General features: G+C 38.3%; 64 protein-coding genes. 57 read left to right on the top strand and 7 right to left on the bottom strand.

The features are described from left to right. Nucleotides 1-8 precede the first annotated feature (8 nt). Together DTK66_RS10930 and DTK66_RS10925 are read right to left on the bottom strand one after the other, a co-directional pair. Nucleotides 9-593: a helix-turn-helix domain-containing protein gene (locus DTK66_RS10930; protein WP_225208950.1), complete on the bottom strand. Its 585-nt coding sequence runs from the start codon at nucleotides 591-593 to the stop codon at nucleotides 9-11. A 2-nt stretch (nucleotides 594-595) separates the two neighbouring features. Continuing rightward, the gene (locus DTK66_RS10925; RefSeq protein WP_225208949.1) at nucleotides 596-1,099 is read right to left on the bottom strand and encodes a hypothetical protein; all 504 of its coding nucleotides are present in this window, start codon (nucleotides 1,097-1,099) and stop codon (nucleotides 596-598) included. 243 nt (nucleotides 1,100-1,342) lie between these two features. On the opposite strand from DTK66_RS10925, the gene DTK66_RS01790 reads away from it, so the two are divergent. From DTK66_RS01790 to DTK66_RS01690, 21 genes are all read left to right on the top strand, one after another. Continuing rightward, nucleotides 1,343-1,621, top strand: a complete 279-nt coding sequence (locus DTK66_RS01790; RefSeq protein ID WP_191667599.1) for a BMC domain-containing protein — start codon at nucleotides 1,343-1,345, stop codon at nucleotides 1,619-1,621. 100 nt (nucleotides 1,622-1,721) lie between these two features. After that, entirely contained in the window at nucleotides 1,722-2,438 is a 717-nt protein-coding gene (gene pduB, locus DTK66_RS01785) for a propanediol utilization microcompartment protein PduB (RefSeq protein ID WP_003669200.1), read from the top strand. Between the two features lie 24 nt (nucleotides 2,439-2,462). Beyond that, the gene (locus tag DTK66_RS01780; protein ID WP_191667598.1) at nucleotides 2,463-4,139 is read left to right on the top strand and encodes a propanediol/glycerol family dehydratase large subunit; all 1,677 of its coding nucleotides are present in this window, start codon (nucleotides 2,463-2,465) and stop codon (nucleotides 4,137-4,139) included. Nucleotides 4,140-4,156: 17 nt separating this feature from the next. Beyond that, complete coding sequence (locus tag DTK66_RS01775) at nucleotides 4,157-4,864, top strand: propanediol/glycerol family dehydratase medium subunit (protein WP_191667597.1); 708 nt, start codon at nucleotides 4,157-4,159, stop codon at nucleotides 4,862-4,864. A 12-nt stretch (nucleotides 4,865-4,876) separates the two neighbouring features. After that, nucleotides 4,877-5,392, top strand: coding sequence for a diol dehydratase small subunit (locus DTK66_RS01770; protein ID WP_191667604.1), 516 nt, complete (start codon nucleotides 4,877-4,879; stop codon nucleotides 5,390-5,392). A 31-nt stretch (nucleotides 5,393-5,423) separates the two neighbouring features. Continuing rightward, the gene (locus tag DTK66_RS01765; RefSeq protein ID WP_191667596.1) at nucleotides 5,424-7,274 is read left to right on the top strand and encodes a diol dehydratase reactivase subunit alpha; all 1,851 of its coding nucleotides are present in this window, start codon (nucleotides 5,424-5,426) and stop codon (nucleotides 7,272-7,274) included. Continuing rightward, nucleotides 7,237-7,620 (top strand): glycerol dehydratase reactivase beta/small subunit family protein, encoded by a 384-nt coding sequence (locus tag DTK66_RS01760; RefSeq protein WP_191667595.1) that lies wholly within the window; start codon nucleotides 7,237-7,239, stop codon nucleotides 7,618-7,620. The genes DTK66_RS01765 and DTK66_RS01760 overlap by 38 nt, the downstream gene beginning before the upstream one ends. 7 nt (nucleotides 7,621-7,627) lie before the next feature. Continuing rightward, nucleotides 7,628-8,170: a BMC domain-containing protein gene (locus tag DTK66_RS01755; protein ID WP_191667594.1), complete on the top strand. Its 543-nt coding sequence runs from the start codon at nucleotides 7,628-7,630 to the stop codon at nucleotides 8,168-8,170. 12 nt (nucleotides 8,171-8,182) lie between these two features. Continuing rightward, nucleotides 8,183-8,473, top strand: a complete 291-nt coding sequence (locus tag DTK66_RS01750; RefSeq protein WP_191667593.1) for a BMC domain-containing protein — start codon at nucleotides 8,183-8,185, stop codon at nucleotides 8,471-8,473. A gap of 22 nt (nucleotides 8,474-8,495) precedes the next feature. Then, on the top strand, nucleotides 8,496-9,140 hold the full coding sequence (locus DTK66_RS01745; protein WP_191667592.1) for a phosphate propanoyltransferase: 645 nt from the start codon (nucleotides 8,496-8,498) through the stop codon (nucleotides 9,138-9,140). 31 nt (nucleotides 9,141-9,171) lie between these two features. Next, the gene (pduM, locus tag DTK66_RS01740) at nucleotides 9,172-9,675 is read left to right on the top strand and encodes a PduM family microcompartment protein (RefSeq protein ID WP_191667591.1); all 504 of its coding nucleotides are present in this window, start codon (nucleotides 9,172-9,174) and stop codon (nucleotides 9,673-9,675) included. After that, nucleotides 9,657-9,935 (top strand): EutN/CcmL family microcompartment protein, encoded by a 279-nt coding sequence (locus DTK66_RS01735; protein WP_497006445.1) that lies wholly within the window; start codon nucleotides 9,657-9,659, stop codon nucleotides 9,933-9,935. The genes pduM and DTK66_RS01735 overlap by 19 nt, the downstream gene beginning before the upstream one ends. A 19-nt stretch (nucleotides 9,936-9,954) precedes the next feature. After that, nucleotides 9,955-10,542, top strand: coding sequence for a cob(I)yrinic acid a,c-diamide adenosyltransferase (locus DTK66_RS01730; protein ID WP_191667589.1), 588 nt, complete (start codon nucleotides 9,955-9,957; stop codon nucleotides 10,540-10,542). A 2-nt stretch (nucleotides 10,543-10,544) separates the two neighbouring features. Further along, complete coding sequence (locus tag DTK66_RS01725) at nucleotides 10,545-11,018, top strand: GlcG/HbpS family heme-binding protein (protein ID WP_003669911.1); 474 nt, start codon at nucleotides 10,545-10,547, stop codon at nucleotides 11,016-11,018. A 2-nt stretch (nucleotides 11,019-11,020) separates the two neighbouring features. Next, nucleotides 11,021-12,454, top strand: coding sequence for a CoA-acylating propionaldehyde dehydrogenase PduP (pduP, locus tag DTK66_RS01720; protein WP_191667588.1), 1,434 nt, complete (start codon nucleotides 11,021-11,023; stop codon nucleotides 12,452-12,454). A gap of 17 nt (nucleotides 12,455-12,471) precedes the next feature. Next, nucleotides 12,472-13,593, top strand: a complete 1,122-nt coding sequence (locus DTK66_RS01715; RefSeq protein WP_191667587.1) for a 1-propanol dehydrogenase PduQ — start codon at nucleotides 12,472-12,474, stop codon at nucleotides 13,591-13,593. Nucleotides 13,594-13,616: 23 nt separating this feature from the next. Continuing rightward, nucleotides 13,617-14,801: an acetate/propionate family kinase gene (locus DTK66_RS01710; protein ID WP_191667586.1), complete on the top strand. Its 1,185-nt coding sequence runs from the start codon at nucleotides 13,617-13,619 to the stop codon at nucleotides 14,799-14,801. Between the two features lie 15 nt (nucleotides 14,802-14,816). Next, nucleotides 14,817-15,164: a BMC domain-containing protein gene (locus DTK66_RS01705; RefSeq protein ID WP_102816758.1), complete on the top strand. Its 348-nt coding sequence runs from the start codon at nucleotides 14,817-14,819 to the stop codon at nucleotides 15,162-15,164. A gap of 79 nt (nucleotides 15,165-15,243) precedes the next feature. Continuing rightward, on the top strand, nucleotides 15,244-16,035 hold the full coding sequence (locus tag DTK66_RS01700) for a tyrosine-protein phosphatase (RefSeq protein ID WP_191667585.1): 792 nt from the start codon (nucleotides 15,244-15,246) through the stop codon (nucleotides 16,033-16,035). A 108-nt stretch (nucleotides 16,036-16,143) separates the two neighbouring features. After that, a complete protein-coding gene (locus DTK66_RS01695; protein WP_191667584.1) occupies nucleotides 16,144-16,785 on the top strand; it encodes a histidine phosphatase family protein in 642 nt (213 codons plus the stop codon). Beyond that, nucleotides 16,782-17,339 (top strand): cadmium resistance transporter, encoded by a 558-nt coding sequence (locus DTK66_RS01690; protein ID WP_191667583.1) that lies wholly within the window; start codon nucleotides 16,782-16,784, stop codon nucleotides 17,337-17,339. The genes DTK66_RS01695 and DTK66_RS01690 overlap by 4 nt, the downstream gene beginning before the upstream one ends. Here the strand turns inward: DTK66_RS01690 and DTK66_RS01685 are convergent. Beyond that, on the bottom strand, nucleotides 17,332-17,760 hold the full coding sequence (locus tag DTK66_RS01685; RefSeq protein ID WP_191667582.1) for a EutP/PduV family microcompartment system protein: 429 nt from the start codon (nucleotides 17,758-17,760) through the stop codon (nucleotides 17,332-17,334). The two genes, DTK66_RS01690 and DTK66_RS01685, sit on opposite strands and share 8 nt — an antisense overlap. Before the next feature lie 110 nt (nucleotides 17,761-17,870). Here DTK66_RS01685 and DTK66_RS01680 point away from each other — a divergent pair, with 110 nt between their 5' ends. Continuing rightward, entirely contained in the window at nucleotides 17,871-18,323 is a 453-nt protein-coding gene (locus DTK66_RS01680; RefSeq protein ID WP_191667581.1) for a flavodoxin, read from the top strand. Between the two features lie 15 nt (nucleotides 18,324-18,338). Further along, the gene (locus DTK66_RS01675; protein WP_191667580.1) at nucleotides 18,339-19,181 is read left to right on the top strand and encodes a GNAT family N-acetyltransferase; all 843 of its coding nucleotides are present in this window, start codon (nucleotides 18,339-18,341) and stop codon (nucleotides 19,179-19,181) included. A gap of 296 nt (nucleotides 19,182-19,477) precedes the next feature. Here DTK66_RS01675 and DTK66_RS01670 read toward each other — a convergent pair whose 3' ends face one another. Further along, nucleotides 19,478-20,044, bottom strand: a complete 567-nt coding sequence (locus tag DTK66_RS01670; protein WP_191667579.1) for a cob(I)yrinic acid a,c-diamide adenosyltransferase — start codon at nucleotides 20,042-20,044, stop codon at nucleotides 19,478-19,480. A 360-nt stretch (nucleotides 20,045-20,404) separates the two neighbouring features. Here DTK66_RS01670 and DTK66_RS01665 point away from each other — a divergent pair, with 360 nt between their 5' ends. From DTK66_RS01665 to DTK66_RS01515, 31 genes are all read left to right on the top strand, one after another. Next, nucleotides 20,405-21,496 (top strand): pyridoxal phosphate-dependent aminotransferase, encoded by a 1,092-nt coding sequence (locus tag DTK66_RS01665; protein ID WP_368356236.1) that lies wholly within the window; start codon nucleotides 20,405-20,407, stop codon nucleotides 21,494-21,496. Continuing rightward, entirely contained in the window at nucleotides 21,493-22,857 is a 1,365-nt protein-coding gene (locus DTK66_RS01660; protein ID WP_191667577.1) for a cobyrinic acid a,c-diamide synthase CobB, read from the top strand. Before DTK66_RS01665 ends, DTK66_RS01660 begins: the two co-directional genes overlap by 4 nt. Then, nucleotides 22,854-23,813, top strand: coding sequence for an adenosylcobinamide-phosphate synthase CbiB (cbiB, locus tag DTK66_RS01655; protein ID WP_191667576.1), 960 nt, complete (start codon nucleotides 22,854-22,856; stop codon nucleotides 23,811-23,813). The genes DTK66_RS01660 and cbiB overlap by 4 nt, the downstream gene beginning before the upstream one ends. Before the next feature lie 6 nt (nucleotides 23,814-23,819). Then, nucleotides 23,820-24,503: a cobalt-precorrin-8 methylmutase gene (locus DTK66_RS01650; RefSeq protein ID WP_191667575.1), complete on the top strand. Its 684-nt coding sequence runs from the start codon at nucleotides 23,820-23,822 to the stop codon at nucleotides 24,501-24,503. Further along, nucleotides 24,484-25,635 carry a cobalt-precorrin-5B (C(1))-methyltransferase CbiD gene (gene cbiD / locus DTK66_RS01645; protein ID WP_191667603.1) on the top strand — a complete coding sequence of 384 codons (1,152 nt, stop codon included), beginning with the start codon at nucleotides 24,484-24,486 and terminating at the stop codon, nucleotides 25,633-25,635. The genes DTK66_RS01650 and cbiD overlap by 20 nt, the downstream gene beginning before the upstream one ends. Beyond that, nucleotides 25,632-26,234: a cobalt-precorrin-7 (C(5))-methyltransferase gene (locus DTK66_RS01640; protein WP_191667574.1), complete on the top strand. Its 603-nt coding sequence runs from the start codon at nucleotides 25,632-25,634 to the stop codon at nucleotides 26,232-26,234. Before cbiD ends, DTK66_RS01640 begins: the two co-directional genes overlap by 4 nt. Beyond that, nucleotides 26,227-26,781 carry a decarboxylating cobalt-precorrin-6B (C(15))-methyltransferase gene (locus DTK66_RS01635; protein ID WP_191667573.1) on the top strand — a complete coding sequence of 185 codons (555 nt, stop codon included), beginning with the start codon at nucleotides 26,227-26,229 and terminating at the stop codon, nucleotides 26,779-26,781. The genes DTK66_RS01640 and DTK66_RS01635 overlap by 8 nt, the downstream gene beginning before the upstream one ends. A gap of 16 nt (nucleotides 26,782-26,797) precedes the next feature. Then, the gene (locus tag DTK66_RS01630) at nucleotides 26,798-27,559 is read left to right on the top strand and encodes a cobalt-precorrin-4 methyltransferase (protein ID WP_191667572.1); all 762 of its coding nucleotides are present in this window, start codon (nucleotides 26,798-26,800) and stop codon (nucleotides 27,557-27,559) included. A 2-nt stretch (nucleotides 27,560-27,561) separates the two neighbouring features. Beyond that, complete coding sequence (locus tag DTK66_RS01625; protein WP_191667571.1) at nucleotides 27,562-28,617, top strand: cobalt-precorrin 5A hydrolase; 1,056 nt, start codon at nucleotides 27,562-27,564, stop codon at nucleotides 28,615-28,617. A gap of 11 nt (nucleotides 28,618-28,628) precedes the next feature. Then, the gene (cobJ, locus tag DTK66_RS01620; protein WP_191667570.1) at nucleotides 28,629-29,354 is read left to right on the top strand and encodes a precorrin-3B C(17)-methyltransferase; all 726 of its coding nucleotides are present in this window, start codon (nucleotides 28,629-28,631) and stop codon (nucleotides 29,352-29,354) included. After that, a complete protein-coding gene (gene cobK, locus DTK66_RS01615) occupies nucleotides 29,351-30,145 on the top strand; it encodes a precorrin-6A reductase (RefSeq protein ID WP_191667569.1) in 795 nt (264 codons plus the stop codon). The genes cobJ and cobK overlap by 4 nt, the downstream gene beginning before the upstream one ends. Beyond that, entirely contained in the window at nucleotides 30,099-31,493 is a 1,395-nt protein-coding gene (gene cobA, locus DTK66_RS01610; protein WP_191667568.1) for a uroporphyrinogen-III C-methyltransferase, read from the top strand. The genes cobK and cobA overlap by 47 nt, the downstream gene beginning before the upstream one ends. Next, the gene (locus DTK66_RS01605) at nucleotides 31,486-32,262 is read left to right on the top strand and encodes a sirohydrochlorin cobaltochelatase (protein ID WP_191667567.1); all 777 of its coding nucleotides are present in this window, start codon (nucleotides 31,486-31,488) and stop codon (nucleotides 32,260-32,262) included. Before cobA ends, DTK66_RS01605 begins: the two co-directional genes overlap by 8 nt. A gap of 3 nt (nucleotides 32,263-32,265) precedes the next feature. Beyond that, nucleotides 32,266-32,979, top strand: a complete 714-nt coding sequence (locus DTK66_RS01600; protein ID WP_191667566.1) for a cobalt-factor II C(20)-methyltransferase — start codon at nucleotides 32,266-32,268, stop codon at nucleotides 32,977-32,979. After that, nucleotides 32,963-33,709 (top strand): energy-coupling factor ABC transporter permease, encoded by a 747-nt coding sequence (locus tag DTK66_RS01595; protein ID WP_191667565.1) that lies wholly within the window; start codon nucleotides 32,963-32,965, stop codon nucleotides 33,707-33,709. Before DTK66_RS01600 ends, DTK66_RS01595 begins: the two co-directional genes overlap by 17 nt. Next, nucleotides 33,706-34,017 (top strand): energy-coupling factor ABC transporter substrate-binding protein, encoded by a 312-nt coding sequence (locus DTK66_RS01590; RefSeq protein ID WP_191667564.1) that lies wholly within the window; start codon nucleotides 33,706-33,708, stop codon nucleotides 34,015-34,017. Before DTK66_RS01595 ends, DTK66_RS01590 begins: the two co-directional genes overlap by 4 nt. A 21-nt stretch (nucleotides 34,018-34,038) precedes the next feature. Beyond that, nucleotides 34,039-34,716, top strand: coding sequence for a cobalt ECF transporter T component CbiQ (cbiQ, locus tag DTK66_RS01585; protein WP_191667563.1), 678 nt, complete (start codon nucleotides 34,039-34,041; stop codon nucleotides 34,714-34,716). Between the two features lie 12 nt (nucleotides 34,717-34,728). Beyond that, nucleotides 34,729-35,538: an energy-coupling factor ABC transporter ATP-binding protein gene (locus DTK66_RS01580; RefSeq protein WP_191667562.1), complete on the top strand. Its 810-nt coding sequence runs from the start codon at nucleotides 34,729-34,731 to the stop codon at nucleotides 35,536-35,538. 60 nt (nucleotides 35,539-35,598) lie between these two features. Continuing rightward, a complete protein-coding gene (locus tag DTK66_RS01575; protein WP_191667561.1) occupies nucleotides 35,599-37,104 on the top strand; it encodes a cobyric acid synthase in 1,506 nt (501 codons plus the stop codon). 14 nt (nucleotides 37,105-37,118) lie between these two features. Next, nucleotides 37,119-37,577, top strand: coding sequence for a precorrin-2 dehydrogenase/sirohydrochlorin ferrochelatase family protein (locus DTK66_RS01570; RefSeq protein WP_191667560.1), 459 nt, complete (start codon nucleotides 37,119-37,121; stop codon nucleotides 37,575-37,577). A 2-nt stretch (nucleotides 37,578-37,579) separates the two neighbouring features. Continuing rightward, entirely contained in the window at nucleotides 37,580-38,845 is a 1,266-nt protein-coding gene (gene hemA, locus DTK66_RS01565; protein WP_191667559.1) for a glutamyl-tRNA reductase, read from the top strand. After that, on the top strand, nucleotides 38,835-39,752 hold the full coding sequence (gene hemC / locus DTK66_RS01560; RefSeq protein WP_191667558.1) for a hydroxymethylbilane synthase: 918 nt from the start codon (nucleotides 38,835-38,837) through the stop codon (nucleotides 39,750-39,752). The genes hemA and hemC overlap by 11 nt, the downstream gene beginning before the upstream one ends. 5 nt (nucleotides 39,753-39,757) lie before the next feature. Continuing rightward, complete coding sequence (gene hemB / locus DTK66_RS01555) at nucleotides 39,758-40,729, top strand: porphobilinogen synthase (protein ID WP_191667557.1); 972 nt, start codon at nucleotides 39,758-39,760, stop codon at nucleotides 40,727-40,729. Then, the gene (hemL, locus tag DTK66_RS01550; protein ID WP_191667556.1) at nucleotides 40,710-42,044 is read left to right on the top strand and encodes a glutamate-1-semialdehyde 2,1-aminomutase; all 1,335 of its coding nucleotides are present in this window, start codon (nucleotides 40,710-40,712) and stop codon (nucleotides 42,042-42,044) included. Before hemB ends, hemL begins: the two co-directional genes overlap by 20 nt. A gap of 25 nt (nucleotides 42,045-42,069) precedes the next feature. Next, the gene (locus DTK66_RS01545; RefSeq protein WP_225208951.1) at nucleotides 42,070-42,696 is read left to right on the top strand and encodes a bifunctional adenosylcobinamide kinase/adenosylcobinamide-phosphate guanylyltransferase; all 627 of its coding nucleotides are present in this window, start codon (nucleotides 42,070-42,072) and stop codon (nucleotides 42,694-42,696) included. Between the two features lie 8 nt (nucleotides 42,697-42,704). Continuing rightward, complete coding sequence (locus DTK66_RS01540) at nucleotides 42,705-43,466, top strand: adenosylcobinamide-GDP ribazoletransferase (protein WP_191667555.1); 762 nt, start codon at nucleotides 42,705-42,707, stop codon at nucleotides 43,464-43,466. Then, on the top strand, nucleotides 43,463-44,053 hold the full coding sequence (locus tag DTK66_RS01535) for a histidine phosphatase family protein (RefSeq protein ID WP_191667554.1): 591 nt from the start codon (nucleotides 43,463-43,465) through the stop codon (nucleotides 44,051-44,053). The genes DTK66_RS01540 and DTK66_RS01535 overlap by 4 nt, the downstream gene beginning before the upstream one ends. 12 nt (nucleotides 44,054-44,065) lie before the next feature. Then, on the top strand, nucleotides 44,066-44,776 hold the full coding sequence (locus tag DTK66_RS01530) for a uroporphyrinogen-III synthase (protein WP_191667553.1): 711 nt from the start codon (nucleotides 44,066-44,068) through the stop codon (nucleotides 44,774-44,776). Nucleotide 44,777: 1 nt separating this feature from the next. After that, a complete protein-coding gene (gene cobT / locus DTK66_RS01525) occupies nucleotides 44,778-45,833 on the top strand; it encodes a nicotinate-nucleotide--dimethylbenzimidazole phosphoribosyltransferase (RefSeq protein WP_191667552.1) in 1,056 nt (351 codons plus the stop codon). Nucleotides 45,834-46,129: 296 nt separating this feature from the next. Further along, the gene (locus DTK66_RS01520; protein WP_191667551.1) at nucleotides 46,130-46,507 is read left to right on the top strand and encodes a DUF4430 domain-containing protein; all 378 of its coding nucleotides are present in this window, start codon (nucleotides 46,130-46,132) and stop codon (nucleotides 46,505-46,507) included. Nucleotides 46,508-46,509: 2 nt separating this feature from the next. Next, the gene (locus tag DTK66_RS01515; protein WP_153931199.1) at nucleotides 46,510-47,049 is read left to right on the top strand and encodes an ECF transporter S component; all 540 of its coding nucleotides are present in this window, start codon (nucleotides 46,510-46,512) and stop codon (nucleotides 47,047-47,049) included. A 125-nt stretch (nucleotides 47,050-47,174) separates the two neighbouring features. Here the strand turns inward: DTK66_RS01515 and DTK66_RS01510 are convergent, their stop codons facing one another. Next, a complete protein-coding gene (locus DTK66_RS01510) occupies nucleotides 47,175-48,266 on the bottom strand; it encodes a D-2-hydroxyacid dehydrogenase (RefSeq protein ID WP_225208948.1) in 1,092 nt (363 codons plus the stop codon). 286 nt (nucleotides 48,267-48,552) lie between these two features. On the opposite strand from DTK66_RS01510, the gene DTK66_RS01505 reads away from it, so the two are divergent. Genes DTK66_RS01505 through DTK66_RS01495 form a run of 3 tightly spaced genes read left to right on the top strand, consistent with a single transcriptional unit; the run spans nucleotide 48,553 to nucleotide 52,560 of the window. Further along, a complete protein-coding gene (locus DTK66_RS01505) occupies nucleotides 48,553-49,005 on the top strand; it encodes a MarR family winged helix-turn-helix transcriptional regulator (protein WP_191667550.1) in 453 nt (150 codons plus the stop codon). Further along, nucleotides 49,002-50,744 carry an ABC transporter ATP-binding protein gene (locus tag DTK66_RS01500; RefSeq protein WP_191667549.1) on the top strand — a complete coding sequence of 581 codons (1,743 nt, stop codon included), beginning with the start codon at nucleotides 49,002-49,004 and terminating at the stop codon, nucleotides 50,742-50,744. Before DTK66_RS01505 ends, DTK66_RS01500 begins: the two co-directional genes overlap by 4 nt. After that, on the top strand, nucleotides 50,728-52,560 hold the full coding sequence (locus tag DTK66_RS01495) for an ABC transporter ATP-binding protein (protein ID WP_153931201.1): 1,833 nt from the start codon (nucleotides 50,728-50,730) through the stop codon (nucleotides 52,558-52,560). The genes DTK66_RS01500 and DTK66_RS01495 overlap by 17 nt, the downstream gene beginning before the upstream one ends. Nucleotides 52,561-52,751: 191 nt before the next feature. Here DTK66_RS01495 and DTK66_RS01490 read toward each other — a convergent pair whose 3' ends face one another. After that, nucleotides 52,752-54,188 (bottom strand): C69 family dipeptidase, encoded by a 1,437-nt coding sequence (locus DTK66_RS01490; protein ID WP_191667548.1) that lies wholly within the window; start codon nucleotides 54,186-54,188, stop codon nucleotides 52,752-52,754. A gap of 88 nt (nucleotides 54,189-54,276) precedes the next feature. Next, the gene (ybaK, locus tag DTK66_RS01485) at nucleotides 54,277-54,783 is read right to left on the bottom strand and encodes a Cys-tRNA(Pro) deacylase (RefSeq protein ID WP_191667547.1); all 507 of its coding nucleotides are present in this window, start codon (nucleotides 54,781-54,783) and stop codon (nucleotides 54,277-54,279) included. Nucleotides 54,784-54,848: the final 65 nt, after the last annotated feature.

The following is a 54,848-nucleotide window of genomic DNA, read 5'->3' as shown; positions in this document are numbered from 1 at the left end:
CCTCTTTTTTAGATGATTTTTTCAGTATATATCCATTGAACCACTGAGCGGTCAAAAACATTGATTTCACTAGCGGGAATAATTGGCTGTGAGCAATCAACAGTATAGACCCAGCCGGCTTTATTATGAACATCATTCAGCCCGTTAATTGAGTAAATATATGGATAACCATTTAAATCACGGGCCTTGAAAGAAATATTATTCTTATTAAAAAAGTCTTTAGAAATCTCGTAAACTGATTTGTTTGAACGCCATTGAAGGTCACGGGGAATTGTATATATCTTTTTAATTGCGGAATTATATTTACGGTATTTTGAGGGAGTCATACCAACCTTTTGTTTAAAAATTTTAGTGAAGTAACTAGTCTGTGAAAAGCCTACTTGACGAGCCAATTTATTAATTGGTGTATTTGAAAAAATTAATTTTTCCTGTGCGAGGGCAATTTTTTGCAAATTTATATAGTTAATGAAATTATCATTGAAATAATTCTTGAAAATACGGCTTAAGTAGGATGGCGACAAATAAATCTTTTGGGATACATTTTCCAGCGTAAGAGATTTTTCCAAATTAGCATTGATGTATTTTAACGCCATTATTATATTTTTTTCAATGTCATTTGGGGAAGCTTCGGTTGAATTAGTATCGCCAATTTTAAAAGTGGGGGGGGTACCAGACCGTTACTGTTTGTCTCATCTGAAATACCTAAGATACCATGAAATGTTTTGGTTAGTGAATTTAATTTAGAAACTTCAATAGCATCTAAAATAAGGATTTGCTTTGGAGAATCAGTAATAAATTGTTCGCAAGACGTTTCGATATATTTACCACATAATTTAACAGTTTCTGCTTCTAATCTGGAAGTATCAAGGATAAAGAACCCGCTAAGTGAAAAATCGATAACTAATGGGAAAATATAGTATTTTTTAAAACCTAGCTTTCTTAAATATTCGAGAGAAACGTTTGAGTCGAATAATAATGTATTACAGTCAACAACAGCCCCGGTGACGCTTGTGAAAACTATATTATTATTAGTGATTTCTTGAAAGGATTTAGTAACTTTTTGGATGTCATTTAAGAATTTTGATGAGTATTCATACATGAAAATTCCACCTGCTTATTTGAAAATCAATATCATTTATACCTAGTATGTTAGCATACATTTGCACGATAGAACGCTTTTTTGTCAATTTAGTGATACATAGTTATATTTTATTGTACTTTTTTATAATTCTTGATTTTTTAAGATAAAATATCGCAAACGCCATGTTATAGAATGAACATGTACCAAATTGTAAGCGATTTCTAACATCGCTGTTTGTATTTATACTTAGGAGGCATTTTTATGGGACAAGAAGCACTTGGTTTAATTGAAACCGAAGGACTTGTGGCTTCAATTGAAGCTGCCGATGCAATGGTTAAGGCTGCTAATGTTAAATTGATTGGTCAAGAAAAGATTGGTCATGGACTAGTAACTGTAATGGTTCGTGGAGATGTTGGTGCTGTTAAGGCATCAGTTGACGCTGGTGTACAAGCTGCTGAAAACATTGGGGAAGTTGTTTCTAACTATGTAATCCCTCGTCCTCAATCGGAAGTTGAAAAGCTCTTACCACATAAGGAATAATAATTGATTTTTTAAAGCCCTTATACAGACGGCGAGGTACAGATATCTGTATTAAGAGCTTTATTTTAAGGAGCTTTTTATAGGCAGGAGGCAATAAAGAATGAATGACTTTCTAAACTCTACTAGCACGGTTCCAGAATTTGTTGGTGCTAGTGAAATTGGTGACACTATTGGAATGGTGATTCCAAGAGTTGACCAACAATTGTTAGATAAATTACACGTTACAAAGCAGTATAAAACATTAGGGATTTTAAGCGACCGTACTGGTGCTGGTCCACAAATTATGGCAATGGACGAAGGTATCAAGGCTACTAACATGGAATGTATTGATGTTGAATGGCCACGGGATACCAAAGGTGGCGGTGGTCACGGATGTTTAATCATTATTGGTGGTGACGATCCAGCTGATGCTCGCCAAGCTATTCGTGTTGCACTTGATAACCTTCACCGTACATTTGGTGATGTTTACAATGCAAAAGCTGGACACCTTGAACTTCAGTTTACTGCTCGGGCTGCTGGGGCTGCTCATCTTGGTTTAGGTGCAGTTGAAGGAAAAGCCTTTGGATTAATTTGTGGTTGTCCTTCAGGGATTGGTGTCGTAATGGGAGATAAAGCCTTGAAAACTGCTGGTGTTGAACCACTTAACTTTACCTCGCCAAGTCACGGAACAAGTTTTTCTAACGAAGGTTGTTTAACTATTACCGGAGACTCAGGTGCTGTCCGTCAAGCCGTGATGGCAGGACGTGAAGTTGGATTAAAGTTATTGTCACAGTTTGGTGAAGAACCAGTTAATGATTTCCCATCATACATTAAGTAGATCTGAAAGGAGGACTACTTTATTATGAAGCGTCAAAAACGTTTTGAAGAACTAGAAAAACGGCCAATTCATCAAGATACATTTGTTAAGGAATGGCCAGAAGAAGGTTTCGTTGCAATGATGGGTCCTAATGACCCTAAGCCAAGTATCAAAGTAGAAAACGGCAAAATTGTCGAAATGGATGGTAAGAAGTTAGAAGACTTTGACCTAATCGACCTTTATATTGCTAAGTATGGAATTAATGTTGATAACGTTGAAAAAGTTATGAATATGGATTCTACCAAGATTGCACGAATGCTTGTTGATCCAAATGTTTCTCGTGAATCGATTATCGAAATTACCTCAGCATTAACACCTGCTAAGGCGGAAGAAATTATTAGTAAGCTTGACTTTGGTGAAATGATTATGGCAATCAAGAAGATGCGTCCACGTCGTAAGCCAGATAACCAATGTCACGTTACTAACACAGTTGATAACCCAGTTCAAATTGCAGCTGATGCTGCCGATGCTGCTCTTCGTGGTTTCCCAGAACAAGAAACTACTACAGCGGTTGCCCGTTATGCACCATTTAATGCTATTTCAATTTTAATTGGTGCTCAAACTGGACGTCCAGGTGTATTGACACAATGTTCTGTTGAAGAAGCTACTGAATTGCAATTAGGGATGCGTGGATTTACTGCTTATGCTGAAACTATTTCTGTTTATGGGACAGACCGTGTATTTACCGATGGTGATGATACACCATGGTCTAAAGGATTCTTAGCTTCTTGTTATGCATCACGTGGTTTGAAGATGCGGTTTACTTCTGGTGCTGGTTCAGAAGTTCTGATGGGTTACCCAGAAGGTAAATCAATGCTTTACCTTGAAGCACGTTGTATCTTGCTCACTAAGGCTTCTGGTGTCCAAGGGCTTCAAAATGGTGCCGTAAGTTGTATTGAAATTCCAGGTGCCGTTCCAAATGGTATTCGTGAAGTTCTTGGTGAAAACCTATTGTGTATGATGTGTGATATTGAATGTGCTTCAGGTTGTGACCAAGCCTACTCACACTCTGATATGCGACGGACAGAACGTTTTATTGGACAATTTATTGCTGGTACTGACTACATCAATTCTGGTTACTCTTCAACTCCTAACTACGATAACACCTTTGCTGGCTCAAACACCGATGCAATGGATTATGATGACATGTACGTTATGGAACGTGACTTGGGTCAATACTATGGTATTCATCCAGTTCAAGAAGAAACAATCATTAAAGCTCGTAACAAGGCTGCTAAGGCGCTTCAAGCAGTATTTGAAGATCTTGGATTACCTAAGATTACTGATGAAGAAGTTGAAGCTGCAACATATGCTAATACACATGATGACATGCCAAAGCGAGATATGGTTGCAGATATGAAGGCAGCTCAAGACATGATGGATCGTGGTATTACTGCTATCGATATTATTAAGGCTTTGTATAACCACGGTTTCAAAGATGTTGCGGAAGCAGTATTGAATCTTCAAAAACAAAAGGTTGTTGGTGATTACCTCCAAACTTCATCAATCTTTGACAAGGATTGGAACATCACTTCTGCCGTAAACGACGGCAATGACTACCAAGGACCAGGTACTGGATATCGTCTATATGAAGATAAGGAAGAATGGGATCGGATTAAAGATCTTCCATTTGCCCTTGATCCAGAACACTTGGAACTGTAGAGAGGAGGTAATTTGTTATGGCTGATATTGATGAAAACTTATTACGTAAAATCGTTGAAGAAGTCTTAAATGAAACTAACCAAATCGATACTAAGATTGATTTTGGTAATGATAGCAACGCGGCAACTGCTACTGAAGAAATACAACAACCAAATAGTAAAGCTGTTCCAGAAAAAAAGCTTGACTGGTTCCAACCAATCGGGCAAGCAAAGCCGGGATATTCTAAGGATGAAGTTGTAATTGCAGTTGGTCCTGCTTTTGCTACGGTTCTTGATAAAACTGAAACTGGTATTCCGCATAAAGAAGTCCTTCGTCAAGTTATTGCCGGGATTGAAGAAGAGGGGCTTAAAGCTCGGGTAATTAAGGTATATCGGACATCAGATGTTGCATTCTGTGCTGTTCAAGGTGATCACCTGTCTGGCTCAGGAATTGCAATTGGTATTCAATCTAAAGGGACAACTGTTATCCACCAAAAGGATCAAGATCCACTTGGAAACCTTGAATTGTTCCCGCAAGCACCAGTACTTACTCCAGAAACTTTCCGAGCAATTGGTAAGAATGCGGCTATGTATGCTAAGGGTGAATCTCCAGAACCTGTTCCAGCTAAGAATGATCAGCTTGCTCGTATTCACTATCAAGCAATTTCTGCAATTATGCACATTCGTGAAACTCACCAGGTTGTTGTTGGTAAACCTGAAGAAGAAATTAAGGTTACATTTAATTAAGGAGGCATAATGATGAGTGAAGTTGATGATTTAGTAGCAAAGATCATGGCTCAAATGGGGAATAATTCATCCTCTAATAGTTCCACAGGTACTTCTACTACAAGTGCCGATAAAGAAATGACAGCGGATGATTATCCTCTTTATCAAAAGCACCGCGATTTAGTAAAGACGCCAAAGGGTCACAATCTTGATGACATTACTTTACAAAAAGTTGTCAATAATCAAGTTGACCCAAAGGAATTACGGATTACTCCAGAAGCATTGAAGCTTCAAGGTGAAATTGCAGCTAATGCTGGCCGTCCTGCTATCCAAAAGAACCTTCAACGGGCTGCAGAATTAACCCGTGTTCCTGATGAACGGGTTCTTCAAATGTATGATGCGCTCCGTCCTTTCCGTTCAACTAAGCAAGAACTATTGGATATCGCAAAGGAATTACGAGACAAGTACGATGCTAATGTTTGTGCAGCTTGGTTTGAAGAAGCTGCCGATTACTATGAAAGTCGAAAGAAGCTAAAGGGTGATAACTAAGCTTTTTAGTGTAGAGTAGGGAGTTTTATATATGTCAACTGAAAAAGTAATTGGTGTTGATATTGGGAATTCATCTACTGAAGTTGCGTTAGCTGACGTGACCGATAGTGGACAAGTTCACTTTATTAATTCTGGTATTGCCCCTACTACTGGTATCAAGGGGACTAAGCAAAATTTAGTTGGTATCAGAGACTCAATAAATCAAGTCTTAAATAAGTCCAATTTAACAATTGAAGATGTTGACCTGATTCGAATCAACGAAGCTACACCAGTTATCGGTGATGTTGCAATGGAGACAATTACTGAAACTGTAGTAACAGAATCAACAATGATTGGACATAATCCAGATACACCTGGTGGAATTGGTACTGGCGCAGGAATAACAGTGCGGCTACTTGATCTTTTAAAAAAGTCTGATAAAAACCAAAACTATATTGTTGTTGTGCCTAAAGATATTGATTTTGAGGATGTAGCCAAGCTTATTAATGCTTATGTTGCCTCTGGCTATAAGATTACTGCTGCAATTTTAAAGAATGATGATGGTGTCTTAGTTGATAATCGATTGAATAAAAAGATTCCGATTGTTGATGAAGTTGCAATGATTGATAAGGTTCCGCTTAATATGCTGGCAGCGGTTGAAGTCGCTGGACCGGGTCAAGTTATTTCTCAATTATCTAACCCATATGGGATAGCTACATTGTTCGGGTTGAACTCTGAAGAAACTAAAAACATTGTTCCGGTTTCACGAGCATTGATTGGAAATCGTTCGGCAGTTGTAATTAAGACTCCTGCTGGTGATGTTAAAGCTCGTGTTATCCCGGCAGGTAACATCATTATTAATGGTGATACTGGGAAAGAAGAAGTCGGTGTTTCAGAAGGTGCCGACGCCATCATGAAGAAGGTCTCTAGTTTCCGTCACATTAATGATATTACTGGTGAATCTGGGACAAATGTTGGAGGAATGCTAGAAAATGTTCGGCAGACTATGGCTGATTTAACTGGAAAGCAGAATAACGAAATAGCGATTCAAGATTTGCTTGCAGTTGATACGCAAGTACCGGTTGAGGTACGTGGTGGATTAGCAGGAGAATTCTCAAATGAATCAGCGGTTGGTATTGCTGCGATGGTTAAGTCTGATCATCTTCAAATGGAAGTAATTGCTAAGTTAATCGAACAAGAATTTAATACGAAAGTTGAAATTGGTGGGGCAGAGGTTGAATCAGCTATTCGTGGAGCTTTAACAACTCCCGGGACTGATAAACCAATTGCCATTCTAGACTTAGGTGCCGGTTCAACGGATGCTTCAATTATTAATAAGGAAGATAAGACGGTTGCCATTCACTTAGCAGGTGCTGGTGATATGGTAACAATGATTATCAACTCAGAACTGGGATTAAATGACGTTCACTTGGCTGAGGATATCAAACGTTATCCATTAGCTAAAGTAGAAAACCTTTTTCAAATTCGTCATGAAGATGGTTCAGTTCAATTCTTTGAAAAGCCACTTCCGTCTGAATTGTTTGCTCGCATTGTTGTAATTAAGCCAGATGGTTATGAACCAGTTACGGGAAATCCAAGTATTGAAAAAATCAAGCTTATTAGACAGAGTGCTAAAAAGCGTGTATTCGTTACTAATGCTTTACGCGCTTTGCGGTATGTAAGTCCAACTGGTAATATTCGTGATATTCCGTTTGTTGTAATTGTTGGTGGTTCCGCGTTAGACTTCGAAATTCCACAACTTGTTACTGATGAATTAGCTCACTTTAACTTAGTTGCTGGACGAGGAAATGTTCGTGGCATCGAAGGACCACGGAATGCTGTTGCTACTGGTTTAATCTTACGGTATGGCGAGGAAAGAAGGAAACGTTATGAACAACGATGATTCACAACGTCCCTCAATTGTTGTAGGAGTCGAAAATGGAACTTCAATTCCAGATAGTGCTAAGCCATTATTTAACGGGATTGAGGAAGAACAAATTCCGGTTTCGATTCGTGAAATTGATATAGATAATGTTGTTGATAGAGCCTATCAATCGGCGCTGGCTTCACGATTATCTGTCGGTATCGCTTTTAGTGGGAATCGGTTTGTAGTACATTACAAGAATTTAAAGGAAAGTCATCCGTTGTTTGATATGACAATTGATGATAAGAAGCAGTTAAGGATTTTAGGAGCCAATGCTGCGCGCTTGGTGAAGGGAATTCCTTTTAAGGAAATGGTAAACAGGTGATTTTATTATGAAGTCTTTAGGCTACGTAGAATGTAATGGATTATCTGGTGCTATCGTTGCTGCTGACCGAATGTTGAAAACTGCGGATGTTGAACTTAGTAGTATTCAAAATACAAAAGGTAATGGTTGGGTTACGTTGCAAGTTTCTGGTGAACTTTCGGCAGTAACAGTTGCTATTCAAGCAGTTAAAGATTATTTGCCTCAAGTTTATGTAACTTCGGCTGTGATTGGTCGTCCTGCTTTAGGATTAAGCTCTTTAGGAAAAACAGACTTATTGAATTCAAATTCCGAAAAGAAGCGCATTAAGATGGCTTCAGAAAAAACTGTAGTCATTACTCCTGATAATAAGGTTGATGAAAAAGCATCAGATGACAACGATCAGCCACTGGTTGAAGAAGAACCAAAGGAAGAGGACGAACCTGACAATAAGCAGGAAACTGATTCTGATAATGAGGTCACATGCAACATGTGTGGAGATCCAAAATGCCCAAGAAAATTAGGCGAACCACATAAGAAATGCATTCATTACAATGAATTAAAGAAAAAGTAGGAGGAATTAAGAATGAATAACGCATTAGGAATGATTGAAACCAAGGGATTAGTTGCATCTATTGAAGCAGCCGATCAAATGGTAAAAGCTGCAAATGTAACTTTGACTGGTCAAGAAAAAATTGGTAGCGGATTAGTAACTGTTATGATTCGTGGTGATGTTGGTGCTGTAAAGGCTGCTGTTGATGCTGGTGTTCAAGCAGCTGAAGGCGTTGGCGAAGTTGTATCATCTTACGTAATTCCTCGTCCACATGAAGAAGTTGAAAAGATTTTACCAGGTGGCTCTGACACAGATGCTGAATAATTAATAAAAAGGAAGACTATCTATGGATGAAGAACATTTAAGAACACTTATCAGGGCGATTGTTAAGGAAACCCTAAATCCTAATTTAGTTCCGATTGGCGTTTCGAATCACCATGTTCACTTAACGGAAGAAGATTTCCAAAAGTTATTCCCAGGGCAAAAAATTGAAATGCTAAAAAAGCTTCGGCAACATGCTGACTTCGCTGCAAAACAAACAGTAGATTTAATCGGTCCTAAGGGAACAATTGAACATGTACGGTTAATGGGACCATATCGTTCACATTCCCAAGTTGAGATTGCGCGTTCTGAAAACTTTACATTAGGAATTGATGCACCAATTAGAATGTCAGGAGATCTTGATGGGACACCATCGATTAAAGTACGGTCACCATATGCGGAAATTGAAATTCAAGGAGTAATCGTTGCTAAGCGGCACATTCATATGAGTCTTGAAGATGCTAAACGCTTTGGTGTAAAACTTGGTGATGCTATGCAGGTTGAAGTAGACGGAGATGGCGGACGTAAGACAATCTTTGACGATGTTGTAGCGCGTCCTCGTGAAGATTTCGTTCTTGAAATGCATATTGATACTGATGAAGCTAATGCAGCTAATGTTGGACTGGGTAACAATTCTTACGGGAAAGTTATTATTAAGAAAAAGAACTAGCTCTTTAAGGAATTACTAAGGGGGTGAATAGATGGATAACCTAGTACAACAGGTTATGCAACGATTAGAAGAACGAAAGCAGACAAGTACTGAAGTTTCTTTCAATCATCATGTTGCCCCGCCTAGTGAACAAATATTTTTGAGAAACGGTAAGGTTATTCTAAAAAACGTTTCAATTAATTTAGTAACAGATTTATATTCAATGGAAAAAACTAATGCTTGGGTTAACTGGGTATTAGAAGGAATTAGCTATGACGTTAAATTTTATTTCCTAGTAAATGAACAGATGGTTAATTTTATTCCGCGAATGATGATTTTAGACTGGCCGATCTTATTTGTTGTTAACAACGAATCGCCGGTGATTGCCAGTCATAATCGAGTTATTACACGAGAAGAAATTGCTGCTAAACCAGATAAATCGATTCTTGTTAGATATCAAAAACAGTTAATCACGGATGAAGCAGTTGATATCTGTAATTATAAAAAAATACAAATAAAGATTAGGACTGAAGAAAATTGTATATGGCGAGAGTAGTGGGTAGTGTTGTTGCAACACAAAAAGATCCATCTTTAGTTGGGAAAAAATTAATGATTGTTCAACAAATTAATTCTGATCAACAGCCGGTAAGATTTGAACAAGTTGCTGCTGATACTGTTAATGCTGGTATTGGTGACAATGTATTAATTGTTCGCGGGGCAGGTGCAAGACGTGCTGATCGTGAACGAGGAGAAGACCAACCTAGAGATGTTAATGATTGTACGATTGTAGGAATAATTGACCGTTTTGATAAATAGATGCATTGGAGGAATTAAAATGGCTATTTACACAAAAGGTGGTGACAAAGGAGAAACAAGTCTATTTGATGGAACAAGGGTACCTAAAGACTCGTTGCGGGTTGAAACTTATGGAACCTTTGATGAATTAAATGCCAATATTAGTTTGGCTGACAAATTCTGTGAAAGTAAACGAAATAAGAAACTTTTGCAAGAAGTCGAATATAAAATGTTTTTCCTTCAAGGTGAGATAGCAACCGAAAATAAACAATATTTTGCAGATAAAAGCAAAATAATTACCGATGCAGATACCCGTTGCCTTGAAAAAATAATTGACGAGTACACCAATGAATTACCACCGGTTCATAGCTTTATCTTACCTGGTTCGAGTACTGCAGGAGCGCAACTTCATATTTGTCGAACGATATGTCGACGAGCTGAACGACTATTTGTAAGGCTATCAAAAAATGTTGAATTTCGTCCAGAACTAGAGCGGTATATCAATCGTCTATCAGATTTTCTTTATATTGTGGCTCGGGACGAAGATTATGAGGATTTGTTAAATAAAGTTACTGATAACGTTGTAGAAGTTTATAGACGTTATCAGCAGGAAAAGGACGTGCGTTAATAATGAATGAGGAACAAATTAGTAAAATTGTTGAAAGCGTAATTAATAGCAATAATTCAAAGAACTTATTTGATCGTCATAAGATGGAAAAAGTAATTGATGCAGCAGTTGCACGGGCCAATGAACTTGGTGTTGGTGTGACTATTGCAATCATGAAGGCTGACCAAGTACTACAAATGAGCTACCATATGCCAAATGCCAACTTAGTAAGTTGTACTCTTGCTCCTAAGAAGGCTTGGTCTGCACTTGCAATGAAAGAACCAACTAAAGACATTAGCAAGGATATCCAACCAGGTGCTGGTTTGTACCAAATGGAAACAATGCTTGATGGTCGCTTAGCATCATTTGCTGGTGGTATTCCATTGAAGATCAATGACGAAATTATTGGTGCAATTGGTGTTAGTGGTGGATTGGTTGAAGAAGATCAATCTATTTGTGAAGCTGCGGTTGCAGAGTTCTTGAAGGAGAGTAAGTAGATATGCAGATTAATGATATTGAAAATGCTGTACGCAAGATTCTTGCAGAAGAATTAAACAATGCAAGTTCGTCTTCAGTAAACGCAGCTGTCACTGCAGATGATGGCCACCGTGGTATTTTTTCTAATGTTAACGATGCTATTGCTGCTGCAAAGGCTGCCCAAGAGGTATATCGTGATAAGCCTATCGCTGTTCGGCAACAAGTAATTGACGCAATTAAAGAAGGCTTTCGTCCTTACATTGAAAAAATGGCTAAGGATATCAAGGAAGAAACTGGAATGGGAACTGTAGAAGCAAAGATTGCTAAGTTGCATAATGCTTTATACAACACTCCAGGCCCAGAAATTCTTGAACCAGTTACTGAAAACGGTGACGGTGGAATGGTCATGTATGAACGATTACCATATGGAGTTATTGGTGCTGTTGGCCCAAGTACTAATCCTTCTGAAACAGTTATTGCCAATGCAATCATGATGCTTGCTGGTGGTAATACGCTATACTTTGGTGCTCACCCGGGTGCTAAGAATATTACTCGCTGGACAATTGAAAAAATGAATGACTTCATTGCTGATGCAACTGGTCTTCATAATTTAGTTGTAAGCGTTGATAATCCAACCATTGAATCGGTTCAACAAATGATGAAACACCCTGATATCGCAATGTTAGCCGTAACTGGTGGCCCAGCGGTGGTTCATCAAGCTATGACCAGTGGTAAGAAGGCTGTTGGCGCTGGCCCAGGTAACCCTCCTGCAATGGTTGATGCAACTGCGGATATTGATCTTGCAGCGCACAACATTATTACATCTGCTTCATTTGACAACGATATTTTATGTACCGCTGAAAAGGAAGTAGTTGCTGAAAGCAGTATTAAGGATGAATTAATCCGTAAGATGCAAGATGAAGGGGCCTTTGTGGTTAACCGTGAACAAGCAGATAAGTTGGCTGATATGTGTATCCAAGATAACGGAGCACCTGACCGAAAATTTGTTGGTAAGGATGCAACTTACATTTTGGATCAAGCAAACATTCCTTATACTGGTCATCCAGTAGAAATTATTTGTGAGCTTCCTAAGGAACATCCATTGGTAATGACAGAAATGTTAATGCCAATCTTACCAGTTGTTTCTTGCCCAACTTTTGATGATGTTTTGAAGACAGCTGTTGAAGTTGAAAAAGGCAATCACCATACTGCTACTATTCACTCTAACAACTTAAAGCACATTAATAATGCAGCTCACCGGATGCAATGTTCTATCTTTGTTGTTAACGGACCATCGTATGTTGGTACTGGTGTTGCCGATAATGGAGCTCACTCAGGTGCTTCAGCATTAACAATCGCCACACCAACTGGTGAAGGAACATGTACCGCAAAGACATTTACTCGTCGTGTTCGTCTGAATTCACCACAAGGCTTTTCAGTACGTAATTGGTACTAATGGGGGGCATAATTCCAATGGAAAAATTTAGTATGCCAACTCGAATTTACTCGGGTACAGACAGCTTGAAAGAGTTAGAAACTCTTCATAATGAGCGCATTTTGCTAGTATGTGATTCGTTTTTACCTGGTAGTGATACCTTAAAAGAAATTGAAAGTCATATTAATGATAGCAATAAATGTGAAATATTCTCAGACGTTGTTCCTGATCCTCCGCTTGATAAAATCATGGAAGGGGTTCAACAATTTCTTAAGTTAAAGCCAACAATTGTTATTGGTATCGGTGGCGGATCGGCCTTGGATACTGGTAAAGGGATCCGTTTCTTCGGTGAGAAGCTTGGAAAGTGCAAGATTGATGAATACATTGCTATTCCAACAACAAGTGGTACTGGATCAGAAGTAACTAATACTGCTGTTATTTCTGATACTAAGGAACACCGCAAGATTCCAATTCTGGAAGACTACTTAACACCAGATTGTGCTTTACTTGATCCCAAGCTTGTTATGACCGCACCAAAGAGTGTTACTGCATATTCAGGCATGGATGTCCTAACACATGCGCTTGAATCGTTGGTCGCTAAGGATGCCAACCTATTTACTGTTGCACTGTCAGAAGAAGCAATTGATGCAGTTACTAAGTGCCTAGTTGAATGTTATCGTCATGGTGATAATGTTGATGCACGCAAGATTGTTCATGAAGCATCAAACATTGCAGGAACGGCTTTTAACATCGCTGGATTAGGAATTTGCCATTCAATTGCCCACCAACTTGGTGCTAACTTCCATGTTCCTCATGGTTTAGCCAACACGATGCTTTTGCCTTATGTTGTTGCCTACAATGCGGAACATTGCGAAGAAGCTCTGCATAAGTTTGCGATTGCCGCTAAAAAAGCAGGAATTGCAGCTCCTGGAGTTGGTGACCGTTTAGCTGTTAAACGCTTAATTGCTAAAATTCGGGAAATGGCACGACAAATGAATTGCCCAATGACCCTTCAAGCTTTTGGCATTGATCCAGCGAAGGCAGAAGAAGTGACTGATACTGTAGTTGCCAATGCTAAGAAGGATGCAACATTCCCTGGCAATCCAGTTGTTCCTTCAGATGATGATCTGAAGGTGGTTTACGAAGCAATAATTCGTTAATTTAGTTTATTTGGAGTGATTTGATGTCAAAAAAAATACTTGCAATTAATTCTGGTAGTTCATCAATTAAGTTTAAACTGTACTTGATGCCAGAGGAAAAACTATTAATTAGTGGCTCTGCTGAAAATCTCGGTTCTTCGACAAGTCAGCTTTCATATAAAACTGATAAAACTAGCGAGACGAGACAAATTCCTTTAAAAAACCACTCAGAGGCAATTGATCACATTATTGATATTTTAATGTCCAGTGGGGTTGTTAAGGATAAGTCAGAAATTTATGGTGTTGGACACCGAATTTCTCATGGCGGGAGCTACTATACCCATGCAGTAGCAGTCACTCCAGAAGTAGAAAAACGGATTGATGAATTGAAGGTATTATCACCATTGCATAATCCAAATGGGTTAGCAGGGATAAAAGCCTTTGAAAAATTTCTTCCAGATGCTAAGGAAGTAGTTACTTTTGATAATTCATTTCATCATACAATCCCTAAGAAAGCCTATATGTATGCTTTGCCGTATGAATTTTATGAGAAGTACCAAATTAGACGCTACGGGTTCCATGCCCCTTCACATCAGTATGTCTCAGAAAAAGCGCGCGAACTTTTTGGTAAAGAAAAGACTCGTCGGATGATCACATGCCACTTAGGAAATGGATCAAGCGTTTCGGCGATCTTAGATGGAAAGTCGGTTAATTCTTCGATGGGCTTTACCCCGTTAGCAGGTGTAGTAATGGGGACGCGATGTGGAGATATTGATCCTGAAATTATTCCTTTTCTTGAAGAAGAACTCAAGATTGATTCACATGAAATGCGGCGAATAATGAATGAAGATTCAGGACTTAAAGGTTTATCCGGAATTTCTAATGATGAACGTGAAATCGAAAGTGCGGCTAAAAATGGTAACGAACGGGCGCAATTAGCTTTAGATGTTTTTGTACATTCAATTCAACAATATATTGGAGCATATACAACTGATCTTGATGGATTAGATACATTAGTATTTACTGCCGGAATTGGTGAACATGCTGCTTATATTAGAAGTCAGATATGTAAGAATTTGGACTATCTTGGAGTCAAAATTGACGAAGAGAAAAACAAAAATAACGAGCTAAGTATTGAAGCGCCTGATAGTAAAGTTAAAGTAGCCGTTATTCCAACTAATGAAGAAATAATTATTGCCCGTGATGTAATGAATGTAACTCAGCAATAAAATGGGGATGATGCTATGGCTAGGCAGGATATCAAACGGACAATTCAAGAGTATGTTCCAGGTAAACAGGTAACATTAGCACATATTGTTGCTAACCCTACGCCAGATATTTATGAGAAATTAGGGATACAAACTCCTAAAAATGCGCTTGGTATTTTGACAATAACGCCGAGTGAAGCCTCAATTATTGCTGGGGATATTGCTACAAAATCGAGTAATGTTACTCTAGGGTTTATTGATCGATTTAGTGGCTCGGTTGTAATTGTGGGAGAAGTTTCTGAAGTTGAATCAGCATTGCGTCATGTGGTTGATAAGCTACAAACGTTACTAGGGTTTGATGTTCCTGAAATTACGCGAACATAGTATTAAAAAGTGTATTCATTTGCTTAGCATATAAAATTAAGTGAGTGAATACGCTTTTTAGAAAGGAGGGGGATGTAAGATGGCGAATCATCAGCGGATATTATCATTTGAGCATGGCTTTAATTTTCGTGATCTTGGTGGATACGAAACTAGTAATGGTCATAAGTTAAAGTGGAATAATATTCTTCGTTCTGCACATCTCTCTTATTTTGATCAAGTTGAACAGCGAAAGCTTTATAGGTATGGTATTAGAACAATTATTGATTTTAGGTCGACATCTGAAGTTGCTTTATATCCAGACCAATTAACATCATTAATGAATTATATCCGGATACCAGTGTTTGATAATGATCTTACGGAAAGTAACATTAGTATCAATGAAGCACGAAAGAATTTTTCACAAGATCCGCAAGCAGGATTTAATCGAATGATGAAGGTATATCATCAATTTGTTACCGATGAGCAAGCTCAAGAAGCATTTCATATTTTTATGAAAAAATTATGCCTGCACCCTGCACAAGGAGGCATCCTCTTTCATTGCTCGGCTGGTAAAGATCGAACTGGGCTGGCGGCAATATATCTATTAAATGCCTTGCAAGTTCCCCAAAACATTATTTATCAAGACTATATGTTGACTAATCAGGCCTCTGTAAAGCGAATAAGAGAGCGTCTTGACTATGCTGTGAAAAATGATTTAGGTGAGAACCATTTGCGCTCAATCTATGATTTATCAACGGCAAACCAGTGTTACTATAACCAAGCATATTTTCTTATTGATAATAAATATGGTGGGATGCAAAGCTACATTAAAGATGTACTGCAGATTAGCGATTCAATGATTGAACAATTACAATACCTTTATTTAATTTAACGAAATAAACAACTTGATGATTTGAAAGATTGGTTTAGCCCTTGCCTTTCTTAAAATAAAGAGACTAGAATTATGTAGTCTCTTTAATATACATATTTAATTTGGGTGATGGTGTTTTATGACAACTTTTTTTTAATTCGTCACGGTGAAACTTATGCTAATCGATTAGATTATATCCAGGGGACATTAAATAATGACCTGACATTATTAACTGAACGCGGGAAAATAGAAGCTCAAAACTATCAAAAAGTATTTATCAACAATCAGATAGATTATGTCTATGTAAGTCCATTAAAAAGAGCAATAAAAACTGGTGAAATTATTTGCGCTCATACTGATATTAAAGTGCAAATCGACCAGCGATTGTCGGAAATTTCGTATGGAACATGGAATGGGGTTGCAATCAATGTATTAAAAGCACAGTATGCGGCCTATTTCGATTTAGAGACTAATGATGTGCGACCACATTCGATTGAAGTAAGCAATGGGGAAAGTTTTGCCCATGCTCGTGAAAGAATATGGTCTTTTATCCAAGAAATTGCCAAGAAATATCCGCAAAAAAATATTTTGCTAGTTACTCACGGATGGGTAATAAAAAATATTGTTTCTTTATGTTTGAAAAATGTTGATGGTGTTGTGTTTAAGAATCCACAAAATTTAAGCGTTAGTAAAATCCAAATCGATTTGCTGTTAAACCAACGAAAAATTTGTTACTATAACCGACCTTTTATAGGAACGGGAGTATTATGAGTTTTTTTGCAGTCCTTATTATTTTTCTAGGATTAAATATTGATACTTTTATCGCACTTTTATTCGTTTTACGAAATTATAACTATCGTCTACCAATAATTGGCTTTGGAACGGCGACCATTGTCTTGTGGGCTTTAGGTGTCCTTCTTGGTAAAAGTCTAGCTTTTCTGTTTCCTGATTGGATTACAGGATTTATGGGGATAGTATTAATCTTTCTTGCTATTTTTAATCAGAATGATGAGGAAGAGGCAGTTAACACGAATTTCTTTTCGCTTTTTATATTTTGTTTAAGCTTGGGTGGCGATAATTTGGCTGTCTATATTCCATGGGTAGTAAATCTTACTTGGTATCAGATTATATACATTGGCGTGGTTTTTGAAATTTGCTCAATTCTATTAATCCTATTTGGGAAATTAATTGTTTCCTCGCGTCCAGTAGCCTATTTACTAGAAAAATATGGCAATTATGGAAGTAAGCTTGTATATATTCTAGCAGGAATCTATATTGTATGGAGTAGCCACCTAATAACGCATCTTTTGGGGCCATTTAGTTGAGTTCAGTAATTAATTTATCAATGTTAATGTTCTCTACTGCAGAAATGGGGATAACTTTTTTCACACCGGCGCTAAGCAGTAATTTTTTTGAATATTCAATATCTGCGGGATCTTTTACTAAATCGATTTTAGTAATGACACCGATTGTTGGCTTTGTAAACATCGAGCAAAATCCTGCAGGAAAGACTAGCCGTTTATCGACGGCACTTTGTAAAAGGACAACAATATCTGCATCCATTGAAGTTACACGAAGCGTGCTCATCATGTTATGATGCTCCATGTATTCGCCGGGGGTGTCGATTATATTAGACGTAAATTCGACAGCTTGCGTTTTATTATATTTAATTTGCTGGTGTTCTAAACGTTGCGTAAGAGTTGTTTTGCCACATGCGATTGCACCGATAAACATAGTTCTTTTCATGATGTAAAACCTCCACCAATCTCTACAAAATTATACTAGTCACTTGTATTATAATAAAAGCGGTTACACATAGCCATGGATTATTAAAGAATTAAGCGAGGAATTTAGAAATGTTAACAGCACATGTAGTTTATGCCACGATGACTGGTAATAATGAAGAAGTAGCAAATATTGTATGTGATTGTCTAACTAATTTAGGCGTTAAAGTTACTGAGTCGGAAATTTCACAGGCTGATATTGATGAATTTAAAAAGGCGGATATTTTAGTTGTATGCGCATATACGTATGATGAAGGAGCAATGCCAGAAGAGGGAATGGACTTTTATGATGATTTAAGAGAAACCAATCTTGCTGGTAAGGTATACGGGGTTGCAGGCTCTGGCGATAAATTTTACGGTGAGTATTTTAATACCACTGTTGATCATTTTGATGATGCATTTAAGCAAGCTGGGGCAACTTCGGGAGCCGCAAAAGTAAAAATAGACCTTGAACCATATGAGGAAGATATTGAACGATTAGATAAATTTGCGCAAGGATTAGTAGCAACAGCAGGTAAAAACTAAAAAGGGATGATAAAAATGGTTAAAGTCGGTGTGTTAATCGGGAGCTTAAGCAAGAATTCTTATAGTCGGAAAGTAGCAAATTATTTTACTAAGTTACCCAGTGATCTTCAATTTATTGAATTAAATTACACCATTTTACCGTTTTATAATCCTGATTTAGAACGCGAAAATACTCCGCTTGAGTGGCAAGCATTTCGGCAAGCTGCTGATGAGATGGACGCTTTATTGGTTGTTACTCAAGAATATAACTATTCACTACCAGGTGGGCTAAAAAATGCACTAGATGTCCTATCAGTTCCATCGCCTAACCAACACTTAATGGGGAAACCGGTGATGGTAATAACAGATTCTGCGGGTGAAAAAGGTGGCTTGATTGCGAATGCGCACCTCCATCAAGTACTGCGTTATTTAGGAATGAAGGTAATGAATTGCACAATTGCAATTGGGAATGTGCAGTCTGTTTTCAAAAATGGCGAAAATAATGATCAGAAACTCGCAAAGCGGTTGCAACAAGATATCAAAGACTTTGAATACTTTATTAGGGAAAGTAGCTTCCCTCAACAAGCATGTATTGATTTGGCGCATAATTTTACCTATCATCCTGGAGAATTAGCCTTATTGAATAATAAGGGAGATAAAATCGCAATAGCCGTTCTGAAAAATGATCAAAATAAAACAATGATAATCGAAGAAGTTACGGTTAAAAGTAACTATCGTGGTCAAGGACTTGCAAATAAGATTATGACGACTTTAATGTGGTTAGTAGAAGGAGCAGATTGGCAGGTAAAAGCAAATTGTCCTTTTGCTAAAAGTTACTTTGAAACCCATCCACAATTTAGCAATCTGGTCATAGGGTAAGCAGGAGGCTGTGACGTAAGGATCCTACTATATAGTAGGAAACTCTATAGCGTAGTATACAAAGGGCTCTAGTGTTCGTGAAAACCGAATACTAGAGCCCTATTTGTGCTTGTGGGGGACTAAAATATGTTGTCTCTCAGCTTTAACTATTTTAACGAATAATAGCAAGATAACGTGGATCATAACCATAAAGCTCAAGTCTAATTAATCAGCCCGTGACGTGCTTAATCATCGTTCGGGTTTAGCCAACTGCCTTGCCAAGAAGGTTATTCCTCCTCTTTTGTATACAGTAATTATTAATGAAAGACATCTTTGCTATTACGATATAAAGTATCTTGCTGTTGTTCTAAGTAATTAGCGTATCTTGCTACCGCAAAAAAGTAATCAGAAAGTCGATTAATAAAAGTTAAAACATCAACGTTAATTTCTTCTTTTTGCATGAGGAGAACAATCCGTCTTTCTGCTCGGCGGGTAATAGTTCGAGCAACATGCAAAGAAGAAGCAAGCTGAGTTCCACCAGGAAGAATAAATTTCTTAACTGTTGGAACTTTTTCAGTATATGTATCAATTCTTTCTTCGAGCCATGTAGTTGGTTTGGCCTTATCAAACTTAAATGGATGGCGTTCATCATTTTTAGGCGTGGCAAGGTCATGACCACAATCAAATAGGAGTTGTTGGATTTCTTCTAATTCTGCTGATAGTTCATTGGTTTGGTTTCCAATTAATGATCTTGTATAACCGATCCACGAATTAAGCTCATCAACTTCGCCATAGGCTTCAACACGGGCATCACTCTTATATAGAATCTTTTTTCCAATAATTCTTGTTTGTCCTTGGTCACCATTCTTTGTGTAAATTCTCATGGGAAAACTGTCCTTTCACTATTTTGTCCTAAGTTTACTCCTAAAGATAAAAATTGTTGACGCTTTTCTGATACTCAGTCAAATAATACTAATTTCTACTGAATTGCTCAAAAAATAGCACTATTAGTTTTATGAAAAAAGTGATAATCACTAAAATTATAAAAAAATACTAACAATCTGGCAAAAAAAGATAAAAATTTTAACGACAAGAAAATTTAATTAACATTTTTTAACTAATTTAAGCGCTAATAATGCTTCTTTGTCTTATGTGTTGTTAAGTATTGCACTAATAAAGTGAAAATCGTAACTTAATAAGTGTAGAAATACGGAAACGCTTTCTTGAAGTTAGTGGGTGATATTGTGAAGAGTAGTATACATCACGGAGGAAATGTTGACAAAGTAGCCGAGCAATTAAAAGTTCCAGTTGAGGAAATTAAAGATTTTAGTGCGAATATTAATCCTTTAGGTTTCCCTTCAGACTTATGGAATGTATTGGTTCAATCATTTGCGAACATTGAAGTTTACCCCGATCCTAATTATCCAGAACTAAAAGGGGCAATTGCTGAGCATTTTAATGTTGCGCCTGACGATGTTTTTGTAGGCAACGGAGCTACTGAAGTGCTTGATGAGGCGATTCGAGCAGAAAAGACAACTGATGCAATGGTATTAGCACCGACATTTGGTGAATATGAGCGCTTATTTAGCCGGCTTGGTGTGCATGTTCATCACTATAAAGTATTGGAAAAGGATAATTTTACTTTTTCGATGCCCGATATGATTTCATTTTTAAAAGCACACCATGAAATTACAGTTATCTGTTTAGCAAGTCCTAATAATCCAACGGGACAAATAATTGAAACTTGCGATCTTCGTAAATTGGTTGATTTTTGTAATTATCATCATCGATTATTGATCTTAGATGAAGCATTTATTGATTTAACGGTAAAAGGACAGGTGAGTTTTATTGATGAGTTGCATTCTGCAGATCGAGTATATATTATTCGTGCCGCAACTAAATTCTTTGCGATTCCGGGGTTACGATTGGGATATTGCATAACGAAAAATAAGCAGTTGCAAGAACTAATCCAAGTTCAAGAAAATACTTGGTCCGTAAATGGCATAGCAGATGTTTTTGGACAAAATATGTTTCGGGCCCAGAAGTATATAAAATTAACGCATGAATGGCTTGATGAGCAACAGCAGGCCTTATACGTGGCGTTGCAGAAAGTGTCGGGGATTAAGGTTTTTCCAAGTGTTACCAACTTTTTCTTGTTTAAGTGTGATGATCTTAATCTAAGAGAAAAGTTAATCAACCATCATTTGTTGATTCGACAGTGTGATGACTATGAAGGCTTAGGATCACAGTATTACCGGGTAGCTGTTAAGGGACCGCAGGATAATGTTTTATTAGTAAACACTCTAAAACAGGTTTTTGGGCGTGAAGAAAAATGAAGAAAATATTAATTGCCGGTGTAACAAGCGGATCTGGGAAAACAACTGTTGTTCTAGGAATTTTAAAAGCATTGAGTAAAAAATATAAGATCCAATCATATAAAGTTGGTCCTGATTATGTAGATACAAAATTTCATACGCGAATAACTAAACGGCCCACCCGCAACCTTGATAATTATCTTGTTCCAAATTCTCAGACGCTAAATTATTTGTTTACAGCTGATACTGAAGGAATTGATTTAGGCATTGTTGAGGGGGTTATGGGGCTTTATGATGGGCTAGGAACCGATAAAGACGCCTATTCAACTGCTAGTGTAGCAAAGCAATTGAACATTCCTGTTATTTTGGTCATTAATGCACGAGCTACTTCTACTTCGGCAGCTGCTATTCTTAAAGGATTTATTGATTTTGATAAGAAAGTGCCGATTAAAGGAGTAATTATAAATAATGTAATGAGTGAAAATCATTATAAACTCGTTGCTGGAGCAATTCATAGATATTTAGATATTCCAGTTATAGGATATCTTCCGCATAATTCTGAGATTAGCCTTCCTTCAAGACAACTAGGATTAGTTCCAGATGATGAATTGTCAGGAATTGATAAAAAGATCGCTGAGATTGCACAGGAGGCAGAGGAACATATAGATCTTCAACAGCTTGAATCATTGGCGGCCCTTTCAACGGTAAACAAAAATATTTCTTTTAATATTCCAACAACTAAATTACGTGTAGGAATTGCTAAAGATGAGGCATTTAATTTCTATTATGCTGATAATTTGAAGCTATTAAAAAAAGCTGGTGTTAGCCTCGTGCCATTTAGTCCAATCAATGACCAACACTTGCCTAGTATTGACGCCTTATATTTTGGTGGCGGTTATCCTGAAGAATTTGCTAAACAATTAGCAGATAATGTATCGCTAAAAAAAGAAATTAAGGATTTTTCAGTCAAGGGAAAGCCAATTTATGCGGAATGCGGTGGCTTAATGTATCTGGGTAAGTTATTAAAGCAAGGACAGCATGAGTATCCCATGGTTGGGATTTTTAATGGTCAAAGTGAGATGACGCCACGACTAAAGAAATTTGGCTATTGTAATGCTGCTCCCCAAAAGGATTGCTTATTGGGGAAGAAGGGTCAAAAAATTGTTGGCCACGAATTTCATCATTCAATGTTTACACCATTAGACGATCAGTTAAAGCCGGTCTTAAAAATGCAAAAGATTCGTGACCAGCAAGTGGTAGATACTTGGCAAGGTGGCTACCAGATAAGAAATGCTTTTGCTAGTTACTTGCATGTTCATTTTTATCAAAGTGAGGATGGATTTAACTACTTTTTGCAGAAATTAGGAGCTGAAATACGATGAGTATTGCAATTATGATTGCAGTGGCCTTTATCCTTGATTTGTTGTTAGGTGATCCCCATTCGTGGCCTCATCCGATTAAAGCAATTGGATACCTAATCGCATGGCTAACTAAATTATTCAATAAAGCGAGCTATTCAGAAAATAAAAGAAAATGGCTTGGCGCATTGACGTGGGGAATAACAGTTGGTGGTACAGGATTAATTACGTCTTTGATCATGCGGCTATCTTCTGTTAACTACTATTTGTATTTAATTGTTGGGACATATTTAAGCTATACATGTTTGTCTACGCGACAGTTAGCGATTGAAGCGAAAAAAATTATGAAGAGTCTGCAACAAAACAATTTAGTAAAAGCGCGGAAACAGGTTGGAATGATTGTGGGCCGTGATACTAAGCAGTTAAGTGCTGAACAGGTTACAAAAGCAACTATTGAAACTGTTGCAGAAAATACGAGCGATGGAGTGATTGCACCATTATTGTTTTTAGCACTTGGTGGACCGGTTTGCGGAATGATGTATAAGGCAATAAACACATTAGATTCGATGGTCGGATACCGAAATGAAAAATATCGTGCATTTGGTGAAGTGTCCGCAAAAATTGATGATCTTGCTAATTATATTCCTGCACGTTTAACTTGGTTATTTTTGATAATTAGCAGTTGGATTTTGCGTGACGATACAAAAGAAGCAATTACGGTTGGTGAACGTGATTGTGAAAATCACCTTAGTCCTAACAGTGCGTTTAGTGAAGCGGTCGTTGCTGGAGCGTTACACCTCCAACTTGGCGGACCCCATTACTACTTTGGCGAATTAGTGAAAAAACCATACATTGGAAATGACCACCTAGTAATAGCCGCTAATTGGCATTTGAAAAGGACAATTACAATGCTATACATGTCCGCAATCATTGGTCTAATCTGCTTTGAGCTTGGTCGTTTATTAATAGTTTGGAAGTGAAAAAAGATGGTAAAAGAGAATTATATTACAGTCCCACATCAAATAACTGATAAAAGTTTTCAAATAATTCAAGAAGAAATTGATAGGCTTGATCCCGATTATCGCTTTGAAAGTCCGCTTCATGAGGCAGTCATTAAGCGCGCTATTCACACAACAGCAGACTTTGATTATTTGCAAAATTTAAAGTTCACCCACAATGTATTGGAAAAATTAAAATATGTTTTGTTAAATCAAGGTGTTATTTATACGGACACGACGATGGCCTTGTCGGGGATAAATAAACGACGCCTTCAAAAATTAGGTGTTGATTATCAGTGTTTGATTCGCGATCCGCGTGTAATTGCCATGGCAAAAGATAAAAATATTACCCGTTCTATGGCAGCAATTGAAGTAGCAGCGCAAGATCCACGAGAAAAGGTATTCATAATTGGAAACGCACCAACGGCGCTATGTAAGATTATCGAATTAGTCAAGGCAAAGAAGCTTGATGTTGCGGCGGTGATCGGTGTTCCTGTTGGATTTGTGGAAGCAGCAGAAAGTAAACAGGCATTGTATGAATCGAACATTCCTGCAATTGTAGCACTTGGTCGCAAAGGTGGCAGCAACTTGGCAGCCGCATTAATTAATGCGGTTATGTATAACATGGATATTGAGGATTTAGGTGATGAGTATGGCCGTCACTCCAAATAATAATTCGGAAGATAATTTTGTTTATTACAATGGACGCAAGTTACGCAAGGGTTTTACTACGGGGACAACCGCAACGGCCGCAACTGTTGCTGCGATTCGAACACTATTGAATCAGGAACCGCAAGAAACAGTTACTGTTCATGCTGCCAATGGAAAAATTGCAATTTTCGATGTTGAGCAAACTGACTTTAATAAACAGACGGCTAGTTGTGCAATAAAAAAAGATGGTGGTGATGATCAGGATGCAACAGATGGTACCTTGATTTTTGCGACTGTTACTCTCCGAAACGATAATGAGATCCATTTAGATGGCGGTAAGGGCGTTGGCATAGTAACTAAAGAAGGTTTAGCAAATAAACCAGGAATGTCTGCAATCAATCCAACACCACGTCGGGTTATTAAAGAAGCAGCTCGTAAAGAAATTGGCGATGAACAAGGAGTAGATATTGTCATTTCCGTTCCAGACGGAGAAAGAATTGCTAAATTAACTTACAATCCGCGATTAGGAATTATTGGCGGGATTTCAATTCTTGGAACCAGCGGTATTGTTACCCCAATGTCAGAAGCTAGTTGGAAACATTCGATTTCTATTGAAATGAATATCCATCGTAAACGTGGAGACGATAAGGTGGTTCTTGTTCCTGGAAATTATGGTGAAGATTTTGCTAAAGATGACTTAGGGATAACAAACGATAAGATCGTTCAAATGAGTAACTTTGTTGGGTATGTTCTCCATGAAGCACAGCGATTGAAGTTTAAAAAAGTTCTAATTGTTGGTGATCTAGGAAAGATGATTAAAGTATCAGCTGGAATTTTTTCTACCCATAGTAAAGATGCAGATGCACGTGCCGAAATTATGGTGGCAAATCTCGCATTATTGGGTAATGTGCCAACTGATTTTCTTCGTAAGATTTATGGGTGTTTAACAACAATTTCCATGATTAAGCTAATTAATGAAGCTGGTTATCAAGCTGTTTACCAAATGATTGTTGACAAGATTAAGCTGCGAACGGAAAAACTGTTAGCACATCGTGAGCCGCAGATAGAAATTGATGCTGTGATTTTCTCACGGGAAAGTGGTTTATTGGCAGCCAGTAAACCATTAGCAAAAATCAAGGGTGAGTGGCAATGATAGTAGTATTAGGAATTGGTCCAGGAAATCAGGAATACCGCCTGCAGGGAATAATGAAATACTTAACGCAGGCCGATGTAGTAATTGGATCGAAGCGGCAGTTAGCAGTATTTGAAGAATTGATAAGGAAAAAGCAAATGCTATTACCCCATTTAGCAGAGTTGAAAGATTATTTGCAAAAAAATGCGGATAAATTAATCGTCTTGCTGGCATCAGGGGAGCCCTTACTATATGGGATTGGGACCTGGGTAAAAAAGAATATTTCTAATCAACCAATAAAGATAATTCCAGGTATCAGCTCAATTCAATATATGTTTGACCGATTAGGTTTATCAATGAATGACTGCTACATAACAAGCAGCCATGGACGCAGGCCTAATTTTGATTTCTTATTACAGCATTCAAAAGTTGGAATGGTGACAGATCAAATCTTCGGACCATTTGAAATCGGTCAGGAAATAAAGAAACGGGGACTGCATCGGAAAATCTATGTCGGAGAAAGCCTAAGTTATCCTAATGAGAAAATAACAAAGTATGATGAGCAAACAGTCGAAAATCGTAATTATGCAATGAATGTGGTGATTATTACAAATGCGTGATGATGAATTTTTAAGAAATAAAGTCCCAATGACAAAATCTGAAGTACGGGCGATTAGCATTGATAAGTTAGCGCTTAACAAGAAAAAAAGTTTACTTGATGTGGGGGCCGGAACTGGTAGTATCAGCATTCAAGCAGCGCGGGAATATCCTCAGATAAGTGTGACCGCGGTCGAAATGAATCCAGCTGGAATTGATATTATTCAGCAAAATGTCCAAAAGTTTGGTTTGCATAATATTAACTTGATCCAGGGGATGGCCCCGCAAGATATCCCAGATCAAGCGTATGATGCAATTTTTATCGGCGGGAGTGGGGCTTATCTCAAGGAAATTATCGATTTTGCAAGTATTCATCTTGACGATCATGGGATGATTGTTCTCAATTTCATCTTATTTGAGAATGCAATGCAGGTTGAAAAACTATTAGCTAATGCAGGATTTGATGACATCGAGATGGTTGAAGTAGGGATTTTGCGATGGCATCAGTTGGGCAAAGGACACTACTTCAAGCCTAATAACCCAACGATTATTGTTAGTGCAAGAAAGTAGGAAGGAATGATTGAAAATGGCAATTGTTAGTTTTGTGGGAGCAGGCCCAGGGGAAACAGATTTAATTACGTTAAAGGGATATAAGTTATTATCCGAAGCAGATGTTGTAATTTATGCGGGCTCCTTAATTAATAAAGATCTCTTAAATTATTGTAAAGCGGATGCTGAAAAGTATGATAGTGCCAAAATGACCTTAGATGATATTGTTGATCGGATGGAAGCGGCAGTAACAGCAGATAAATCAGTTGTTCGACTGCAAACAGGTGATTTTTCAATTTATGGTTCGATTCGTGAACAAATCGAAGAAATGAAAAAACGCGGCATAAAGTATCAATGCGTTCCAGGAGTTAGTTCATTCCTTGGGGCTGCTTCTAGTATGGGCGTAGAATATACTGTTCCAGAAGTAGCTCAAAGTGTAATTATTACTCGAATGGCGGGAAGAACACCAGTACCTGAAAAAGAATCGTTAAAGTCATTAGCTCAGCACCAGACCTCCATGGTTATTTTCCTATCAGTTCAAGGAATAAAAAAAGTGGTTGCTCAGTTAGAAGAAGGTGGCTACCCGGCCGATACACCAGCAGCAGTTATCTATAAGGCAACATGGCCTGATGAAAAAGTCGTTCGTGGAACGTTGAATGATATTGCAGAAAAGGTTCATGATGCTGACATTCGGCGAACAGCCTTAATTATGGTCGGAAAGTTTTTGGGTGAGGAGTATAACTATTCGCACCTTTATGATGCTGGTTTTAGCACTATGTTTAGAAAAAAGAGTAAATAATTATGAAAAAGTTTGCCGTTATTGCTTTGACTGAAGGGGGAGCACAGACTGCACGCTGCTTGCAAGAACAGCTGGCAACGCAAGGCTTTAAGGTCGAAGTTATTTTACCGCAGCGATTAGCGAGAGAGCGTGAAATCTACTATCGAAAAGGAGATTTTAACTCAACAATGCATCGCCTGTTTAGGGAATATAATTGTGTAGTTTGCATAATGGCAACCGGAATTGTTGTTCGTGCATTAACAGGGGTAGTTGTTGATAAAACAGTTGACCCAGCTGTGATTGTAATGGATGAAAAAGCTCGGCATGTAATTAGCATGCTTTCGGGACACGTTGGTGGTGCTAATGAATGGACCCGGTTAATTGCAAGATTGATGGAAGCAGAACCAGTAATTACAACAGCAACAGATACAGAAAAAGTGCAGGCTTTAGATGTTTTAACGAAGAAAGTAAATGGTTGGTATCCTAACTTTAAAGAAAATACTAAAAAAATTAATCGCCGATTAGCAGAAGGTAAGGCTGTAGAGTTATTTATCGAACCATACTTAGAGAAATACGTCGAACAATTTAATGGCTTTACATTGATAAGAGATATCGAGAGCCATCGTGGTGGAACGCCATTAGTAATCGTTTCTGATCATACTGGGTTTGCTAAAAACGCAGATATAATTCATGTTGTTCCACAGTTAAATGTGCTTGGTGTTGGCTGTCGGAAAGATGTACCAATTGCAATGATGCAAACCGCCTTTACAGAGTTTTGTCAACAGCACCAATTACTTTGGCAATCTATCGTAAAAGTAGCTTCGATTGATGTAAAAAAACATGAGGCAGCTATCCAATACTTAGCTAAGACATTAAATGCTGATTTAGAATTCTATACCGCAAAAGAATTACAAAAAGTAAGTCAAAAATACCCTGAATCGGCTTTTGTCTTAAAAACAGTTGGGGTTGGCAATGTTGCTTGTGCGGCAGCTGATTACGCAAGTGGCGAACAGAATGTGACACAGCGCTATGCAAATCACGAAATCACGATGGCACTTAGCCGTCTGCATGAAATCTAGGAGGAAAGAAAATGTTATATGTAGTTGGTTTAGGACCAGGATCAAAAGAATTAATGACAGAAGAAGCGCGAGATGTAATCGAACGGACTCATACAATTGTCGGCTATGCCACATATGTTCGATTAATTGAAGATATGATTGAGGGGAAAGAACTAGTAGTAACCGGGATGCGTGGTGAGATTGATCGTTGTAAAAAAGCATTAGAAATTGCAGCTACCGGTGAAGATGTGGCTATTATTTCTAGTGGTGACGCCGGAATTTATGGGATGGCGGGCTTAGTTTTGGAACTCGCTGGTAAGATGAAAGAACATATTGACGTTAAGGTAATTCCTGGCGTTACCGCAAGTATTGCGGCTGCAGCCCATTTAGGGGCACCGTTGATGAATGATTTTTGCCATATTAGTCTCAGTGACTTGATGACACCATGGGAAGTAATTACGAAACGAATTGATGCAGCAGCTGCCGCGGACTTTGTTATTTGTCTTTATAATCCACGAAGTAAGGGACGTCCGCACCATTTACGCAAAGCACTTGATATTATCTTGAAATATAAATCACCAGATACGATTGTGGGAATTGGTAAGGATGTTGCTCGGGCAAAAGAAATTGATAAAGTAACAACAATTGCTGACCTTGATGAAACTGAGATCAATATGACATCGATTGTGATTGTTGGAAATAAAAATACATATGTTGAAGATGGACGAATGATAACACCACGAGGATATACACTATGATTCTTCTATTAGGGGGAACGAGTGAAAGCTTAGCTGTCGCGGATTATTTGAGGATGCATAATGCTCTGTTTACCGTTTCGGTAGTAAGTGATTATGGGGCTAAGTTAGCTCAACAACATAGCAAGAAAGTGAATCAAATCATCTTTAGCGAAGAGAATTTTTCAGCGTTTTGTCGCAATAATAAGATCGATTTTATTGTGGATGCCACTCATCCATTTGCACGGATCATTTCTAAATTAGCAATCGACGAAGCCCAAAAGCTTAATATCCCTTACTTACGATTTGAACGTCAAAATGAATATAGTAAAAATACCATGTTAAAAATGGTAGATTCATTAGCTGATGCGTGTCGATATTTACAGAATACTGATGGTAAGATTTATCTTTCGACTGGCAGTAAAACAGCACCGCAATACGCTGATGAATTGGGAGTTAAGCGGCTGCATGTTCGCGTTCTGCCTACCTTAAAGGTAATGGAAAATTTAACGAATGCTGGCTTTATTGCCTCGCAAATTGACGCAATTCAAGGGCCGTTTACAACTGCGATGAATATTGAATTATTTAAGCATGCGGACGCTCAAATTGTAGTAACTAAAGAAAGTGGGCGTCAAGGTAGGATTCAAGAAAAAATTGCTGCCTGTGAGCAACTCGGCATCCCCTGTGTAATCATTCGGCGACCACAAATAAAATATCCACATGTAGTTGCGGATTTGAAGGAATTAGGAAAATATTTGGAGGAAAATTATGAAAGGCAGAGTAACGCTTCTAGGGGCAGGGCCGGGAAATTCTGAATTGCTGACATTGATTGGGAAACGGCGGCTTAAGGAAGCTGACGTGGTATTGTACGATCGGTTAATTGATCCGTCATTATTAGCGTTTACAGCTAAAAATGCTGAACTAGTCGACGTTGGTAAAATGCCGCTTCACCACAAAGTAAAACAGTCGAAAATAAATGAAATGTTAGTAAATTATGCAAACGATGGCAAAAAAGTTGTCCGGCTTAAAGCAGGTGATCCCTACGTTTTTGGCCGTGGTGGTGAAGAAGCGCAAGTTTTGAACAATCAAGGGGTAAATTTTGAGATCATCCCAGGAATCACAAGTGCTATTGCTGGATTAGCAGCAGCTGGTATTCCGATTACTCACCGTGATTACGCTTCTAGCTTTCATATTATTACAGGTCACCATAAAAAAGACGGTCAGCAGCTTGATTGGGAAAATATCGCTCATCAAGAAGGAACTCTTGTATTTCTAATGGGGATGGCACAATTATCAAATATTTGTCAGGAACTCATTAGTCATGGGAAAGACCTCCAAACCCCTGTCGCAGTTATCCAATGGGCAACCCAGTGGCGGCAGAAAAAAGTAATTGGTAATTTGACGAATATTAATGATTTAGTAGTTAAGCACCAAATAGGGGCACCGGCATTAATTGTTGTTGGGAATGTGGTCCAGCTTAGTGATGAATTAAGTGTGCGAAAACCATTAGATGGAATTCATTTATTAGTTCCCTTTAGTGCTCGGCAAAGATTATTTAATTTGTTGACAGATTTAGGAGCGACTGCAGACTTCTATTCGCGACAGGAAAAAGTTCCAGTAGCTACTGACTTTTCAGCTATTAATAAATATTCTTCAATTCTTATTGATGATGTTGCTTCATTCCGTCAATTTATTCAGCTTTTAATTCGAAATGGCAAGGATCTCCGCGTTCTTGCAGGAAAGCAAATTATTGCAGGCAATCAAAGCGTTGCCAAACATTTAAAAGCGATGGGATTACTAGTTGATAAGATAATGCCAGTTGATATCTCACAAACAAACTTAGTGGAGCTTGGTGGTGAAAAACCACAATATAATATTGGACGCTTTTTGAAACTTTATAAAGAAGAACATAGTTTGTTGACACTACCTTTTGAATTGGCTGAATTTAGTGGAGTAGTATTTCCAAGCACTGCTAGTCTAAATGATTTTTTAACCTCGTTAGACGAAGAACAAAAAAGTCATTTGCAATCCTTAAAGGCATTTACAATGGGAAAATTGATCTGCCAAGCGGCTCAAAGGTGTGGCTTTTCAGAAGTGATTAACTGTCAACCAAATCTCCAAGCAACTGTTGAAAAAATAAAGGAGGAGTTTGCCCGTGACTAAAAAAGCAATCCTTGCCGTTAGCTTTGGGACGACATATCCAGAAACAAGGGAAAAAACATTAGGAGCTACTGAAAAGGCAATTGCGCGGGCTTTTCCTGATTATGATGTTTTTCGGGCATTTACTTCCAAAATAGTTCGCAAACGAATAGAAAAAAAAGAAGGGCTGGTAATCAATGACGTTTCTACAGCGCTTCACCAGTTAGCTAAGCAAGGCTATGAAAAAGTATATGTTCAATCTTTGCATATTATCCCAGGAATTGAATATGGGCTAGTGGAAGATGCAGTCGCAAAATACAAGAATGACTTTAAACTAATTAGAATTACCCAACCGCTGTTAACGGCGTTTGCTGATTTTCAGCAATTAGTTGCATTTTTAAAGATGCAAAGTGAGTATTTGCCCACAGGAAAGGCTATTTTGTGGATGGGACATGGAACTGTGCATAGTGCGTTTACAACATATGCATGCTTAGACCATATGCTTATGGGAACAAAAAGCTATGTCGGAGCGGTGGAAAGCTACCCCGATATTAATGATGAGATTATTCGGTTGAAACACGCGAAAGTTGAAAAAGTGTATATGCAGCCATTAATGATGGTGGCAGGTAATCATGCCCATAATGACATGGCGGCCGACACAGCTGATTCATGGAAAAGCATCCTAAAAGATAATGGTATTATGGCGCAACCAGTTCTAAAAGGGATGGGTGAATACCCAGAAATCCAGAAGATGTTTATTACAAAATTAAAAGCGACGATGAAGGAGGAGTAAAAGATGGCTAGTTTTTTTGGCATTGGAGTAGGCCCTGGTGATAGTGAGCTACTAACAATAAAAGCCGTTAATACGATTAAGAACCTTGATATTTTATATACTCCGCAGGCACGAAAAAATGGAAAAAGTATTGCTGAGAAGATTGCTGCTCCTTATTTGCCGCTTAAATTAGAAATAAAAAGACGTCACTTTCCAATGGTGAAGGATTTAGAAACAAAGGTAAGAAGTTGGCAAGAAATTGCTGATGAAATTGCGGTTGATGTTCAAACTGGTAAAAACGTTGGCTTTTTGACACTGGGAGATCCTTCGGTATATAGCACGTTTAGTTATATTGCTGAGCTTTTAAAAGGAAGAGTCGAAATTCAAACGATTGCAGGGATATCATCATTTAGTCAAATTGCTGCTAATTTATCGACTCCCCTTATGTTAGATGATGAAACATTAGAAGTTATTCCAGCAACTGCCAATTCAGCACAGTTAGCAGAAGCAATTGATCTTAATGACAATGTGGTCATTATGAAAATCGCAACAAACTTTGCCAAAATATACCAAATACTAAAGGATCGCAATTTATTAAACAAAACAATTGTGGTTGAAAATGCGTCAATGGCAGGGCAAAAAGAAAAAGTTTTAGCGGATTATTCCATTGATGATCGATTACCATATTTTTCAACGGCTTTATTAAAGAAGGGAAATCACGATGTTAAAAATAATTAGTAGATATCGAAAATTTATTACATTTTTCATGATTGGCCTAGTTTATACCCTTGCTTATCCTCTTACGGCGCATGCGATGCATATTATGGAAGGGATGCTTCCGCCACGGTGGTGTATTTTTTGGTTTGTAGTATCTGCGCCGTTTTTTATATATGGTCTTTACCGAATGTATAAAATTGTTAATTCCGGAATTCCTAACGCTAAAGTCATGCTTGCACTATGTGGAGCATTTGTCTTTGTCCTTTCGTCCTTGAAATTACCGTCTGTTACAGGGTCTTGTTCCCATCCGACTGGTGTGGGTTTAGGAACGGTTTTATTTGGGCCGGGAGTAATGTCGGTGCTAGGAGTGATTGTTCTTTTGTTTCAGGCTTTACTTTTAGCACATGGCGGATTAACGACATTAGGGGCAAATGAATTCTCAATGACCATTGTTGGACCGATTGTTGGTTATGCAGTATGGAAGTTGTGCCGAGCAATGAAGGTAAACCGGTCAGTTTCTTTGTTTCTTTGTGCAATGTTTGCCGATTGGTCGACATATGTAACGACTGCATTTCAATTAGCAATTGTATTTCCTGACCCCAATGGTGGAATAGTAGCTGCATTAATCAAATTCCTCAGTATTTATGCAATTACCCAAATTCCGTTAGCGATAGCAGAAGGCTTGCTTACCGTCATTGTGTACAACCTTGTAATAAGCAACGATCTTTGGAAGGAGTCGGCTTTACAATGACTAAGCGAACAAAGATAAATATTGTTTTATTAATTTGTGTAATCCTTTTAATATTAATTCCATTTGTTTTTGTGAAGGGCGAATATGGTGGTAGTGATGACCAAGGAACAGCACAAATAAAGAAGTTTGCTCCTAACTATAAGGTGTGGGCGCGTCCAGTGTGGACCCCCCCATCAGGAGAAATTGAAAGTCTTTTATTTACTTTACAAGGATCGTTAGGAACAGGAGTCATTTGTTATTTGATTGGCGTTGCCCATGGTAAAAAGAAGGCACTCCAGAATAAAGACAAGCATCGTTCATCCAAGTAACGGAAAAGTGAGTTGGATTATATGTTAAGTATCGATAAGTATGCCTATGAGAATCGGATCGTTAACTGGTCGCCTAAATTAAAGGCTCTTTTGTGGTTATTGGGAATTATAATCGCTTTTCAACCAATTCAATGGTTAAAGGTAGTAGTTTTATTTAGTGTGGCTGGAGTCACAATCTTTGTTGCTCGGGTTTCTTTAAAACGTTATATTAGTTGGTTCTATGCTATTTTGCCATTTGTTCTTTTAAGTATTGTTGGAATTGTTGTAACAGTTTCGTCACAACGTTCTTCGTTAATCTGGCCACTTAGAATTGGTAATGTTTATCTCGGGATAGCGAAAGTGATGTTGCCGCGTGCTGGCCAACTGGCGCTTCAATGCGTGACAGCCATCGTGTGTACTTATTGGTTTGCACTAACGACACCATTTATTCAGATTTTGCAAGTATTGAAGGCAGCCCATTTACCACGGGTAATGATTGAAGTAACAATGCTAATGTACCGTTTTATATTTATTTTTATTGATGCCTTTGAACAAATTCATCGTGCCCAAAAGTTGCGTTTTGGCTATGATTCTGTTGATTTAATGGTTCACTCATCGAGTATTCTCGCGAAGATGCTCTTTGAACAGGTTATTAGGAATTATGAAATGATGACAAAAGCACTTGATGCTAAGTTATATAATGGAGACTTTTACCTTTAGGAGGAGTAATAGATGATTGAATTGAAACATCTTAGTTTTAGCTATGATGATAAGCGGAAAATACTAGATGATGTTTCATTGAAGCTTGGTGGTGACGGTCATAAAGTTATTGGGATAATGGGGCAAAATGGTGCTGGAAAATCAACGTTATTTTTAAATTTAGTCGGAGAGCTACGTCCAACCAGTGGGGAAGTACTTATTGATGGCAAAAAAGTTGAGTATACCAAGAAAGGTTTACGTGATTTGCGAAGGAAAATCGGGATAGTTTTTCAAAATTCTGACCAACAAATTTTCTATTCAATTGTTAAAGACGATGTTGCTTTTGCACTCCATAATCTTAAGTTACCTGCTAATGAGATTCATCAACGGGTTGAAAGAGTGTTGGATGAATTAAATATCTTAAACCTAAAAGACCGGCCGATTCAATATCTTAGCGGTGGACAAAAAAAACGGGTTGCTATTGCTGGAATTATGGTTATTGGTTCTGAATGGATTTTACTAGATGAACCGACATCAGGATTAGATCCAGATGGTCGGATTAGGATGAAAAAGTTAATTAAGAAGCTGGTCGCAAATGGGCAAAAAATAATCTTATCTAGTCATGATATGGATTTTATGTATGAAACGTGTGATTATTTCTATCTTCTTGGCAAGGGTAAAATCCTTAACGAAGGGACTAAACAAAGTGTTTTTAATGATGAAAAATTACTAGAAGAAAATAACTTAACCCAACCATGGCTTGTTAAAATCCACCAAAAATTAGGGTTGCCCTTATATGCTGATGAGCAAGACTTATTTGAAAATAATAGCCTAAATTCATAATAAATTTTAATAAAGAGGGTAACCTCTTAGTACATAATCAATTTGGGGAGGGATATTAGAATGGCTATACAATCAATAATGTTTCAAGGAACTGCATCGGACGCAGGAAAGAGTTGGTTAGCGGCCGCCGTTTGCCGGTTACTGGCTAATAAAGGTCAAAAAGTAGTACCGTTCAAATCACAAAATATGGCTCTGAATTCATTTATCACTGATCAAGGTGATGAGATGGGACGGGCGCAAGTTTTTCAAGCCGAAGCTGCCAGAGTAAAACCAGATGTGCGGATGAATCCAATTTTGTTAAAACCATCAACAGATAAAGCTTCCCAAGTAATCGTAATGGGAAAGGTACTCGCAGATATGGATGCGGCTAGTTATTACCGATATAAACCACAGTTAATTCCGCAAATAATGCAGGCATACGATACGTTAGCTGCGGAAAATGACGTAATAGTTCTTGAAGGAGCTGGAAGTCCGGCTGAAATTAATCTAAATCAAAATGATATTGTCAATATGGGGATGGCACGGATGGCTGATTCACCAGTGATTTTAGTAGCTGATATTGATAAGGGTGGAGTATTTGCATCAATATATGGAACCATTAAACTTATGCCACCAGCAGATCAGCAACGGGTTAAAGGAATAATTATTAATAAGTTTCGAGGTGACAAATCGTTACTTGAAGCAGGAAATAAGATGATTGAAGAGCTTACAGGTATTCCGGTGATTGGGGTATTACCAATGAGTAATATCGATATCGATGAGGAAGATAGCGTCTCTCTTACCCGAAAACCGCGGCGAAAAGATAATGCTAAGGATTTGGATATAGCAGTTATTGACCTTGATAAAATATCAAACTTCACCGATGTTCATAGCCTCAAAATACAACCTGATGTTTCGGTAAGGTATGTTTTGCAAGCGGATGAATTAGGTACGCCAGATTTATTAATCCTTCCAGGAAGTAAAAATACGAATGAAGATTTAGCTGTTTTAAGGGACAATGGTCTAGCGGATGCTATTGTACAAGCACACCAAAATGGCAGTCGAATAGTTGGCATTTGTGGCGGGTATCAAATTTTGGGGCGCATGCTTTATGACCCAGCTGGGGTTGAATCACCAATTAAAGAGCAATCGGGACTTGGTTTACTAGATATTGAAACAACCTTTAATAATGAAAAAACAACCACCCAAGCAGTTGCGAAGAGAAACAACTATACACTAAAGGGCTATGAAATTCATATGGGAAGTACAAAGCGAGGTCCCAATGCGGTACCGTTTTCGGTGATTCAAGAAACTAATGGAAAAGCGGAGAATCGTGAGGATGGAGCTGTAAATAATGATGAAACAATAATCGGTACTTATCTTCATGGAATTTTTGACAATCCATATTGGACACGTCATTTATTGAATAAAATCCGGATAGCAAAAGGAATGGCACCATTAGTGAATACTAATATCTCAATTAGTGATTATAAGGATCAGCAATATGAACGATTAGCACAGTTATTTGAACAAAATGTTGATATGGAAAAATTTAATCAGATTTTGCAAAATTCAATAAGACTATAAAAGGTGGGTAAATCATGCAATCCCCATATCCAATTATCTTAAACTTAGCTAATAAAAATGTGGCAGTGATTGGTGGCGGAAAAGTAGCCGCACGCAAGATCCAAAAATTAATAAAAGCAGGAGTGAAGCCAACGGTTGTCAGTCCATTACTCTCTTCTACGATTGCGCGTGAAAATATTGACTGGATACAGGATAAATATCAGCGAAAGTATGTCGAAAATATGGACGTGATTATCACATGTACTAATAACTCAGATGTAAATGACCAGATAAAAAGGGAAGCAACACACTTTCAATTGGTAAATAATACAAGTGATAAAAATAATTCTGACTTTTATAACCTAGCAACGCTTAGTTCTGATGATATGTTCATTAGTGTATCAACGATGGGAAAGTCACCGAGCGTTGCCAAAAAGATGAAAAATGAAATTAAAGCGTGGGTAAGTAAAAAATTTCATAAGGAGTTTGAATAAAAATGTATTTGATGTGTGTTAGTTTGAATTATCATCAATTACCAATAGAACTACGGGAAAGATTTTCCTTTACTGCAAAAGAAGTTTCTAAAGCAGATCAACTGTTAAATAATGAAAAAAGTATCCTTGAAAATTTGATAATATCAACTTGCAACCGCACTGAAGTATACGCAGTCGTTGACCAAATTCATACTGGTCGTTACTACATTAAACGTTTTCTTGCTGGGTGGTTCCATTATACCGTTGATGAGTTTAGTCAATATGTTTCAATCATGACGAAGGATGATGCGGTTGAACATTTATTTCGTGTAATAACCGGACTGGATTCGTTGATTAAGGGTGAGCCGCAGATCCTTGGTCAGATAAAGGATGCATTTCAAGTAGCTACTGCCGAAAAAACAACGGGTGTAATCTTAAATCACCTATTTCGGCAAGCAATTACTTTTTCAAAAAAGATGCATACTAAATACCGGGTGAGCGAATTGGCGCAATCGTCAGGGCAAGCAGGATTACACCAGATCAAGACCGATTTTGGTTCGCTTAATGGTAAAACGCTGGCGGTAATTGGGCTGGGACATATCGGTAAGCATACAGCCTATAATGCAAGCAACATGGGCTTTAGCAAGGTGTTCTTGTTGAATCGGACTGACAGTAAAGCGCAACAACTTGCAGAAGAATTGCAAGGGGTAGTTGAGGCACGCCCCTTTACCCAATTAACGTCAGTCGTGGAGAATGTCGATGCAGCTATTTTTGCTGCTACGGTAAAGCAGCCACTATTTAGGGTGCAGAAAAGACTCCAGACAGTGATTGTTGATTTAGGTGTGCCACGGAATGTTGCCCTTACAGGTACGGTGCCTAAATACTATGATATTGATCATTTGCACCTGATTTTAAACTCTAACGATGAAAAGCGTCGAGAAATGATTCAGAAGATTGCTGCTGAGATTCCGCAAGAGGTTCAGGATTTTTATCTATGGGAAAAACAGTTACATATCGTTCCGGTAATTAAGGGGCTTCGTGAACATTCATTAAAAATTGAAGGCGAAGCATATGATAGTCTTCTCCGTAAATTACCAGAACTAAATGCCCATGAGCGCAAGGTGATTAGTAAGCATATGAAGAGCATTATTAACCAAATGATTAAGAGGCCGATTAAAGAAATCAAAGAATTATCGGTAACACCAGGAGCAACTGCAGATATTAACTTCTTCTGTAAGATCTTTGGCATGGACAATCTAAAAGTGGAGAATCAAAAAAATGGTAACTAAAGTAATTGTTGGCAGTCGGAAAAGTAAACTGGCTATGGCCCAAACTAAAATAGTGATTGCAACTCTTAAAAAGAAATTCCCCAATATTGAGTTTGAAATAAAAAACGTTGTAACTGAGGGTGACCGTAATCAACACGCTAGCTTAGCAAAAATTGGTGGGAAAGGCGTTTTTGTGAAAGAAATTGAAGATGAGTTAAAAGATGGAACAATTGATTTTGCAGTGCATAGCTTAAAAGATGTGATGCCTACGCTCCCTGATGAGTTAATATTAGGGGCGTTTCCTAAACGAGTTTCTCCTTATGACTGTTTAGTTAGTCATAGTAAATTTGCGAGCTTAGATGATCTTCCTTATGGGGCGCGAATTGGCACGAATAGTTTACGCCGCCAAGGACAATTGTTATGCGTTCGACCTGATTTAATAATTGTACCGATTAGGGGAAATATAGATACCAGGTTGAAAAAAATCGATACGGAAAACCTAGCGGGAGTTATTTTAGCTGAGGCAGGATTAGCACGGTTGAACGTTGACTTGAGTAGCTATCATGTTTTAAGTTTACGGAAATACATTGTGCCAGCAGTGGGACAGGGATGCTTAGCAATTGAGTGTCGAAAAAATGATCCAAAAATTCGCCAATTGCTCAACCAAATAAATGACCAAAAGTCTGCTTATTGTGTAAAAGTCGAGCGTGAATTTATGCGGGAATTAGGTGGAAGCTGTAACTTTCCGATTGGTGGTCACGCTTATTCTCAGGGAGAGCAAATCCTTTTTGATGGTTTAATCGCTTCCCCGAATGGTGAACATGTTATTAAAGAATCAGGGGTACCTGCCAATAAGCTTGGAGTCGGTAAAATGGTTGCCGATCAATTATTGGCGAAGGATAAATTTGGAATTATTGAAGGAGAGTAGTAATCATGTTGCAATTTGATCGTCATCGTCGTTTACGGACAAGCGCTGCAATGCGTGATTTAGTACGGGAGAATCACCTGAATAAGGATGATTTAATTATGCCGGTATTTGTTGATGCAACAATTAATGGTCGGGAAGAAATTTCATCGATGCCAGGGATTTATCGTTACAGTTTAGATTCAATCCTTGATGAAATTAAAGAAATAGTTGAACTTGGTATTAAGTCAATTATTATTTTTGGTGTTCCCGAAAAGAAAGATGAAGTCGGAACAGGAGCTTGGGAAGACAATGGGATTGTTCAACAAGCAATTCGATTAATCAAAAAGAACTATCCAGAATTAATCATTATTGCTGATACATGCTTATGCGAATACACGAGTACTGGACATTGTGGAATTCTCAAGGATGGTGTTGTCTTAAATGATGAATCATTAGAATATCTTACTCGCACAGCGGTTAGTCAAGTAGCTGCAGGAGCTGATATTATCGCTCCATCAAACGCAATGGACGGGTATGTAGCAGCTATTCGGCAGGGCCTTGATGACGCAGGTTTTAAGAATACACCAATTATGTCTTATGCAGTGAAGTATGCTTCATCATTCTACGGACCTTTCCGTGATGCAGCTGATGGGTCACCTAAGGAAGGCCCTAAAGATCGCAAAACTTATCAAATGGATCCGGCAAACCGCTTAGAAGCATTACGGGAAGTTGCCAGTGATGAAAAAGAAGGCGCCGACTTTGTAATGGTTAAGCCAGCAATGGCCTTCTTGGATGTTATGCGTGAAGTTCGTGACCACACCCTATTACCGCTTGTTGCATATAATGTTTCTGGTGAATATGCGATGGTCAAAGCTGCTGCGGCTAAGGGGTGGATTAATGAAGATCAAATTGTTTATGAAAGTTTAGTAGGGATGAAGCGGGCAGGTGCCGACTTGATTATTACTTACTTTGCTAAAGATGTTGCCAAAAAGCTTTAATTTGTTAGGTGGGTTTATTTTGACTAAATTAAATACAACAAAATCAAAGGCTGCTTTTAAGGAAGCCCAAAAGTATATGCCAGGCGGGGTAAATAGTCCTGTTCGAGCATTTAAAAATGTTGGTGGAGATCCTTTGTTTATCGACCATGGCAAAGATGAATACATTTATGATATTGATGGCAATAAGTACATTGATTATGTTCTTTCTTGGGGACCGCTAATTTTAGGGCATGCAGATGATCATGTGGTTGTTGAATTAACTAAGGCGGCTGCAAAAGGAACAAGCTATGGGGCACCAACCATACAAGAGACTGAACTGGCCAAAATCGTTAATAAGATTATGCCATCAATTGAAATGATTCGAATGGTCTCATCAGGAACAGAAGCAACAATGAGTGCAATTCGACTTGCTAGAGGATATACGCACCGCAAGAAGATTGTTAAATTTATTGGTAACTATCATGGACACAGTGACTCATTGCTTGTTGACGCAGGATCTGGATTAGCAACATTTGGAATTAATACTTCTCCTGGTGTTCCTGACGATTTAGCTTATGATACTCTTACGGTTGCATATAATGATGTTGCGGGAGTAAAGAAGCTTTTTGCAGAACATGGTGACGAAATTGCCTGCGCGATTGTTGAACCGGTTGCAGGAAACATGGGGGTAATTCCTGGAACGCAAGAATTTTTGCAAACGTTGCGTGAAGTTACCTCTGACCATGGGGCGCTTTTGATTTTTGATGAAGTTATGTCGGGTTTCCGAGCAGCTTACCATGGTGTTCAAAGTCTTGTTGATATTACACCCGATTTAACGACCCTTGGTAAAGTAATCGGTGGAGGCCTACCGGTTGGTGCATTTGGTGGTCGTCACGAAATTATGGAAAAAATTACACCAGCAGGAGATATTTATCATGCTGGAACACTATCAGGTAATCCATTGGCAATGACTGGTGGAATTAGTACCCTAGAGCAATTATCACCAGCTGATTACCTTGAGATGGATAAAAGGGTAGCGGCTTTAACTGATGGAATTAAAAAAGCTGCTGATAAATATGGTATCCCAATGACGGTTCATCATGTCGGAACAATGTGGAGTTATTTCTATAACAGCAACCCGATTAATAATTTTGATGATGTTAAGGCCTGTGACCAAGAATTGTTTAAGAAGTGCTTCTGGGAATTATTAGCACATGGTGTATATGTTGCACCATCGCAATTTGAGACTAACTTTATCTCAACCAAGCACACAGATGAGGACATTGAAAAGACAATTGCAGCATTTGATGCAGCATTTAATGCGGCAACCAAGTAAATAAAATATTTAAAAGGCTGTGGCAATGATTGTCACGGCCTTTTTTGAAAAGAGTGAAAAAATGGGGAATAGTGGTTTAACTTTCGTGTTGGGTGGCGCGAAAAGCGGTAAATCTGAGTTTGCGGAACGTTTATACTCAAGAGATGAGCGGGTATGCTACATTGCAACAGGAGTCGTAAAAAATCCAGACGGTGAAATGCAGCTACGAATTAAGCGTCACCAAGCCCGGCGTTCAGATAAATGGCTAACTCACGAACAATATCAACATATTGATAAGCTTATTAATGAGCATCAACAAGACGGGTACTTATTAGATGATGCCATTATGCTAGTTACTAATCTTTTTTATGACTTAGTCTTGGCAAAAACAACGCCTGATAAGATTGATGAATATTTAGAAGCAGCATCAATGCAAGAATTGGCAGTGATTCGGACAAAAATTCTTGATAATTGGCAACGAATCTTAACTGCTTGCAAGGATAATAAGCAATCAATGGTGATTGTCAGTGATGAAGTTGGGCTAGGAATAGTGCCAGCTACAAAACAAACACGTATTTTACGTGACCTATATGGTGAAGTTAATCAGCTAATTGCTAAGGCTGCAGATGATGTTTATTTCGTAGTCAGTGGTATTCCACAAAAATTGAAGTAGGTGACGTGATGATTGATGCATTAATTTTATTTGGCCAGTTTTTTACAAAATTAAATATCCCGATTCCGATTAACGATGCAACTAATAAATTTAAGACAAGTATTCAATATATTACTCTTTTTAGTTTTTTACTAGGTTGGATTGAAGGATTAATTTTCTGGGGATTTACCTATATTTTTCCATTATGGTTTGCGTGGCTGCTCTATTGGGTTACTGATGGCTTATTAACGGGTGGTTTTCATTTAGATGCTTTAGCTGATACTGCCGATGGTTTCTTTTCATCACGAACTACTGACAAGATTTTTGCCATTATGAAAGATAGTCGCCTTGGAACAATGGGAAGTTTGGCGTTGCTTTATTACTACCTTTTAGTAATAGGCTTAGGGGTTATTATCATTCCGTTCTTAAATTTGTTTCACATGGTTTTATTGACAGTTTGTTTAACGATGCTAACCAAAACAGGATTGTCACTATTATTTTATAAAATGGTTTATCCGGGAAATAAAAAGGGCCTTTCTAACATCTGGCTTGGAATAAAGCCCTGGCGAATTGTCGTTGCGCAAATATTTTCAATTATTGTGATTACAATTTGTTTTTCGTGGCAAGGGTTAGTTAGTTATGCCATGATCCCGCTAATAGCAATTTTTTATCGGCGAAAGGTGACAAGGATTTTAGGCGGAACACCAGGTGATACTTTAGGAGCATTTGCTAGTCTATCACCACTGATATTCTTATTTACTCTTACTATTTTAATGAGGTTAGGAAGATGAAACTAATATTAGCTCGGCATGGAGAGACCGAATTTAACCGATTAAAAAAATTTTATGGAACGACCGATGTTAGTCTTGATGAACAAGGACAAACGCAGGCAAAACTTTTGGCGACAAAAGTAAATAAATTACACCCAACGTTATTTGTCCAAACAAATCTTAAAAGGACCGGGCAAACGTTACAGCCACTTAAAAGGCTTCGTCCTGCGATTCCGACAGTTACTTTACCGGATTTAGCTGAAAAAGGATTTGGTAATTGGGAAGGATTAGATGCTGACGAGATTGCAGTACGTTATCCGGCTGAATGGAAGAAGTGGTTAGCGGCACCTTTATCGTATACGCCACCGACAGTTGAAGCATTTAGTGATTTTAAGGAACGTGTCCATTACGGTCTGCAATGGTTACTTGGCCATACGATGGAAAATGATGTTGTGTTTTGTGTGGCCCATTTGGGAACAATCAGGTTAATTTATCAAGAACTTGTCGATTCAACGGCTGATTTCTATTCACTGGATTTTAAGGCGGCTTGTTATAGTACTTTGACTATCAAAAATGGGCTCGTTCAGAATTGGCAGCTTAATATATAGGAGGGCTGATTTATGGCAATTTTAATTACTTATCCGAAAAATAAAATCCCGGTTTATTGGCGGATGAAGTTAGAACAAAAAGATGATGTAATTTATTTTCCGTTTCGGGTTTTAAAAGCAGTTAAATTAACAGCAACAGACCAGCAAAAACTTCAAGAAAGCAAAGCGTTAGCAATAACCAGTATTTTTGGAGCACAAGTCTTTGGTAAGTATTTGCGGAAACTGAATCCAACTGCGCCAATCTATGTCTTAAGCGCGAAAATAAAGGACGTCTTGACAGAAAAGGTTAAAAATCCCATTCGTATCGCAAGGGCAGAAAACCGCACCGCCTTAGTGGCTGACTTAAAAAATGATCAAGTTACTGATGTTTGCTGGCTTATTGGTGATAAGGCGGCAAAATATTATTCTGATTATTACGGACAAAAAATCGTGATCTACACAAATACTTGGGATCAAGTCCATGAGGGGAAAGCTCTTAAAATTTTCTTAAAGCAACGAATAACCAGTGCGTTAGTGACTAGCAGCTCTAATTTTGACCGGATGTATGAGGTGATGACAAGGGTCGACAGTAATGAATATCGTAGAATTAACTACTATGTTCTTGGAGCAAGTACGGGTAGCTATATACAACAAAAAGGACTTAAAGTGATCTTACCTGATAGCAAAGAAAGGGTCCTAGAAAATGTATTAAATAACTTATGGCACTATGAGAGGGAACATTAAAATGAAATATAACGAGATACAGCTGTTGCCCTTAGATAAAGTCAGCATGCAAGCAATGCAGGATAAAATAGATAATTTAGCAAAGCCGGTAAAAGGGCTGGGACGTTTAGAAGAGTTAGCAGACCATTTAGCAGGAATTTACCGAACGACTGCCTTTGATCTTCGCCCGCGAAAGTGTTTAGTTTTTGCTGCTGATAACGGGGTAGTTCATGAAGGCGTCTCAGCAAGTCCCCAAAAAATTACGGCAATTCAAGCAGTCAATATGATGAATAATCATACAACGGTTGCCGTATTGGCTAAGGCGTTTGACTGCGCACTTCAAGTGTATGATGTGGGCATCAAAGCTGACTTACATTCTCCCTTAGTGAAGGTTCACAAAATTCGCTATGAGACTGGTGATATGTTAAAAGAACCAGCAATGACAATTAGTGAGGCCGAAGAAGCGTTGCAATATGGCTTTGACATGGGGATGCAAGCTTTTGATGAGGGGAATCAAGTAATTGCAACTGGTGAACTAGGGATGGGAAATACGACAGCAGCTTCAGCAATTATTGCTGCACTTTTAGGTAAGAGCGGTCAACAGGTAGTTGGTCGAGGATCTAATATATCCGATAAGCGGTTGGCACATAAGATTGAAGTTGTTAATGCTAGTCTCCAAAGAGCAGGATTGGATAACAAAGAAGGTAATCAAGATCCGCTAAAGGTATTAAGTGAAGTAGGTGCCTTGGAGCTAGGAGCAATGGCAGGGGCGATGCTTGCTGCCGGGGCTAGGCACAAGCCGGTGCTCCTTGATGGCTTTTTATCATATTCCGCTGCCCTTTTAGCTAATACAATTCAACCAGGATTAACAAATTATATGATTCCAACGCATAGGTCGAAGGAACAGGGATCAAAAATTGTGCTTGATGCTTTAGAACTTAATCCATATATTGACATTAATATGTGTGTTGGTGAGGGAAGCGGCGCAATGTTACTTTTACCATGGCTTGATGGAGTAAAAGCCATCTTAACTAATATGAATACTTTGCAAGAAATGAACTTCAACTTTATCCCATAAGTCGATAGCAATAAAGTGCTAGTACAACAAAATAATCTTTTTGTGATTTTTGAATGAGAATATTACGTTAAACGATTGTCAAATATTATTGCTTTTATTATATTATTTCGTCTTTTCTAATGTTTATTTAAATTAAAAATGGATAAAGTTATCTTTTTTAACTGATTATATGAAAAAAGAATATTTATTTGTCAGATTTATCGGAAAGTATTGAACTACAGTGAAAGTAATTGTAATTTTAAAATGTGATAATTATAACGCTTTCATTGATGGTTGATATAGGAGGAAAATACTTTATGAAAAAAGCTAAAGTGCTCGGAAACTTATTGGTTATGTTTTTGGCATTTTTTGTCTTAACAGGATATACAAATAAGAACGAGAAAAGTAACGATACAATTAAGGTTACGTACACGATAAAAGAAGGGAAAAAGACTGTTGATACTAAAAAGACTACCTTGAAGAAAAACGACAAGGTAATCGTTGGCTTAAAGAAGAATTGGAAAGTTAAAGAAGCAAAGGGATTTATTACTTCAATTGATGGTAAAAAGGAAAATCAAAAAAAGGGTATCTATTGGACTTATACTGTAAATGGTAAGTCTGTTAATAAATTGGCTAACCAGCAAACCTTGAAAAATAATGATAAAGTCCAATTTACCTTAGATAAGGCGGAATAAAAATGAAATCGCGTACGCAGGTTATAAGCAAACATAATCAAGTAAAGCGAATGACATTGATTGCAATGCTTGCGGCGTTAGGGACGGTTTTGCGAGTATTCAAGATTATCCCAATCCCTAATGTTCAGCCAGTAACCGATATGATTATGATTGCAACATTAATGTTAGGAATAGGTTTTGGAATATCGTTAGCGATGATGATTATGATTTTATCAAACTTATTACTGGGTTTTGGAATCTGGACGGTTCCGCAAATTTTGGCATATGCGGTTTGTGTGATTACGGTAGCAGGCCTAGCTAAGATAACCCCATTAAAGAAACATTTTACGTTGCAATTAATTTTAGCTACTTTCTTAGGCTTTGAATATGGATTTGTAGTTAGTCTAGGAATGTCGATTTATGGTGGCTGGGCAGCTTTCTTGGCATATTGGCTGAGTGGGTTACTATTCGACTTCTATCATGCAATTGGTAATTTTGGTTGCTACTTTATTTTATATAAGCCGTTAACTGTTGCATTTAAGCATTATTTACAACAATCATAATTATTAAAAACTTTAAATTACGAAAACCACCTAGTTAGTAATTCTAAAATTACTAGTTAGGTGGTTTTTAGATTGCCTAAATAATTAGTCGCTTCCAAATATAACGGCTTTAAGCTGGTGAAAAATTAACCAACCTTTACAGGGGTATCAGCCTCTTTGCCATTAATTAACTTGCAATTATTATCAAAAGCTTTAATTACCATATTGCGAACGGCGTGGGTAGTGTAGAAAGCAGTATGTGGTGTAACTAATACATTTGAACGATCGATTAAATCCTTCAACCGCTTGTCTGGGAATTCTTTTCCGCGCCAGTCTTCGTTAAAGATTCCAACTTCATCCTCATAAGTATCCATTACAAAGCCAAAGATTTTACCGCTATCAAGACCTGCGATGACTGCGTCAGTATCAACCAATGCCCCACGGGAGCAGTTAACGATAACAACATTGTCTTTCATCTTGGCAATTGAGTCACGATTGATCATATGGAAGTTTTCTTTAGTTGCTGGTACATGCAGGGAAATTACATCAGCTTGAGCATAAAGGTCATCAAGACTGTCAACATAATATCCTTGTTTCTTCAACTCTGGATTTTCAAATGGATCGTATGCAATTACTTTTGCCCCGAAACCTTCCATTATTTGCATGTAAACACGACCGATATGACCAGTTCCAATCACTCCGACAGTTTGATCACGAACTTCGCGCCCAATTGTAGGTGCCCACCGAAGATCACCATTAGCAATCTTTTCGTCTAGGACTTTAGTTTGGCGTAAAATACGGGCAGTTTGGATTGCAGCGTGTTCTGCGATGGCGTTTGGTGAGTATACCGGAACGTTAGTAATTTCAAAACCAAGTTCTTTTGCCTTAGCCATGTCGATGTTATCAACCCCGACATTTCGTAAAGACATCTTAGTAATTCCTTCATCAGCAAGTGCTTGAAGGGTATCAGCAGTGTAATCGAGTTGCTGGTAGACAACGACCCCATCGGCCCCTTTAGCCTTTTTTGCAGTTGCTGGAGTTAATAATTCACTAGTATATTCTACTTCTACATCGGGATGACTTTCAGCCCATTCTTTAACATAAGGTTCTTCATCTTTTCGAATACTAAAAGCAAAAATCTTTTTTGCGCCATTAGAAGGATTAGTGTTAGCAGATTGAGACAATACTTGTTTAACGATTTTCTTAACTAATTCTGGATTAACGTCCATTTCAGCCATAATACATAACCTCGTTTCTCTGCAAGGAGACGTGACTCTTTGCGTAAATAAATAAACTACATCTACATTCTATATTATATTAAATAACTAGGTAAACGCTGTCAAATAGTAATAAACGTTTACTTAATAACAATTAGTATCGTTGGTTAGACCACAAGCTATATGGAAAAGTTATTAATTATTCTTAACAAATTATTGCCTTTTTATCCATTTGCAATTTTATCTAAACTGAGTAATATAGATAAAGTTAGGTACCAAACGATCTGTGCGAAGGGGATGAACAATAATGACAGGTCACGATGAACTGATAAAAGAACTATTTTCATTTTCTAGTGAGCTTCACCAAAAGACTGTGCAAGCGCACCAGGCACATAGCACGTTTATCGGGCGCGGTAAAATTTTATGTTTGTTGGCAAAGCATGACTATATTTATCAAAATCAGCTTGCTAAATTTGCCAAAATAAAACCGGGATCATTAACACAAATATTAGAAAAGATGGAGACTGACCATTTGATTATTCGGAAGCGTGATCAACGTGATCGGCGGCTAATATATGTGAAACTAAGTCATGAAGGCAAAAAGCAATTAGCAAGGAATGAACAGTACCACAGAGAGTTTCAAGAGTTTATGACGGCACCATTATCCGAAGCGGAGATTGAACAATTTATTTCAACGCTAAAAATATTGCGGGGCCGATTTAATGAATATATTAAGCAAAAGGAGATGGGAAAAAAGTGATCCGAATAGCACGAAAAAATTTAGCCGTCTGGGCAACCCTCGGGGCAGTTTTCTTCTTACTGATTCAGGTTTCATGTGACTTGTACTTACCAACTGTAACTGCCGATTTGGTCAATCAAGGAATTGTCCAAAAGGATATGGGAGTAATTTGGAATAGGGGCATCAAAATGTTGATTGTTGCGGCTATCGGTTTAGTTGCAGCAGGACTTAACGTTTATTTTGCAGCTACCCAGTCAATGAAGGTCGGTGAGAAATTAAGAAGTCAAATTTATCACAAAGTTTTACGCTTCTCTAATCAGGAAATGGATGAATTTGGTGACTCTTCTTTAATTACTCGTTCAACTAATGATATTGTGCAAATTCAAAACGTGATGGTCCAAATGTTACGAATGATGTTGCAATCACCTGTAATGCTAGTGGCAGCGTGCGTTTTAGCGTATACACGCGAGCCACAATTGACAAAAATTTTCTTCATTAGTTTGCCCGTTTTAGCGGTAATTGTGATGGCAGTCATGTATTTTGCAGTGCCGCTCTTTAAAAGTATTCAGAAGAAGACTGATCGAATTAACCTAATCTTTCGCGAAGGCCTAACTGGAGTGCGAGTAATTCGGGCATTTCGTCAAGATGACCGTGAGCAGGCGCGTTTCAAGGAGGCCAATGAAGACTATACGCACACAGGTATTAAAGCCTTCACGATTGTTTCAACTCTTTTCCCTGTTGTAACCCTAATCCTGGGGATGACAAATGTTGCTATTATTCTGCTTGGTGGACATTTGGTTGCCGATATGAGTATGCAAGTTGGTGATTTGATTGCCTTTATGACCTATGCTACTCAAATTATGATTAGTTTTATGATGCTTTCGATGATTTTTGTTTTTGTTCCCCGGGCTTCTGCATCGGCTGCTCGTGTCAATGCGGTTTTAGACCAACCGATTAGTATTCATAACGCTCCTGAAACTGACCAGAAAAAGATCAATGCAGGTGAGCCAGCATCCCTTGTATTTAAAAATGTTGATTTTCGTTTTAACGGAGCTGAGCGTCTGGCACTAAAAAACTTGAATTTTAAAGTAACAGCGGGACAAACATTGGCAATTATTGGTGGAACTGGTGCTGGTAAGTCAGCATTGGTTAATTTGATTCCACGTTTATTTGATGTTGAGCGTGGTGAGATCATGGTAGACGGGGTTCCGGTCAAAAAGCTCAGCCAGCATGATCTACATGAAGTAATATCGATAACCCAACAGCAAGCGGTCCTCTTTAGTGGAACAATTCGCTCTAACTTGCGATTTGGCTATGATAAGGCGAGTGATGATCAGATGTGGCATGCCCTTGAGATCGCTCAAGCAGCTGATTTTGTTCGCGAAGCAGGAGGATTAGATGCTGTTGTTGAACAAAACGGGAGTAATTTTTCTGGTGGACAACGGCAGAGACTAGCAATTGCACGGACAATTATTAAGCCTGCTTCGATTTATATATTTGATGATTCGTTCTCAGCCCTTGACTTTGAAACTGATGCTAAATTGCGGGCTGCTTTAGCCAAAGACCCCCAAATTCAGCAAGCAGTAACAGTGATTGTAGCGCAACGAATATCAACCGTGGTGGATGCAGATCAAATTATTGTCTTAGATGAAGGGCGAGTGGTCGGTCAAGGAACGCACCAGGAATTAAAAGCTAATAATAAAACATATCAGCAAATAATTAACTCCCAAGTGGAGAAAGGAGATGTTGAACGTGCGTAGAGGACCACGAGTACCAGAGCAAGCCCAACATTTCTGGCCAACGACCAAACGTTTAATTGCTTACTTGCGACCATGGCGTGGCGGGGTAATCGTTTCGATTATTTTAGCGATTGTCTCGGTTATCCTTTCAATTTTAGCTCCTAAAATTCTTGGGGAAGCTACTACTATTATTTATAACGGAATGCTAAAAGGGTATGCTGAGATAAAGGCTGGTACGCATTTAACGACTTTACCAATCGATTTTAGCCGTATTTGGCAAATTGGGATTACAGTTATTCTGTTGTACCTTTTTTCAGGATTATTTAGTTTCCTCCAGCTTCAAATTATGACCAGAGTATCGCAACGAGTAGTTTATAACTTGCGGCAAGATTTTGAAGAAAAGATGCGGCGGGTGCCAATTAAGTATTATGATACGCATAATAATGGGGATATTATGAGCCGCATGGTTAATGATATGGATAATATCGCCGGAACCCTACAGCAAAGTCTTATTCAAATTATTACTAGTGGATTAACGTTGGTTGGGGTTTTAATCTTAATGCTGACAATTAGTTGGAAACTGACGATTATTGCCTTAATCACGATTCCTTTAAGTATTTTAGTAGTCGCTTTTGTTGCACCGACTTCGCAACGCTTATTTGGTCGGCAACAGGCAGCACTTGGTAAGATTAATGATCAGGTAGAAGAAACTTATGCAGCCCATACAATTGTCCGGACCTTCAATAAAGAACAGGATGAAGAAGCGGAATTTAATAAGCGCAATCATCGTTATTACCAGTCAGCATGGAAAGCTCAATTCTTTTCTAGTCTGATGATGCCAATGATGGTGTTTATCCGTAATGTCGGCTACTTGGTGGTTGCTGTTGTAGGAGCAATTCAAGTAATCCATGGGCAAATCACTCTTGGTAATGTGCAAGCATTTTTGCAATATACAAACCAATTTTCACAACCAATTGCGCAAATTGCAAACCTTAGTAACACAATTCAGCAAACAGTTGCTTCTGCTGAACGGATTTTTGCAGTATTGGATGAGCCAGAGATGGATACAGAAATTAAAGATGTGCCGGCATTGACTAGCAACGATACTCCCAAAGTTGAATTTAAGGATATTAAGTTTAGTTATACAGACGAACCGCTTATTCAAGACTTTAACCTTAAAGCTCCTCGGGATACGATGGTGGCAATTGTTGGACCAACGGGAGCTGGGAAGACCACAATTATCAACTTACTGGAACGTTTTTATGATCCGCAAGGTGGTCATATTTACTTGGATGGTAAGGATACCCGCTCAATGACTCGGGAGGCCCTGCGAAAACATATTGCAATTGTTCTCCAAGATACGTGGTTATTCACGGGAACAATTTTTGAAAATATCAAATATGGCAATGAAAAAGCAACTGCTGAAGAGGTTTATCACGCTGCTAAGATGGCCCGGGCGGATGCCTTTATTCGTGAATTGCCGGATGGATATCAGACAGTCTTAGATGAATCGGCATCTAATATCTCTCAAGGGCAGCGTCAATTATTAACGATTGCGCGGGCATTTTTAGCGGACCCTGAAATCCTGATTTTAGATGAGGCAACAAGTTCTGTTGATACGCGAACAGAGGTATTGATTCAGGAAGCGATGAATGCGTTACAACAAGAACGAACAAGTTTTGTTGTGGCACACCGGTTATCGACTATTCGTAAGGCCGACCAGATTGTTGTTGTTAATCATGGAAAAATTATTGAAACTGGTAATCATGAATCATTAATGAATCAAAAGGGCTTCTATGCAGCGCTTTATAATAGTCAATTTGCAGGAAGCAATTAAAGCACCTCATGATCCCGTCATAACAAATTAATTCAACTAAAAAAGCCGTTAGCGTTCACATTTTGCGAATACTGGCGGTCTTTTTAAATGGGTATACACTTTATTTCGGAGATGATACAACATATGGTAGAAAAAAAGGAACCGTAATGAATTGCGTCATCATCACGATTCCTTTAATTTAAAAAATTTAGTTATAGGTTTTTGTCAATTTTAAAGGTCAATTTAGAAAGTTCAAGACCATGCATAACAAGTTCTGCCATTAGATTCTTCGTACGTTTAGCCATCTCGGCGACCATTTCATGGGTCTTTGCGCTTAGAAAATCATTAACTTCAGAAGCGGACATTCCTTCTACTTGCGGGGCAACCTGATTAACCCAGCGGTAAAGGTATTCACGGGCATCCTTTAGGTAGTCCAGGTCTTCTTTGGAGAACTCAGCGTGGTGTGATTCAACAATCATTGAAAGTGCTCGGTACATCCAGTAAGCACTCTTAAGATCCATATTGAGCTTCTCTGGTGTTTCCCGATAGCTGACATCGATATCTTCGGCATTACCAAAGAATGGGACATATGGCGTAAAGGTTGGAACCCCAAAACTCATCCACATAATGGTTGAAGCAGCTGCTGGTAAGTCATTTCGGACTTGGAGAATATGTGAATTTTGTGTCCGGTTTAAGGAAATTGGCCGGAATAATTGTTTTTCTTGGTCGGTTCCTTCATGGCCCAACGGATCGTATGGTGTACCTTGGTAGTGACTGCTAAGAATCTTTTCAACATCTTCAAGGGTAATCCGATGGTTAGTTTGCATGATAAATGGGATATCAAAATCTAAGGGATCAAAGTCAACGCTTGGATTTAAAACTTTATGACCATACCATTGCCGCGGTGTATTGTAATGCTGGTCAAAAATATCAGCAGTTCCAAAGATGTGGCGGAAGTCCCATCCATATTTATCGGGGTTCAAGTGATTTTTAGCAACGAATTCCTGAATACCGTCAGACCACATAAAGTTATCGGAATCATTGAAGTCAACTTGTTGAATGGCAACACGGTTCCCAGTTACAGCGTAAGCATCATCAGGAATTCGTTGAGCGACCCAGTGATGACCTGTCACAATTTCCATATACCAGACATCGTTTTTATCGCTGAAAATGATTCCGTTACCTTCAGCAGAGCCATATTTAGCAATTAATTTACCGAGATAGGCAACGCCATCCCGAGCACTATCGATAAATGGCAGGGTGGCAGCGACAACAAGGTCTTCGTTAATTCCAGTCTCAGTGTTAAGGGGATCACAGGCTAAGACCCGTTCATTGGCGTAAACACTTTCGGTAGCGCTCATTCCAACATTTTTTTCATTAAATCCGCTTTCGTCAAAGACCCCCTCGGTTCGATAATCGACGTTTGGCGTTCCTTGATAACGGTAACCGTCAGCCGGGCGGTCAACAACACACTTGTTAAGGTATGCCTTTACCTGATTAGGATGGTTGTGATATGCCGGGTAAGTAACGAAACGTTGGGGTGTTAACGGACCAAATGTATCGTCATTACGAGCAGCCATCGTCGAACCATCGATAGTGGCATTGCGTCCGACTAAGACGGTAGTACAGGCGGATAGATTCTTCTTCATTTTGTCAGGACCTTTCTATATAACCTTTAATATTAAACTATAATAATAAGTTTAGTCTTCAATACTAGGTGGGTCAATTACTAAGAAATTACTTTTGCTCCAAATCGGCAAAAGTTGCATGGACTAAGTTAGCTAAATCCTTGGCGTTTAACTTAACTGATCGCCCGACTTTGCCTGATGACACATAAATTTCGCCCTGTTCTTTTGCCTCATTATCGATAAAAATTGGGTATTGAAACTTTTCGAAAATACCAACTGGCGTGTTGGCGCCGTGAACATAACCAGTTGTTTTTAGTAAATCTTTTAACGGAACCATGTTTACTTTTTTATTTCCAGAAACTTTTGCCAATTTCTTTTCATCAAGGTGGGTATCGACAGGGATTACGCCTACCAATGGTCCGGTAACATTTCCAGAGAGAACGAGTGTCTTATAAATGACGTGCTCATCTACGCCGGTATGGTCAACGCTCATTGTCCGGACATCACCGTCCTGGTGAGTTGGAAACTCAGCCTGTTCATAGGGAACCTTGTTTTTATCAAGAATTTGTTCAACTTGTGTTTTTTTCATTTTGCTTTTTTTATTCTTTTTACTCATGATTTTCCTCCTAAAATCATCTGGGACGCACCAATCTTTTATAAAAAGATCCCAATTTTAAATAG

This window comes from Limosilactobacillus walteri (assembly GCF_014830205.1).
In the GTDB taxonomy this organism is placed as follows: Bacteria; Bacillota; Bacilli; order Lactobacillales; family Lactobacillaceae; genus Limosilactobacillus; species Limosilactobacillus walteri.
Note: the sequence above shows the minus strand (reverse complement) of the source record. Positions and strands in the feature narration are given on the sequence as shown.

Bases quoted from the DNA above. Each gene is read 5' to 3' on its own strand.
- DTK66_RS10930 (WP_225208950.1), bottom strand. From the start codon at position 593: ATGGCGTTAAAATACATCAATGCTAATTTGGAAAAATCTCTTACGCTG.
- DTK66_RS10925 (WP_225208949.1), bottom strand. From the start codon at position 1,099: ATGTATGAATACTCATCAAAATTCTTAAATGACATCCAAAAAGTTACT.
- DTK66_RS01790 (WP_191667599.1), top strand. From the start codon at position 1,343: ATGGGACAAGAAGCACTTGGTTTAATTGAAACCGAAGGACTTGTGGCT.
- pduB (WP_003669200.1), top strand. From the start codon at position 1,722: ATGAATGACTTTCTAAACTCTACTAGCACGGTTCCAGAATTTGTTGGT.
- DTK66_RS01780 (WP_191667598.1), top strand. From the start codon at position 2,463: ATGAAGCGTCAAAAACGTTTTGAAGAACTAGAAAAACGGCCAATTCAT.
- DTK66_RS01775 (WP_191667597.1), top strand. From the start codon at position 4,157: ATGGCTGATATTGATGAAAACTTATTACGTAAAATCGTTGAAGAAGTC.
- DTK66_RS01770 (WP_191667604.1), top strand. From the start codon at position 4,877: ATGAGTGAAGTTGATGATTTAGTAGCAAAGATCATGGCTCAAATGGGG.
- DTK66_RS01765 (WP_191667596.1), top strand. From the start codon at position 5,424: ATGTCAACTGAAAAAGTAATTGGTGTTGATATTGGGAATTCATCTACT.
- DTK66_RS01760 (WP_191667595.1), top strand. From the start codon at position 7,237: ATGGCGAGGAAAGAAGGAAACGTTATGAACAACGATGATTCACAACGT.
- DTK66_RS01755 (WP_191667594.1), top strand. From the start codon at position 7,628: ATGAAGTCTTTAGGCTACGTAGAATGTAATGGATTATCTGGTGCTATC.
- DTK66_RS01750 (WP_191667593.1), top strand. From the start codon at position 8,183: ATGAATAACGCATTAGGAATGATTGAAACCAAGGGATTAGTTGCATCT.
- DTK66_RS01745 (WP_191667592.1), top strand. From the start codon at position 8,496: ATGGATGAAGAACATTTAAGAACACTTATCAGGGCGATTGTTAAGGAA.
- pduM (WP_191667591.1), top strand. From the start codon at position 9,172: ATGGATAACCTAGTACAACAGGTTATGCAACGATTAGAAGAACGAAAG.
- DTK66_RS01730 (WP_191667589.1), top strand. From the start codon at position 9,955: ATGGCTATTTACACAAAAGGTGGTGACAAAGGAGAAACAAGTCTATTT.
- DTK66_RS01725 (WP_003669911.1), top strand. From the start codon at position 10,545: ATGAATGAGGAACAAATTAGTAAAATTGTTGAAAGCGTAATTAATAGC.
- pduP (WP_191667588.1), top strand. From the start codon at position 11,021: ATGCAGATTAATGATATTGAAAATGCTGTACGCAAGATTCTTGCAGAA.
- DTK66_RS01715 (WP_191667587.1), top strand. From the start codon at position 12,472: ATGGAAAAATTTAGTATGCCAACTCGAATTTACTCGGGTACAGACAGC.
- DTK66_RS01710 (WP_191667586.1), top strand. From the start codon at position 13,617: ATGTCAAAAAAAATACTTGCAATTAATTCTGGTAGTTCATCAATTAAG.
- DTK66_RS01705 (WP_102816758.1), top strand. From the start codon at position 14,817: ATGGCTAGGCAGGATATCAAACGGACAATTCAAGAGTATGTTCCAGGT.
- DTK66_RS01700 (WP_191667585.1), top strand. From the start codon at position 15,244: ATGGCGAATCATCAGCGGATATTATCATTTGAGCATGGCTTTAATTTT.
- DTK66_RS01695 (WP_191667584.1), top strand. From the start codon at position 16,144: ATGGTGTTTTATGACAACTTTTTTTTAATTCGTCACGGTGAAACTTAT.
- DTK66_RS01690 (WP_191667583.1), top strand. From the start codon at position 16,782: ATGAGTTTTTTTGCAGTCCTTATTATTTTTCTAGGATTAAATATTGAT.
- DTK66_RS01685 (WP_191667582.1), bottom strand. From the start codon at position 17,760: ATGAAAAGAACTATGTTTATCGGTGCAATCGCATGTGGCAAAACAACT.
- DTK66_RS01680 (WP_191667581.1), top strand. From the start codon at position 17,871: ATGTTAACAGCACATGTAGTTTATGCCACGATGACTGGTAATAATGAA.
- DTK66_RS01675 (WP_191667580.1), top strand. From the start codon at position 18,339: ATGGTTAAAGTCGGTGTGTTAATCGGGAGCTTAAGCAAGAATTCTTAT.
- DTK66_RS01670 (WP_191667579.1), bottom strand. From the start codon at position 20,044: ATGAGAATTTACACAAAGAATGGTGACCAAGGACAAACAAGAATTATT.
- DTK66_RS01660 (WP_191667577.1), top strand. From the start codon at position 21,493: ATGAAGAAAATATTAATTGCCGGTGTAACAAGCGGATCTGGGAAAACA.
- cbiB (WP_191667576.1), top strand. From the start codon at position 22,854: ATGAGTATTGCAATTATGATTGCAGTGGCCTTTATCCTTGATTTGTTG.
- DTK66_RS01650 (WP_191667575.1), top strand. From the start codon at position 23,820: ATGGTAAAAGAGAATTATATTACAGTCCCACATCAAATAACTGATAAA.
- cbiD (WP_191667603.1), top strand. From the start codon at position 24,484: ATGGCCGTCACTCCAAATAATAATTCGGAAGATAATTTTGTTTATTAC.
- DTK66_RS01640 (WP_191667574.1), top strand. From the start codon at position 25,632: ATGATAGTAGTATTAGGAATTGGTCCAGGAAATCAGGAATACCGCCTG.
- DTK66_RS01635 (WP_191667573.1), top strand. From the start codon at position 26,227: ATGCGTGATGATGAATTTTTAAGAAATAAAGTCCCAATGACAAAATCT.
- DTK66_RS01630 (WP_191667572.1), top strand. From the start codon at position 26,798: ATGGCAATTGTTAGTTTTGTGGGAGCAGGCCCAGGGGAAACAGATTTA.
- DTK66_RS01625 (WP_191667571.1), top strand. From the start codon at position 27,562: ATGAAAAAGTTTGCCGTTATTGCTTTGACTGAAGGGGGAGCACAGACT.
- cobJ (WP_191667570.1), top strand. From the start codon at position 28,629: ATGTTATATGTAGTTGGTTTAGGACCAGGATCAAAAGAATTAATGACA.
- cobK (WP_191667569.1), top strand. From the start codon at position 29,351: ATGATTCTTCTATTAGGGGGAACGAGTGAAAGCTTAGCTGTCGCGGAT.
- cobA (WP_191667568.1), top strand. From the start codon at position 30,099: ATGAAAGGCAGAGTAACGCTTCTAGGGGCAGGGCCGGGAAATTCTGAA.
- DTK66_RS01600 (WP_191667566.1), top strand. From the start codon at position 32,266: ATGGCTAGTTTTTTTGGCATTGGAGTAGGCCCTGGTGATAGTGAGCTA.
- DTK66_RS01595 (WP_191667565.1), top strand. From the start codon at position 32,963: ATGTTAAAAATAATTAGTAGATATCGAAAATTTATTACATTTTTCATG.
- DTK66_RS01590 (WP_191667564.1), top strand. From the start codon at position 33,706: ATGACTAAGCGAACAAAGATAAATATTGTTTTATTAATTTGTGTAATC.
- cbiQ (WP_191667563.1), top strand. From the start codon at position 34,039: ATGTTAAGTATCGATAAGTATGCCTATGAGAATCGGATCGTTAACTGG.
- DTK66_RS01580 (WP_191667562.1), top strand. From the start codon at position 34,729: ATGATTGAATTGAAACATCTTAGTTTTAGCTATGATGATAAGCGGAAA.
- DTK66_RS01575 (WP_191667561.1), top strand. From the start codon at position 35,599: ATGGCTATACAATCAATAATGTTTCAAGGAACTGCATCGGACGCAGGA.
- DTK66_RS01570 (WP_191667560.1), top strand. From the start codon at position 37,119: ATGCAATCCCCATATCCAATTATCTTAAACTTAGCTAATAAAAATGTG.
- hemA (WP_191667559.1), top strand. From the start codon at position 37,580: ATGTATTTGATGTGTGTTAGTTTGAATTATCATCAATTACCAATAGAA.
- hemC (WP_191667558.1), top strand. From the start codon at position 38,835: ATGGTAACTAAAGTAATTGTTGGCAGTCGGAAAAGTAAACTGGCTATG.
- hemB (WP_191667557.1), top strand. From the start codon at position 39,758: ATGTTGCAATTTGATCGTCATCGTCGTTTACGGACAAGCGCTGCAATG.
- hemL (WP_191667556.1), top strand. From the start codon at position 40,710: ATGTTGCCAAAAAGCTTTAATTTGTTAGGTGGGTTTATTTTGACTAAA.
- DTK66_RS01545 (WP_225208951.1), top strand. From the start codon at position 42,070: ATGATTGTCACGGCCTTTTTTGAAAAGAGTGAAAAAATGGGGAATAGT.
- DTK66_RS01540 (WP_191667555.1), top strand. From the start codon at position 42,705: ATGATTGATGCATTAATTTTATTTGGCCAGTTTTTTACAAAATTAAAT.
- DTK66_RS01535 (WP_191667554.1), top strand. From the start codon at position 43,463: ATGAAACTAATATTAGCTCGGCATGGAGAGACCGAATTTAACCGATTA.
- DTK66_RS01530 (WP_191667553.1), top strand. From the start codon at position 44,066: ATGGCAATTTTAATTACTTATCCGAAAAATAAAATCCCGGTTTATTGG.
- cobT (WP_191667552.1), top strand. From the start codon at position 44,778: ATGAAATATAACGAGATACAGCTGTTGCCCTTAGATAAAGTCAGCATG.
- DTK66_RS01520 (WP_191667551.1), top strand. From the start codon at position 46,130: ATGAAAAAAGCTAAAGTGCTCGGAAACTTATTGGTTATGTTTTTGGCA.
- DTK66_RS01515 (WP_153931199.1), top strand. From the start codon at position 46,510: ATGAAATCGCGTACGCAGGTTATAAGCAAACATAATCAAGTAAAGCGA.
- DTK66_RS01510 (WP_225208948.1), bottom strand. From the start codon at position 48,266: ATGGCTGAAATGGACGTTAATCCAGAATTAGTTAAGAAAATCGTTAAA.
- DTK66_RS01505 (WP_191667550.1), top strand. From the start codon at position 48,553: ATGACAGGTCACGATGAACTGATAAAAGAACTATTTTCATTTTCTAGT.
- DTK66_RS01495 (WP_153931201.1), top strand. From the start codon at position 50,728: ATGTTGAACGTGCGTAGAGGACCACGAGTACCAGAGCAAGCCCAACAT.
- DTK66_RS01490 (WP_191667548.1), bottom strand. From the start codon at position 54,188: ATGAAGAAGAATCTATCCGCCTGTACTACCGTCTTAGTCGGACGCAAT.
- ybaK (WP_191667547.1), bottom strand. From the start codon at position 54,783: ATGAGTAAAAAGAATAAAAAAAGCAAAATGAAAAAAACACAAGTTGAA.